Annotated in this window: 49 protein-coding genes (2 of these 49 cut by a window edge); 24 read left to right on the top strand and 25 right to left on the bottom strand. The window is 40.5% G+C overall.

Annotation, left to right across the window (positions count from 1 at the left end; translation table 11 throughout):
- The 3 genes from ACOB82_RS09190 to ACOB82_RS09180 form a co-directional block, all read right to left on the bottom strand.
- Positions 1–460 carry the 5' end (the start) of a nucleotidyltransferase domain-containing protein gene (locus ACOB82_RS09190; protein WP_448212685.1) on the bottom strand. 644 nt of this gene lie to the left of the window's left edge, so 460 of the gene's 1,104 nt are visible here — the first part of the coding sequence; it begins with the start codon at positions 458–460; its stop codon lies off the left edge, out of view.
- A 2-nt stretch (positions 461–462) separates the two neighbouring features.
- Positions 463–1,377, bottom strand: coding sequence for an HprK-related kinase A (locus ACOB82_RS09185; protein ID WP_448212684.1), 915 nt, complete (start codon positions 1,375–1,377; stop codon positions 463–465).
- A gap of 276 nt (positions 1,378–1,653) precedes the next feature.
- Positions 1,654–2,406 (bottom strand): hypothetical protein, encoded by a 753-nt coding sequence (locus tag ACOB82_RS09180; protein ID WP_448212683.1) that lies wholly within the window; start codon positions 2,404–2,406, stop codon positions 1,654–1,656.
- A 244-nt stretch (positions 2,407–2,650) separates the two neighbouring features.
- Here ACOB82_RS09180 and prsK point away from each other — a divergent pair, with 244 nt between their 5' ends.
- From prsK to ACOB82_RS09140, 8 genes are all read left to right on the top strand, one after another.
- The gene (gene prsK / locus ACOB82_RS09175) at positions 2,651–4,681 is read left to right on the top strand and encodes an XrtA/PEP-CTERM system histidine kinase PrsK (protein ID WP_448212682.1); all 2,031 of its coding nucleotides are present in this window, start codon (positions 2,651–2,653) and stop codon (positions 4,679–4,681) included.
- A 19-nt stretch (positions 4,682–4,700) separates the two neighbouring features.
- The gene (gene prsR / locus ACOB82_RS09170; protein ID WP_448212681.1) at positions 4,701–6,050 is read left to right on the top strand and encodes a PEP-CTERM-box response regulator transcription factor; all 1,350 of its coding nucleotides are present in this window, start codon (positions 4,701–4,703) and stop codon (positions 6,048–6,050) included.
- A gap of 38 nt (positions 6,051–6,088) precedes the next feature.
- Entirely contained in the window at positions 6,089–7,513 is a 1,425-nt protein-coding gene (locus ACOB82_RS09165; RefSeq protein ID WP_448212680.1) for a mannose-1-phosphate guanylyltransferase/mannose-6-phosphate isomerase, read from the top strand.
- On the top strand, positions 7,513–8,880 hold the full coding sequence (locus ACOB82_RS09160) for a phosphomannomutase CpsG (protein ID WP_448212679.1): 1,368 nt from the start codon (positions 7,513–7,515) through the stop codon (positions 8,878–8,880). Before ACOB82_RS09165 ends, ACOB82_RS09160 begins: the two co-directional genes overlap by 1 nt.
- A 71-nt stretch (positions 8,881–8,951) precedes the next feature.
- A complete protein-coding gene (gene wecB, locus ACOB82_RS09155; RefSeq protein ID WP_448212678.1) occupies positions 8,952–11,210 on the top strand; it encodes a non-hydrolyzing UDP-N-acetylglucosamine 2-epimerase in 2,259 nt (752 codons plus the stop codon).
- 102 nt (positions 11,211–11,312) lie between these two features.
- On the top strand, positions 11,313–14,051 hold the full coding sequence (gene prsT / locus ACOB82_RS09150) for an XrtA/PEP-CTERM system TPR-repeat protein PrsT (protein ID WP_448212677.1): 2,739 nt from the start codon (positions 11,313–11,315) through the stop codon (positions 14,049–14,051).
- A gap of 19 nt (positions 14,052–14,070) precedes the next feature.
- On the top strand, positions 14,071–16,773 hold the full coding sequence (gene prsT / locus ACOB82_RS09145; protein WP_448212676.1) for an XrtA/PEP-CTERM system TPR-repeat protein PrsT: 2,703 nt from the start codon (positions 14,071–14,073) through the stop codon (positions 16,771–16,773).
- A gap of 175 nt (positions 16,774–16,948) precedes the next feature.
- Positions 16,949–17,854: a PEP-CTERM sorting domain-containing protein gene (locus ACOB82_RS09140; protein WP_448212675.1), complete on the top strand. Its 906-nt coding sequence runs from the start codon at positions 16,949–16,951 to the stop codon at positions 17,852–17,854.
- Between the two features lie 169 nt (positions 17,855–18,023).
- Here the strand turns inward: ACOB82_RS09140 and ACOB82_RS09135 are convergent, their stop codons facing one another.
- The 6 genes from ACOB82_RS09135 to ACOB82_RS09110 all read right to left on the bottom strand — a co-directional run bounded on the left by ACOB82_RS09135 (position 18,024) and on the right by ACOB82_RS09110 (position 24,661).
- A complete protein-coding gene (locus ACOB82_RS09135) occupies positions 18,024–19,082 on the bottom strand; it encodes a hypothetical protein (RefSeq protein WP_448212674.1) in 1,059 nt (352 codons plus the stop codon).
- A 3-nt stretch (positions 19,083–19,085) separates the two neighbouring features.
- Positions 19,086–19,946, bottom strand: a complete 861-nt coding sequence (locus ACOB82_RS09130) for a ThiF family adenylyltransferase (RefSeq protein WP_448212673.1) — start codon at positions 19,944–19,946, stop codon at positions 19,086–19,088.
- A gap of 12 nt (positions 19,947–19,958) precedes the next feature.
- Positions 19,959–20,729 carry a PEP-CTERM/exosortase system-associated acyltransferase gene (locus ACOB82_RS09125; RefSeq protein ID WP_448212672.1) on the bottom strand — a complete coding sequence of 257 codons (771 nt, stop codon included), beginning with the start codon at positions 20,727–20,729 and terminating at the stop codon, positions 19,959–19,961.
- Positions 20,730–20,865: 136 nt separating this feature from the next.
- Positions 20,866–22,095 (bottom strand): pyridoxal-dependent decarboxylase, exosortase A system-associated, encoded by a 1,230-nt coding sequence (locus ACOB82_RS09120; protein ID WP_448212671.1) that lies wholly within the window; start codon positions 22,093–22,095, stop codon positions 20,866–20,868.
- Entirely contained in the window at positions 22,095–23,696 is a 1,602-nt protein-coding gene (locus ACOB82_RS09115; RefSeq protein ID WP_448212670.1) for an acyl-CoA ligase (AMP-forming), exosortase A system-associated, read from the bottom strand. Before ACOB82_RS09115 ends, ACOB82_RS09120 begins: the two co-directional genes overlap by 1 nt.
- Before the next feature lie 92 nt (positions 23,697–23,788).
- Positions 23,789–24,661 carry a patatin-like phospholipase family protein gene (locus tag ACOB82_RS09110; RefSeq protein ID WP_448212669.1) on the bottom strand — a complete coding sequence of 291 codons (873 nt, stop codon included), beginning with the start codon at positions 24,659–24,661 and terminating at the stop codon, positions 23,789–23,791.
- 104 nt (positions 24,662–24,765) lie between these two features.
- Here ACOB82_RS09110 and ACOB82_RS09105 point away from each other — a divergent pair, with 104 nt between their 5' ends.
- Entirely contained in the window at positions 24,766–25,539 is a 774-nt protein-coding gene (locus tag ACOB82_RS09105; RefSeq protein ID WP_448212668.1) for a S1 family peptidase, read from the top strand.
- Between the two features lie 60 nt (positions 25,540–25,599).
- Here the strand turns inward: ACOB82_RS09105 and ACOB82_RS09100 are convergent, their stop codons facing one another.
- The 3 genes from ACOB82_RS09100 to gpmM form a co-directional block, all read right to left on the bottom strand.
- Positions 25,600–26,322 carry a divergent polysaccharide deacetylase family protein gene (locus ACOB82_RS09100; RefSeq protein ID WP_448212667.1) on the bottom strand — a complete coding sequence of 241 codons (723 nt, stop codon included), beginning with the start codon at positions 26,320–26,322 and terminating at the stop codon, positions 25,600–25,602.
- Positions 26,323–26,430: 108 nt separating this feature from the next.
- Positions 26,431–27,516 (bottom strand): murein hydrolase activator EnvC family protein, encoded by a 1,086-nt coding sequence (locus ACOB82_RS09095; RefSeq protein WP_448212666.1) that lies wholly within the window; start codon positions 27,514–27,516, stop codon positions 26,431–26,433.
- Between the two features lie 73 nt (positions 27,517–27,589).
- Positions 27,590–29,131 carry a 2,3-bisphosphoglycerate-independent phosphoglycerate mutase gene (gene gpmM / locus ACOB82_RS09090; protein WP_448212665.1) on the bottom strand — a complete coding sequence of 514 codons (1,542 nt, stop codon included), beginning with the start codon at positions 29,129–29,131 and terminating at the stop codon, positions 27,590–27,592.
- 187 nt (positions 29,132–29,318) lie between these two features.
- On the opposite strand from gpmM, the gene ACOB82_RS09085 reads away from it, so the two are divergent.
- The 4 genes from ACOB82_RS09085 to gpsA all read left to right on the top strand — a co-directional run bounded on the left by ACOB82_RS09085 (position 29,319) and on the right by gpsA (position 31,597).
- Positions 29,319–29,747 (top strand): rhodanese-like domain-containing protein, encoded by a 429-nt coding sequence (locus ACOB82_RS09085; protein WP_448212664.1) that lies wholly within the window; start codon positions 29,319–29,321, stop codon positions 29,745–29,747.
- 9 nt (positions 29,748–29,756) lie between these two features.
- Positions 29,757–30,020 carry a glutaredoxin 3 gene (gene grxC, locus ACOB82_RS09080; protein ID WP_448212663.1) on the top strand — a complete coding sequence of 88 codons (264 nt, stop codon included), beginning with the start codon at positions 29,757–29,759 and terminating at the stop codon, positions 30,018–30,020.
- A 69-nt stretch (positions 30,021–30,089) separates the two neighbouring features.
- Entirely contained in the window at positions 30,090–30,581 is a 492-nt protein-coding gene (gene secB, locus ACOB82_RS09075; RefSeq protein ID WP_448212662.1) for a protein-export chaperone SecB, read from the top strand.
- An 8-nt stretch (positions 30,582–30,589) separates the two neighbouring features.
- Positions 30,590–31,597, top strand: a complete 1,008-nt coding sequence (gpsA, locus tag ACOB82_RS09070; protein WP_448212661.1) for an NAD(P)H-dependent glycerol-3-phosphate dehydrogenase — start codon at positions 30,590–30,592, stop codon at positions 31,595–31,597.
- Positions 31,598–31,753: 156 nt separating this feature from the next.
- Here the strand turns inward: gpsA and trmL are convergent, their stop codons facing one another.
- On the bottom strand, positions 31,754–32,218 hold the full coding sequence (trmL, locus tag ACOB82_RS09065; protein ID WP_448212660.1) for a tRNA (uridine(34)/cytosine(34)/5-carboxymethylaminomethyluridine(34)-2'-O)-methyltransferase TrmL: 465 nt from the start codon (positions 32,216–32,218) through the stop codon (positions 31,754–31,756).
- A 152-nt stretch (positions 32,219–32,370) separates the two neighbouring features.
- Between trmL and ACOB82_RS09060 the strand changes: the two genes are divergently transcribed.
- Positions 32,371–33,297 carry a cation diffusion facilitator family transporter gene (locus ACOB82_RS09060; RefSeq protein ID WP_448212659.1) on the top strand — a complete coding sequence of 309 codons (927 nt, stop codon included), beginning with the start codon at positions 32,371–32,373 and terminating at the stop codon, positions 33,295–33,297.
- A gap of 14 nt (positions 33,298–33,311) precedes the next feature.
- Here ACOB82_RS09060 and ACOB82_RS09055 read toward each other — a convergent pair whose 3' ends face one another.
- From ACOB82_RS09055 to ACOB82_RS09045, 3 genes are read right to left on the bottom strand one after another with little or no spacing between them, the layout of a single operon-like run.
- Positions 33,312–34,370: an alpha/beta fold hydrolase gene (locus ACOB82_RS09055; RefSeq protein WP_448212658.1), complete on the bottom strand. Its 1,059-nt coding sequence runs from the start codon at positions 34,368–34,370 to the stop codon at positions 33,312–33,314.
- A gap of 59 nt (positions 34,371–34,429) precedes the next feature.
- The gene (locus tag ACOB82_RS09050; protein WP_448212657.1) at positions 34,430–35,827 is read right to left on the bottom strand and encodes an ATP-binding protein; all 1,398 of its coding nucleotides are present in this window, start codon (positions 35,825–35,827) and stop codon (positions 34,430–34,432) included.
- Complete coding sequence (locus tag ACOB82_RS09045) at positions 35,820–36,524, bottom strand: response regulator (protein ID WP_448212656.1); 705 nt, start codon at positions 36,522–36,524, stop codon at positions 35,820–35,822. Before ACOB82_RS09045 ends, ACOB82_RS09050 begins: the two co-directional genes overlap by 8 nt.
- A gap of 194 nt (positions 36,525–36,718) precedes the next feature.
- Here ACOB82_RS09045 and ACOB82_RS09040 point away from each other — a divergent pair, with 194 nt between their 5' ends.
- A complete protein-coding gene (locus tag ACOB82_RS09040) occupies positions 36,719–37,180 on the top strand; it encodes a Spy/CpxP family protein refolding chaperone (protein WP_448212655.1) in 462 nt (153 codons plus the stop codon).
- A 28-nt stretch (positions 37,181–37,208) separates the two neighbouring features.
- Here the strand turns inward: ACOB82_RS09040 and ACOB82_RS09035 are convergent, their stop codons facing one another.
- The 5 genes from ACOB82_RS09035 to rsgA all read right to left on the bottom strand — a co-directional run bounded on the left by ACOB82_RS09035 (position 37,209) and on the right by rsgA (position 42,339).
- On the bottom strand, positions 37,209–39,104 hold the full coding sequence (locus ACOB82_RS09035; protein WP_448212654.1) for a M56 family metallopeptidase: 1,896 nt from the start codon (positions 39,102–39,104) through the stop codon (positions 37,209–37,211).
- A gap of 19 nt (positions 39,105–39,123) precedes the next feature.
- Positions 39,124–39,504, bottom strand: coding sequence for a BlaI/MecI/CopY family transcriptional regulator (locus tag ACOB82_RS09030; RefSeq protein WP_448212653.1), 381 nt, complete (start codon positions 39,502–39,504; stop codon positions 39,124–39,126).
- Positions 39,505–39,631: 127 nt separating this feature from the next.
- Positions 39,632–40,363, bottom strand: a complete 732-nt coding sequence (locus tag ACOB82_RS09025) for a glycerophosphodiester phosphodiesterase (protein ID WP_448212652.1) — start codon at positions 40,361–40,363, stop codon at positions 39,632–39,634.
- Between the two features lie 28 nt (positions 40,364–40,391).
- Positions 40,392–41,261, bottom strand: coding sequence for an archaetidylserine decarboxylase (gene asd / locus ACOB82_RS09020; protein ID WP_448212708.1), 870 nt, complete (start codon positions 41,259–41,261; stop codon positions 40,392–40,394).
- Positions 41,262–41,301: 40 nt separating this feature from the next.
- Positions 41,302–42,339, bottom strand: a complete 1,038-nt coding sequence (rsgA, locus tag ACOB82_RS09015) for a small ribosomal subunit biogenesis GTPase RsgA (RefSeq protein WP_448212651.1) — start codon at positions 42,337–42,339, stop codon at positions 41,302–41,304.
- Between the two features lie 140 nt (positions 42,340–42,479).
- Here rsgA and orn point away from each other — a divergent pair, with 140 nt between their 5' ends.
- The gene (gene orn / locus ACOB82_RS09010) at positions 42,480–43,025 is read left to right on the top strand and encodes an oligoribonuclease (protein WP_448212650.1); all 546 of its coding nucleotides are present in this window, start codon (positions 42,480–42,482) and stop codon (positions 43,023–43,025) included.
- Between the two features lie 70 nt (positions 43,026–43,095).
- Here the strand turns inward: orn and ACOB82_RS09005 are convergent, their stop codons facing one another.
- From ACOB82_RS09005 to ACOB82_RS08995, 3 genes are all read right to left on the bottom strand, one after another.
- On the bottom strand, positions 43,096–44,112 hold the full coding sequence (locus ACOB82_RS09005; protein ID WP_448212649.1) for an MJ1255/VC2487 family glycosyltransferase: 1,017 nt from the start codon (positions 44,110–44,112) through the stop codon (positions 43,096–43,098).
- 1 nt (position 44,113) lies between these two features.
- Positions 44,114–44,620 carry a phosphatase PAP2 family protein gene (locus tag ACOB82_RS09000; RefSeq protein ID WP_448212648.1) on the bottom strand — a complete coding sequence of 169 codons (507 nt, stop codon included), beginning with the start codon at positions 44,618–44,620 and terminating at the stop codon, positions 44,114–44,116.
- A 128-nt stretch (positions 44,621–44,748) separates the two neighbouring features.
- Positions 44,749–45,540: a substrate-binding periplasmic protein gene (locus ACOB82_RS08995; RefSeq protein ID WP_448212647.1), complete on the bottom strand. Its 792-nt coding sequence runs from the start codon at positions 45,538–45,540 to the stop codon at positions 44,749–44,751.
- A 355-nt stretch (positions 45,541–45,895) separates the two neighbouring features.
- Here ACOB82_RS08995 and ACOB82_RS08990 point away from each other — a divergent pair, with 355 nt between their 5' ends.
- The 3 genes from ACOB82_RS08990 to ACOB82_RS08980 all read left to right on the top strand — a co-directional run bounded on the left by ACOB82_RS08990 (position 45,896) and on the right by ACOB82_RS08980 (position 50,439).
- Complete coding sequence (locus ACOB82_RS08990; protein ID WP_448212646.1) at positions 45,896–46,384, top strand: DUF4442 domain-containing protein; 489 nt, start codon at positions 45,896–45,898, stop codon at positions 46,382–46,384.
- Positions 46,385–46,584: 200 nt separating this feature from the next.
- Positions 46,585–50,163, top strand: a complete 3,579-nt coding sequence (locus ACOB82_RS08985) for a hypothetical protein (protein ID WP_448212645.1) — start codon at positions 46,585–46,587, stop codon at positions 50,161–50,163.
- Positions 50,164–50,280: 117 nt separating this feature from the next.
- Entirely contained in the window at positions 50,281–50,439 is a 159-nt protein-coding gene (locus tag ACOB82_RS08980) for a DUF1289 domain-containing protein (protein ID WP_448212707.1), read from the top strand.
- Between the two features lie 16 nt (positions 50,440–50,455).
- Here ACOB82_RS08980 and queG read toward each other — a convergent pair whose 3' ends face one another.
- Positions 50,456–51,664, bottom strand: a complete 1,209-nt coding sequence (gene queG, locus ACOB82_RS08975; protein WP_448212644.1) for a tRNA epoxyqueuosine(34) reductase QueG — start codon at positions 51,662–51,664, stop codon at positions 50,456–50,458.
- Here queG and ACOB82_RS08970 point away from each other — a divergent pair.
- The 5 genes in view from ACOB82_RS08970 to miaA are tightly spaced (at most 34 nt apart) and all read left to right on the top strand, a layout consistent with a single transcriptional unit that may run on beyond the window.
- A complete protein-coding gene (locus tag ACOB82_RS08970) occupies positions 51,654–53,174 on the top strand; it encodes an NAD(P)H-hydrate dehydratase (protein ID WP_448212643.1) in 1,521 nt (506 codons plus the stop codon). The two genes, queG and ACOB82_RS08970, sit on opposite strands and share 11 nt — an antisense overlap.
- A gap of 6 nt (positions 53,175–53,180) precedes the next feature.
- Positions 53,181–53,672 (top strand): tRNA (adenosine(37)-N6)-threonylcarbamoyltransferase complex ATPase subunit type 1 TsaE, encoded by a 492-nt coding sequence (gene tsaE / locus ACOB82_RS08965; protein ID WP_448212642.1) that lies wholly within the window; start codon positions 53,181–53,183, stop codon positions 53,670–53,672.
- The gene (locus ACOB82_RS08960; protein ID WP_448212641.1) at positions 53,673–54,989 is read left to right on the top strand and encodes an N-acetylmuramoyl-L-alanine amidase; all 1,317 of its coding nucleotides are present in this window, start codon (positions 53,673–53,675) and stop codon (positions 54,987–54,989) included. It begins immediately after the preceding gene.
- On the top strand, positions 54,990–56,864 hold the full coding sequence (mutL, locus tag ACOB82_RS08955) for a DNA mismatch repair endonuclease MutL (protein ID WP_448212640.1): 1,875 nt from the start codon (positions 54,990–54,992) through the stop codon (positions 56,862–56,864).
- Between the two features lie 34 nt (positions 56,865–56,898).
- Positions 56,899–57,671: the 5' portion of a tRNA (adenosine(37)-N6)-dimethylallyltransferase MiaA gene (gene miaA / locus ACOB82_RS08950; RefSeq protein ID WP_448212639.1), read on the top strand. Its footprint extends 163 nt past the window's final position; 773 of the gene's 936 nt are visible here — the first part of the coding sequence; its start codon is at positions 56,899–56,901; its stop codon lies off the right edge, out of view.

Genomic DNA, 57,671 nt, shown 5'->3' with positions numbered 1-57,671 from the left:
GCATCCAAGTTCGATAGTAGCGTTTGTCGTAATCACTTTCAGTGGTAGACATAAAGCCATTGAACCAAAGTTCACTCTCTAATATTGCAATATCTTCCTTCGGTACAAGTAAGTCGATATCAGTAAAGACTCTACCTAAACTTACGGGCAAGTTTAGCGCGCAATAAGCTGCTCCTTTAAGCAAGATCGCTGTTTTATTTAACTTGGATAGAAGGGTATTGAGATTTGATAACTCATATTCTGTATTTAGTTTTTGCTTTTCAATCAATAATATAGATGATGAAAAGTGATGCCAAACTCTATCAGAAATAAAACCGCTGTCGTAAAATGGCTGTAACTTACAACCTAAACTAGCAATAACTTGACTAGCTTTAGCTTGCTTGACTAATAGCTCCCACTGTTTATTTGATAAGTTTTTGCATAACTCAGGTTGTTGCCAAATATTAATTATTAAAGCCATATTTAATTACTTAACTTTTGTTCAATAAAGCTAATAGCGTCATCAAGAGAGCTATAGCTTATATTGTAGCCATCAACGCATTCAATAAAATTGCCCATTGCATCAAACCCATGTTGACCTAATGCACTATAATTAAATGAATTTTCAATACATTTTAAAAAGCAGCTTGGTTTGTCGAGTATTTCAACACTCAAAGGAGCGTTAGGTAAATACTTTGGAAAAATGACTAACTTAGCGGGAAGATGAGGCAACTCTTCTTTTAATGTAGGCTCAGGAAGTGGAAAATGTGCAACTAAGCCTTTATTAGATGTGTTGACGATATTTAAATGCTGAAGATTGGGATATCTTTGTTCAATAATATCAATAGAATTGTTCTTTAAACTGATCGGCCGGCACACTGAATGAATTAGTCCAGACTGTCTATCTATTAGTGCAAGCTCGTCCGAATATACTGTCCAACCTTCCCCTAATAATGCAGCGCACAAGGTGCTTTTACCAGAGCCTGGTTCACCGGGCAGGATGAGAATTTTATCATTTTTAGCTAAGACGGCAGAATGGATCATCAAAAATTGGTGAGCATGCCCGCCAATGCACCAGTTCATGCCCCATTCAAAAAGAGCAAAAGCTTCACTCAGTGATAATGGTTTGAATGGATTATATTCATCTAAATAGAAATTAATTTGTGGTTTATAGAAGCGCCTGATCCCTTTACTTTTAACCAGCCTAATATTGAAGTCGATAAAGTCGTTTTGAGATAGCAAAGAGTAATTAGCATAAAGCCTTCGTATTGAGTCAACTAAGGGATAGTGATCACTTTCGATGGAAATATTAAATGGACCAATTTTTAAGGGGATACCAGTCGTTTTAAGTAAAGCCAATAACTCTTTACGGCTATAGTTTTTTAATGTTTGTGGCATACAGCTAGTAAGTTATTAGCAACGAGACATTCCAAATACGGTATTAGATCATCACTGCTTAAGTCAAACTCAATTGAAGGGTTACTTTTTAATGTTGAAAGTATTTGTTCTAGCGATAATTTATTTGTATTAATTGCAGTTAGAATTTCAAAGGATAAGTGATCCAATGAAGTCGTGTTTCCTTTACGCACAAAGTAAATTAACACGCCTTCATCAAAAATTTTACTCCGAAAATCGGAGTTGGTAAGGAAATATAGTGTCACAAACTATATATAATTAATGAGCATCAGTATGTGCTTGTCCCGGATGGGCCGAAGGGTCATTACAATCTGCATTTTTGTCCTGAGCACAATCCGCTTCATTGGTAATCAATTTCAATGCTTTCATGTCATCTGCAGTAACTGAGATTTGCGTATCGTAGACTGAACCATCAATATGATTTGTAAATAACGCATCAAAAATATCTATTATATCAGAGGCTTGTTGAGTTCCAGGGTTTGCCATTACTTTTTGATAAGCATCAATTACCTGAGTGGTTGTGTAGGGTACTTCACTTGCCATCAAAGAATGTTTGGATGATAAATAAGCCGCCACTACATGTCTTTCAAAAGGAGTAGACCCTTGATTGTAATCACCAAGCATCATGACGCCCCCTAAAGAGTCGGGAGCACCGCTTGAAGGAGCAGAGCCAAAGATAAGCGAAAATGAAGTAGTTGGCCAAGCGCCCGCTTCACTCCAATTGTAAAGGATCTTGAAACCTAATTTTTTGGGTGGACAAAAAGTCGCTTTAATCCATTGACACCAGTAGCCAGGAGAACGACCTTTAGGGCCTTCACAATCATATTGATCACCATGATTCGACATATTGCCTGAAAGAGAACCAGACAACGCACAAATTCCCGTGCCCCAGACAGGTTTGCTAGCTACTGTAGAAATAACAGGCGGCACCATTGCGCTTTTAATTAAAAAGCTTCTGCGTGATTTGCTTGGAGTATTTGTTATTTCTTTAGACTTATCTAGTTCTGTCATTTCCATCATTCCTAACTGCGTTACAATCATTGCAACTGTCGAAAATGTTTACACATCAATCGAGTAATATCGCTAATTACTTTAGTTAAAGCAAAAATCACGCCTAATTTAAAAAGCTTTATGTAGCAGAGAGTTGAAAGCTTTAGCATGCAGTCTTAACCGCAATATGTAAAATACATCAACACTTGCAATTAGCGTGCGTGTTCATAATTATAAGATCAATTGTTCAATAAAGAGAAGTTTCATGAATTTAGTTGGCATAACAGGATATGCCTTAGCCGCAGCTACGTATTTTGTATTTTTGTTACTTTTACTTGTGATTCGTAAGAAGTCACTGATCGCCACCTTGATCATAGTAAGTGCTAGTTTAACTGTGTTTAGTAGCTTGTTAAGCACTTGGCAAATTTTTGAAAGTCATTCGCTAAAACTAGTATTAGTAGTTGAAAATATAAAACTTTTAAGTTTTGTTTTGCTATTAACTGTCGCGCATAGTGGCTTCACTTTGTTTTCACAAATCATTCGCAGCAAGTCATTTTATCAATACGCTGTAGCAACTATTGGTTTTTCAGCAGGTTGTTGGTGGCTATCTTTTTATGCCGCACAAGGTAGTCACTATATATTTTTATTATTTCTATCACTTAACTTAGCCATCATTATCTTATTGGAGCAACTTTACCGAAATTCTAATGTACAAGTTAAGTGGGCTTTGTGGCCGCTGGTAATTGCGCTAGGTATGGTAAGTGTGGTGGACTTTATTATTTTTGCCCAAGCAACAATGTTAGATCAGTTAGATTTCGACTTTTGGTTTGCCAGAGGTTATGTCATTGCCGTTAGCATGCCGTTTTTCTTGATTAGTGCCCGGCGTCTAAAAGATTGGTCTGTTGATGTCTTTGTTTCTCGTGACGTTGTTTTTTACAGCTCTATGCTTCTGATATCAGGAGGCTACCTATTAATGTTGGCATTTGCTGGCTACGCTTTAAAGCTATTAGGTGGTCAATGGGGAAATGTGCTTAGTATTACTTTTGCGGTGTTGGGAATTACCGTATTAGCAGCATTGCTACTTACCGAGAAATTACGCCGAGAAGTTAAAGTGTTTATCACTAAACATTTTTTTGCGAACAAATATGATTATCGAATTGAGTGGCTAAAATCAATTGACCAAATAGCATCTAGTAAAGGCCAAGATAGCTATCGTACGGCGATTGATATTATGTGCTCAACCATGAATATTCAGCGCGGCGCGCTGCTGAAGAAAATGGCAGATGGTCAATTTAAGTTGTTAATAGAAAAACATGTCGAAATTGCTGAGCTGGATCAAACGTCGTTAGCTAGTATTAATGATTTTTGTCAGAAAAATGCGTGGATTATTGATGTTCGGGAATATATTTATGTTGAAAGTAGCTATCCAGAGCTTTCGTTAAACTTATCATTTTTTGAACAAAATAAAATTGATACTGTGATTCCAATTTTTTCCAGCGAACAGCAGCTTTATGGCCTGTTTTTATTATCACGAGGTAATGATAAGTCGCTGTTAAACTGGGAAGATAGAGATTTACTCTTTGCCATTACTAAGCAATTAACTAATTACCTATCTTTAAGCGAAGCCAATAATAAATTAGCCGAATCTAAGCAATTTGAAGCATTTCATCGCATGTCCGCTTTTTTAGTACATGATTTAAAAAATGTGCAGGCTCAATTGGCGTTAATTAATAACAATGCAACTAAACATCGAGATAACCCAGCGTTTATCGATGATGTTTTTGAAACAGTGCTCTCGGCCACTGAGCGATTAGAAAAAGTGTTGACGCAGCTTAGAAATAAAAATCAGGCTGAACATATCCCTCAAAAACGCATAAAGATAGCGCAAGCCATTGATAAAGTGGTAAACCAGAGAAATATAAATAAACCTAGTGTTAAGGCAAAAATTGATGGAGAATTAACAGCATATGTAAATGATGAGTTAATTTCGGTGCTGAATCATCTTGTGCAAAATGCACAAGAAGCGTCAAATGAAAATGATGTTGTCGAATTAGAGGTTACCCAAACAGATAGTCGCATTCTCATTATTATTCGAGACAATGGCTGTGGTATGAGCGAATCTTTTATTAAAAATCGCTTGTTTAAGCCATTTGACTCGACAAAAGGTAATGCTGGCATGGGGATTGGTGCGTTTGAAGCGAAGCAGTTTGTTGAAACACATCAGGGCACTATCGACGTTGTTAGTGCTGAACACGAAGGAACTACCTTTACACTTTCAATTCCATATCAACAATAAAAAAGGCAAGAACTAATTTATGGATAAGTTATTAATCGTTGATGATGATTTAGGTATTCAAAAACAATTGAAATGGAGTTTGTCGGACTATGACGTTGTGTTAGCCGACAATCGTGAAAGTGCAATTGCTGCGGTGCGCCGTTTTGAACCGAGTATTGTGACCCTTGATTTAGGTTTGCCGCCTGATCCAGCCAACGCCTCAGAAGGTTTAGCAACTTTACAAGAAATTTTGACCATTGCCCCCAATACCAAAGTAATTGTTATAACGGGAAATGATGATCATCAAGTCGCTTTAAAGGCAATTGAGCTTGGCGCTTACGATTTTTATCAAAAGCCGATTGAGTCGGATGTTATTAACGTTATAGTTTCAAGAGCCTCGGCATTAGCACGTTTAGAAAAAGATAACCGAGCGATGAAGTCTTTTGCCGGAGTAGAAACTGGGATTATTGGCAGTAGTGCAACCATTGATCGAATGCGAGAGATGATCCATCGTATCGCCCCTACAGAAATCTCAGTATTATTACTAGGTGAAAGCGGCACCGGCAAAGAGGTTACCGCTAAAGCAATTCACACGGTGAGCGACCGCGCTAAAAAACCATTTATCGCGATTAACTGTGCATCAATCCCCGAAACCTTGTTAGAGAGTGAACTTTTTGGTTTTGAAAAAGGAGCTTTTACCGGGGCACATAAAACCACTAAAGGTAAAATTGAATGCGCACAGGGCGGCACCTTATTCCTCGATGAAATCGGTGATATGCCATTTAACTTACAAGCGAAATTATTGCGTTTCTTGCAAGAAAAAGTTATTGAGCGTATCGGTGGTCGTCAAGAAATTCCAGTCGATGTCCGGGTGGTTTGTGCAACCAACCAAAACCTGCAAGATATGGTGGCCAATAAGGAATTTAGGGAAGATTTGTTTTACCGTATTAGTGAAATCACTTTAGATATTCCACCACTTCGAGAGCGTGAAGAAGACGTTTTGATCTTAGCGCAATTTTTCTTGCAGCAATACGCGAAAGACTACAAGCGAAATATTAAAAACTTTGCTGATGATGCACTACAAGCGCTGAAACAGCATCGTTGGCCTGGTAATATTCGAGAGCTACAAAATAAAGTGAAATCATCTGTGATCATGGCAATTAATAATCAAGTGACGGCACTTGATTTAGGGTTAATTAACAGCACTGATGAATCGGCAGAGTTATCGTTAAATTTACGAACAGTACGTGAACAAGCAGAAACTAACGCTATTCAAAAGGCCTATGCCTTAACCGAAGGTAATATGTCAAAAACCGCAGCTTTGTTGGGGATTACTCGACCTACCCTGTACAGCTTAATAGAAAAATATAATTTGCAGATCAACGGTTAATCACCACTAAGGTAATATTCAAGCAAAAGGATGAACTAATGGGCGTGAAAAATATTTACCCAACCATTATGTGCGGAGGCAGTGGTACACGACTTTGGCCACTTTCGCGAAGCCTATTTCCGAAACAATTTATTGGTTTGGTGAATAATAGCTCGATGTTGCAAGATACGGTCAATCGCCTACCTGCAAACTGTCAAAATCCGTTATTTGTTTGTAATGAGCAGCACCGTTTTACCGTGGCAGAGCAAGTGAATGGCCTATTTCAAACTTTAGATATTTTACTAGAGCCTACCGGAAAAAATACCGCGCCCGCCGTAGCGTTAGCAGCCTTTAAAGCACTAATAAACGACCCTAATGCAATATTACTAGTCTTAGCGGCCGATCATGTTATTCAAGACATTCATGCCTTCCATCAAGCGATTGATGTCGCCGAGCGTGCTGCCAAGCAAAATAAACTGGTCACTTTTGGCATTGTGCCGACAAAACCAGAAACAGGTTATGGTTATATTAAATTTCAAGACAAGCAGCACGATGGTGTTTTTGGTGTTGACTCATTTGTTGAAAAACCAGATTTAGCAACGGCACAGCAATATTTAGACTCGAAAGCCTATCTGTGGAACAGTGGCATGTTTATGTTTAAGGCCCAGTGTTATTTAGATGAGCTTAAACAATTTCGCCCAGATATTTATCAACATTGTCAGCAAGCAATGGCTAATGTCACGGAAGATTTAGATTTTACCCGCCCTGATAAATCCGCGTTTGAAGCATGTCCAAGTGAGTCAATCGATTACGCTGTTATGGAAAAAACTGCTGCTGCCGTTGTTGTACCGCTTGATGCCGGTTGGAGTGATGTTGGCTCTTACAGCGCGCTTTGGGAAGTCTGCCCCCACGACGAGCAAGGCAATGTATGTAAAGGCGATGTGCTAACTCATGATACTACCAATAGCTACTTACACAGTGAAAACAAACTCATTGCGACCGTTGGCGTTGACAATTTAGTGGTTATTGACACCCCAGATGCAGTAATGGTGGCGGATAAATCACAAGTGCAGGAAGTAAAGAAAATTGTAGAGCAATTACAACAAGCCAAACGCAGTGAAATCGAAAATCATCGCCAGGTATATCGCCCTTGGGGCAGTTATGACTCCATCGATATGGGCGAACGTTTCCAAGTTAAACGTATTGTAGTAAAACCCGGCGCTAAGCTTTCGGTACAAATGCATCATCATCGTGCAGAGCACTGGATTGTCGTTTCCGGTACGGCAAAAGTTACTATTAATGACGACACCTTTTTAATGACTGAAAATGAATCTAGCTATATTCCCATTGGTGCTGTTCATGCGTTAGAAAACCCAGGCAAATTGCCGTTAGAAATGATTGAAGTGCAATCAGGTAGTTATTTAGGCGAAGACGATATTGTGCGTTTTGAAGATCGCTATGGTCGGGCTGAGGAAAATCGGTAATGGCCACGTTAACTTGCTTTAAAGCCTACGATATTCGCGGTAAGTTAGGTGATGAACTCAATGAGGATATTGCTTACCGGATTGGTCGAGCATTTGCAGAATTTGAACAACCGAAAACAGTGGTGGTCGGCGGCGATGTACGTCTAACTAGTGAATCATTAAAGCAAGCACTCGCTCGAGGTTTAATTGACGGCGGCAGCAATGTTATCGACATCGGCTTGTGCGGAACAGAGCACATTTACTTTGCCACAAGTCATTTAGCATGTGATGGGGGTATTTGTGTAACCGCTAGCCATAACCCGATAGATTACAATGGCATGAAGCTCGTGCGTGAGCAAAGCAAACCGATAAGTGGTGATACTGGTCTTAGGGATATTCAGCGCTTGGCAGAACAAAATCAGTTTGCTGAAGTAGAGTTAAAAGGTCAGATAACTCAGCGAGATATTAGCCACGCTTATACAAAGCACATTTTGGGTTATATTGATTTAGCCAATCTTAAGCCGTTAACCATAGTTGTTAATGCTGGTAATGGCGCTGCTGGTCCTGCACTTGATGCGATTGAACAAATGTTCCAGGCAGCGCAAACACCGGTTAAATTTATCAAAGTTCATCATGAACCAGACGGCACATTTCCTCACGGCATTCCTAATCCATTATTGCCAGAAAATAGAAGTGCTACGCGTGATGCGGTTATCGCTCATAATGCCGATTTTGGTATTGCCTGGGATGGCGATTTCGATCGCTGTTTCTTATTTGATGAACAGGGAGCGTTTATCGAAGGTTACTATATTGTTGGCTTGCTGGCGGAAAATTTTTTAGCGAAAAGTTCCAATGAGCGCATCATTCATGATCCAAGATTAACCTGGAATACTATTGATATAGTAAAAAATGCGGGTGGCACAGCCATTCAAAGTAAAACCGGACATGCTTTTATCAAAGAGCGTATGCGTAAAGAAAATGCCATTTATGGTGGAGAAATGAGTGCTCACCACTATTTTCGTGATTTTTTCTATTGTGATAGTGGCATGATCCCATGGTTGTTGGTTGCTGAGCTTATTGGTTTAAAAGGCAAGCCACTCTCTGAATTGGTTAAAGAACGAATTCAGTTTTATCCGTCGTCAGGTGAAATTAATTACAAATTAGCTGAGCCGGCAGCGGCAATTACTCGAGTAAAGTCAAGTTATGCTGCCAGTGCTTTATTAATTGAGGAAGTTGATGGCATCAGCATGGAATTTGCTGATTGGCGATTTAACTTACGCTCCAGTAATACCGAACCCGTTGTCCGTTTAAATGTTGAATCTCGAGGCAATCAACATTTAATGCAGCAAAAAACCCAAGAAGTGATCGATTTATTGCTACAAGACTAATGAATATCCGAGTCAGCCTCTGTACAATAACCAGTTATTTGCCTAGCAAAGCAATTTTAAAGGAACATTAAATGAAAATTGGGATTATTGTGGGAACGCGCCCAGAAATTATCAAAATGGCGCCAGTAATGCGTGAGTGTGAAAAGCGCAACATTCCCTATTTTATTATCCATTCAAATCAACATTACTCTGAAGAAATGGACAGTATTTTCTTCAAAGAGTTAGAGCTGCCTTCACCTCATTATAACCTTGGCGTAGGCTCTGGATTACATAGTAATCAAACCGGTAATATTTTAATTAAAATGGAGCCTATTTTAGTTGATGAAAAACCAGACATTGTTCTCGTGCAAGGTGATACTAATACGGTATTAGCTGGTGCATTAGCGGCTTCAAAATTAAATATTAAAGTAGGCCATATCGAAGCTGGTTTGCGCAGTTATGACCGCATGATGCCGGAAGAAACTAATCGTATCTTAACGGATCACATGAGTGAGTTTTTATTTGCCGTAGGCCCTAATCAAGAACGTATTTTGAAAAGCGAAGGCATTGACTCGGACAAGATCCATACTGTGGGTAATACAGTATCCGATTCACTGTTTCAGCATTTAGAAATTGCATCAGATAAAAGTACCATTTTAGCTGATGTCGGGGTAGAAGCCGGTCATTACTTCTTAGTGACTGCACATCGAGCGTCTAATGTTGATATTCCTGCGCATTTAGCAGAATTGTTAGCTTTGTTTGATAAGTTACATGCCAAATATTCTCAGCCAATTGTTTGGCCTATTCACCCTAGAACCAAAGCGAAACTAGCTGAGTTTGGCATGGTTGTTCCCGAATACTTAAAGTTAAGCCCGCCTATCGGTTATCTTGACTTTATTCAGTTACAAAAAAATGCTCAGTTAATTTTGACTGACTCTGGTGGCATACAAGAAGAGGCCTGTTTATTGGGTGTGCCGTGTATTACCTTACGTGAAAATACTGAACGACCAGAATCGATTGAAGTAGGCGCTAATGTTTTGGTTGGCAGAGATGCAGACAAGGCTTTAGCAGCAGCAGACAAATGGTTATCAGCGGAAAAAGTCACATGGGAAAACCCATTTGGTGATGGCCATGTTGCTGAGCGTATTATTGATATTTGCCAAGGTGTTGAACAAGTAGCTGATACTGCAATTGGCGCAAAAAATGAAACAATAACTGTTGTTGGAATGGGCTATATGGGCTTACCGATTGCTTGTTTATTAGCAGAAGCTGGCTATCAAGTGACAGGTATAGACTTAAATGCAGCTAAAGTTGCTGCTATTAACAATGCTGAATGTCCGTTTGATGAAGTCGGCTTGCCAGAGCTCATTACAAAAGTTGTCTCGCAAGGCTTTTTAACAGCGTCTACAGAAATGGTATCTAGTGATACTTATTTAGTTGCGGTACCTACGCCACATGCCAATAACGCCTGTGATCGTTCATATGTATTTAGCGCGGTTGATGCCATTATCAAGGTGGCAAAAGATGGCCAAACCGTAATAGTCGAGTCAACTATTTCACCACAAACGAGCCTAGCCGTTGCTGAGAAATTTAAAGCGGCAGGTTTAGCCATTGATGTTGTGCATTGTCCTGAGCGCGCAATTCCAGGGCAAACATTACACGAGTTGGTGAATAATGATCGCATTATTGGCGCGAGTAATTCTGTAGCGCAGAATAAAGTTAAAGCAATTTACCAAAGCTTTGTTAAAGGTGAAGTGTTCTTAACGGATCTGACAACCGCTGAATGCATTAAGTTAGTGGAAAATACTTCGCGCGATGTCGGCATTGCTTTTGCCAATGAGTTGGCAGAAATTTGCCAAGAACTTAAGGTTGATGTGCATGAAGTTATCCGTTTGGCTAATCGCCACCCTCGCGTCAATGTATTAAATCCGGGGCCTGGTGTTGGTGGTCATTGCATTCCAATTGATCCATGGTTTTTAGTAGAAAGCACTAATGCCGGTGAATTTGTCCGCATGGCACGAAAAATTAATGATCAGCGACCTGCAATTGTCGCGCAACAAACGTTAGATTTATTAGCGCCAGGTCAAACAAAAGTGGGAATTTTAGGGGTTGCTTACAAAGCCGATGTTGATGATTGTCGCGAAACACCCGCTGAACCGATTTTGGAATATTTCAAAAAGGCCGGCATAGAAGTGCGTTACCATGATCCTTTTGTGCCTAGCTGGGATTGTCCTCGCGAAGAAAATATAGAGGATTTGGACAACTGGGCAGATGCGTTAATTTTAGTGACCGACCATAAGTGTTATCGCGAATTAACGTTAAATTCACCTTGGTTGAATACGCGCGCATAGAATAAAAAAAGCTCATCATTGATGGGCTTTTTTGTCATTTAACTTTTTTGTCATTAACTTGGTAAATTAACAGTCAATTAATGAAGTACAGGGAATAAAAATATGTATAAACGTACCGCATTAGCATTAATTATATCGTCAGCAACTTTGCTGCAAACTGGGTGTGGTCAGCAGGAAAGTGCTGCTGAATATATCACACAAGCGAAAACGAGCTTAGCCAGTAGCCAAAACAATGCATCGATAATCGCCCTTAAAAATGCCATTAAAGTAGAGCCAACAAATGGTGAAGCGCGCTTTTTACTTGGTCAATTATATTTATCGCAGGGCAATGGACTAAATGCGGTAAAAGAGCTAGAAAAAGCCCGAGGGGCCAAATATGATGCTAATCAAACGCTACCGCTGTTGGCAAGAGCCTACTTGCTCGCAGAAGACTATGTCGCAATTTCAGATCTTAATGATAAAGAGCTAACTAATGACGCTAAATTAGCAGTTAAGTTTTTCAAAACATTGGCTCAGTTAAGACAAAGCCATAATAAACAAGCAGCAGAAGTTTTAACTCAAATGCGCGAGATTAACGGTGGCCATGGCTATACCGTGCTGGCAGATGCCTTTAACCAGTTAGCTGAACAGCGTATAGAGCAAGCACAGAAACTAGCTTCACAAGGTTTAACATTAATTCCTGAGCAACCAGAAACGGTATTATTGTTAGGCAATATTGCAGCTATCAATGAAGATTTCCCCTTGGCTGCAGAACAATTTAAGCAATATTTGACTTTGCAGCCACAACAGCGCTCAGCAGAGCTTTTATTGGCAAATGTCTTATTAAAGGCCGAGCGATTTGATGAAGCTGAACAACATGCGGATATCATTCTAGCGGTTTTACCGAATCAGCCGCTTGCTAACTACATTAAAGCAATGGTACGTATTCAGGCTGCTGATTATGAAGCCGCTAATCGTCATGCGGAATTGGCTATCAACAACAATTTTAATCAAGCCAATATTCGGCTTGTCGCCGGTGTTAGCGCATTCTATTTAAGTAAACATGAGCAGGTTTTATTGTATTTGGAGCCCCTAGTACAGTACTTACCTGAAGATCATTTTGCTCGGAAAATGTTGGTAGTTAGCCAACTTGAACTAGGTGTAATTGACAATGTTACTGAGACGTTAGGGGACGGTGAAAACTCTAGCGAGCAATCTGACTTTTACTCTGCACTTAGCTACAAACTATTAAAAGCAGGCGCTAAAGACGAAGCGAAAAAGCTAATTTCTACGGTGAACGTCGATGAAAGTTCTGCCCAACAGTTGCTTAAAGATGGCATGCTTAAAATGATGCTGAACGATGATAAAGCATTGGCAAGTCTAGAAAAAGCAGTAGCATTGGACCCAGAATTAGCAAAAGCAGAGCTTGCTATAGCTTACATTGCCGTTAACGACGGTGATTATGCTAAAGCGCAGGCGATTGCTGATAAATGGCAAACTAAATACCCTGAAAAAGCGGATGGTTTGAATTTATCTGCCGCTATTGCATTAAAACAAGGTCAATATCAGCAAGCCAAGGCATTGTTAGAGCAAAGTGTCGCCTTAGAACAAAATGTTTATGCATTAATGCAGTTAGCACAAATTGCTATGGTTACAGGTGATAAACCGCAAGCAATGGCGCTTATTAATCAAGCTAAGGCACAAGCCCCAGATAATTTAAAAGTTACGCGGGCATATTTACAGCTCGATGAAACGGGAAAAGCGCTTAGTGAAGTTGAGCAAAAAGTTGCTAAAGAACCCGATAATCAAGCCATTAAGTTGATTTACGCTGAAGCTTTAATGAATAAGTCACAAGTTGATGCTGCACTTAATTTACTTAACGGTATAACTCCAGACAATAAGACGCCGAAGTTTTACTGGCAATTAAAAATCAATGCTTATCGAGCAAATAATAATATCAACTTGCTACAAACTACCTTGAATGACTGGCGAAAAATCAATCCATATCATGTTGAGCCATACATTTACTTATCAGAAGTTTATAGCCTGAAAAAAGACTTTGATAACGCGTTAAGAACAATAAATAGTGGCCTAGAAAAGCATAACGACCACTTAATGTTAAAAATTATTAAAACTGAAACGTTAATAAATATGAGGGATGTTGTCGGCGCTAAAGCCATGCTGACATCAATTGCGCCGGAAATTCAAAACTTGCCAGGCAGGCATGCGCTCTATGGCCGATTAGCCTTATTAGAGAACGATTATGCGCTTGCGGAATCTCATTTGCGGCCACTTTATCAGGTAAAACCTAGTGCCAGAACTGTCATGCTTTTAGCGGCTAGCCTAATGAAACAACAAAAAGCGTCAGATGCTATCGCTCTATTGAGTGATTTTAATCTAAAAAATGGCTATTACAGTGATGTTAACTCGTTGTTAGGTAGCCTATATTTAGAGCAAGGTGATCAAGCGCAAGCCTTATCTACTTACCAATATATGGTAGAGCAACAACCGAATAACGTTGTTGCTATCAACAATGCGGCTTGGCTAAATATGGAAGCAGGGCAAATAAATCAAGCAAAAACGCTTGCAGAGCAAGCCATTGCGCTAACACCTGAACAGCCTAGTGTGTTAGATACTTATGCGAAAATTTTATTGCTGGCAGGCGATGCAAGAACTGCATTAGTAAACGCTAAAAAAGCGTATGAGCTGTCTTCTGGTAAAGATATTGATGTCGCGTTAAATTACGCAGAAATTCTGTTGGCAAATCAACGTAAAAATGAAGCCAGTAAGGTGATAGAAGCGATTCAATCACCTCGACCTGAACAACAGCAAAAAATAAATGAATTGGCTCAGAAGCTATAGAAATTAGAAGGATTTAATAATGAAAAAGCTAACGCTCGTATCAACAGCAGTCTCAATTGCCTTACTTGCATCTGGCTGCAGTCCATCAAAGTCAACGCAAGAATACTTAATGGATGCCGAGCAATTAATGTCCCAAGGAGAATTCAATGAAGCCATTATTGAATTGAAAAATGGGGTGGTAGAAGCGCCAACTGCTCCACAGTTAAGAGGCTTATTAGGCAAAGCATATATTGAGCAGGCGAATTATATTGCCGCAGAAAAAGAACTCGAAAAAGCCATACAATTAGGTGCTACTGACTATTTGGCTGATGAACTCAGTTTTACAAAATTAAAACTGTCAAAATATGATGAAGTTTTCCAGTTGCTAGATGAGGGTTCTTCTGCATCTGATGAAGAATACATGTTGCTACTGGTATATGCCGGTGTCGCCGCGACGCAAAATGGCAATATCAGTCAAGGTCAAGACTACTTTAGTCAGGCAATTTCGATTAATGAAAATGCCATCTATGGCCAAATGGCCAAAGCGTATTTGGCACAAACCAAAAGTAACTACATAGAAGCGCTTAGCATTATTGATAAACTAAATCAGCAACATGGCGAGCTTGATGAAGCCTTGCTGCTAAAAGGAAACTTACAATTTGGCTTGGAACAATATCAAGAGGCTGCAGAAACATTTCGTCAATATGTACAGAAAAAGCCAAGAGCCTTCTATGTTAAGTATTTTCAAATTAGTAGCTTATTAAAAAGCGGTAACTATGATGCCGCTGAAAAGGAAGTCGACTGGCTTTTAAGCAAAGTTAAGAATGCCCCGTTAGCAGAACAATACAAAGCACTTATCGAATACAATAAAAAGAATTATCAACAAGCTAAACAATATGCAGAGCAAGCAGCACAAGCAGGTAGCCAATTTTTAATTGCAAAAATGATTGCAGGTTTGAGTGCTTATCAACTTAAAGATATTGAACAAGCGTACACTCATTTAAGGCCCATAGAGCAATATATTGGCAATGGCCATCCAGTCAAAAAGGTGCTTGCAATAGTTCGTTTGGAGCTTGGCTATACAGATGCAGCAATTGACACCCTAAACCAACTTTCCGGAACAGATAATGCGTTACTTTTGGAGTTGGCGGGTGATCAAATCATTGGATTAGGCGATATTCCATCAGCGCTTAAAGTATTGGAAAAAGCAGAAGCACTAGCGCCGAAAAATGCCAAGATTAAAGCGCAAAGAGGTATTCTAATGCTTAAAGAGGGCGATGAAGCCGGCTTAGATATACTTGAGCAAGCCGTTAATATAGAGGGGGCAACAGGCGCCGAAGGTAGTGATAAACAGTTAGATACGAGCTTAATTCGCTATCAATTGGTTTATATAGCGGCATTGCTTAAAAACAATGAATATGATCGAGCGCTTGAAAGTATAGAACAATGGAAGGCTTCTAATCCTGAGTCAGTAACTGGCTATAACCTTGAAGCACAGGTTTACCAAAAACAAGGCAAACTTGAGCAAGCAGCACAAGCCTATAAAAAAGCAGAACAAATTAAACCTAATAATCCTGCATCGCTTATATTCTTCGCTAATCAAGCCCTAGAAGATGGTGAGGTACAGCAAGCGAAAAACTTTATCAACAGATTAATGTCTGCCAGTCCTGATCATATTATTGGCCTGTCTACTTTGTATCGAATTCTTACAACTGAAGGCAATACAGGAGTAGCACTAAGTAAGCTAAAACAAAGTTATGAAAATAATGTAAATGATCCGGCTTACTTAACCTTATATTCCCAAGCGCTTTATGAGCAAGGGCAATATGCTAATGTGGTAGCGTTATTAACGTCAGAACGCATAGATGACGTGTATCGTCAATCTAGTGAATTTTGGTTGCGACTTGGCAATAGTTATTTAGAACTAGAGCGGTCAGATGAAGCCAGGAATTTATTTTCCGATTGGGTAAAACAACAACCTGAGAATACTCTTGCAAGATTTCGATACGTACATTTATTAAATGAATCGAAATCCTATCAAACTGCGCTAGATTCAATTACTGATTTTTTAACCATTGAACCGAATAATGAAATATTTAAGGCACTAGAAATAAATATTTTGATAGAGCAATTTGATTTTGAAAAGGCACAAACAAAGTTAAATGAATTAGCATCAGAGACTAAAGAGTCTTCTAGTATGCAATTGGCACAAGGAAAAGTTTACTATGCTAAAAAGATGTTTGATCAAGCCATTCCTTTTTTAAAAGGCAGTTACCAAAAAAATCCAAGTGGCATTGCAGTAATGTTGCTTGAACAAAGTTACTTAAAAGTAGGAAAAATTAAAGAAGCAGAAGCTGTATTAAGTGCATACTTAGAGCAATTTCCTAAAGATAATAAAGCTAGGTTTTTATTAGCTGAAGTACAAATGATAACTGCACCGAATAACGCAATAGACCAATATGAATACTTGTTGAAAATTGATGCCGATAATTACGTTATTTTAAATAATTTGGCGACATTGTACTTTGACCAAGGGCAATACGATAAAGCATTTAATCATGCAGAAAAAGCGCTGACCTTGGCAAAAAACAACCCTTATATTATGAATACTGCCGGTAAAGTGTATATCGCACAAGGGAAAATCGAGCGAGGACTGGAGCTGTTGAAGTTGGCCGCTAAATTAAAACCTAATGATAAAGAAATCGTCAATGACTATCAAAATTCACTTAAAAAATCTGGTTAAAAAGGTGTCTACAATTTTTACAGTTCTTCAATGTTTATAATTAAAAGATTTGATTATTTATAACAAAAACAGTGGTTTATGTTTTCTGGCATTGTTCATGCTTTTATATCAACAGGATTGAATGTGATTAGAGTTTCAAGGAAAACTTTAAGTTGCGCTAACGAGGATAAAGAAGATGAATTTTAAACGTAAATTATTAACAGGGACTGCATTGTTAATGCTTGGTGGCTTTGCTAACTTAGCTAACGCTGCTTCGGTTTCATCAATTATGAGTGCTACAGGTGATTTTCTTTTAGAAGATGATAGTGGTGAATACCACATCGATGTAGACGGTGATGGTGTACTAAGTGTAGGTGATAAACTGCGTGGTATTATTGAGTGGCCAAAACTTACCTCTGGTGGGGATGAGTATTTATTAGATGGTATTGCTAACGAGCATTTGTCTGCAATTTTTGAGACAGAAGTGACTGGCAAGTTTAGCGCGGGTATTCCTGGATTGTTTAATTTTACTTTTGGGCCGTCTGCTAGCTTTGCAGTGGATTTCGGTTTTAATGCTGGCACAATGGTTGCGATGTTTACAGATAGCGTTGATAACGTGAATATTAAAGGCGCATCGTGTGATGAAGCTGCTGAAATATTGCCAGACGGTGCATGTGAAGCATCGGTATTAGACGGTACTCTAGCCGCTGAATTAGGCTTTACAGGTTTAGATGGTGATGAAGGTTGGCTAGCATTTTCGTCTCCTGATGATACGAGCGCAGGAGCATCGTTTGGCGAAGCTAGCGCACTAGGTTCATTTAATTATAATTTAAGCTTAATTGCTTCTCATACATTAGGTGAATTTAACAAAGTTAATGCAAACTTTTTAGCTGCTGGTGGAATCGGTGCGGTAGATGGAAAAATTGACTTTACTGGATCTGGTACTTTATTAGGTATCTTGAATTCTGAAGAGCAACGTGTAACAGCATATGACTTTACTGATGACGCTGATATTCAAGGTAACAAAGTGCCTGAGCCGTCAACTATCGCATTATTTGGCTTAACATTACTTGGTTTAGCACGAATTAAGCGTTCAGCTTAGTTCGTAGCATTAAGACTCGCTAGGGATAAGCGCGTATACATTCAAGCTAAGGAGCACCGTACAGTAATACTGTACGGTGTTTTTTTCGATTAAATTTTATGATTGTAATCTGTACCGAAATTAACTGCTAGCAATAGACTTATCTAGCGGTAAACAAACAAAATAATTATTACGGATTATTGTCAAATTTAAAACTATCTGCAGCACGTCTATTACTGCGGTGTACTAAAGGCTTTTGAAAACCTAATCGTAAAAACATTAAACCGTAGCCTTCTCCGTCGACAATGCTTGTCATTTTCTTTGCGACTTCGTTAAGTTGATTATTAAACTCGGGTTCGCACTTTACAAAGCCCAATGAAAATATCCCAGGTGCGGCATAAGGTTGAACAGACAAACCTTGCGCTGTGGCTTGTAGCCAGAATCGCTGTAAGGCTCGTCCGCCATTAATTACCGCTTGGCGAGAATTATCACTGATGGTGATTAAGGCTAATGACGGTGACAACATAATAGGTAATTTTACCGACCTAAGCCCTAACATTTTATAAGCGCCTACCTTGTTAAATGCGTTCATTACTGACCATTTCTTCATTAACTTAAACATAGGTTGTGCTGGCTTTTCTATCGCCAATACTTCTATGGGCATGCCTTCGTCACTTTTCGGGTTACCGAAATGAACCGTTGAAAAGAGCTCTTGATGCAGTGTAGGACTTTTGAAGCGAATACTTTCTGCCTGTTGAATGACAGGCAGAGCTTGGCGTTTGCTGGTTTTATCGTTAAACCACTGAACGTGACAGTGGTAATTGGAACCAGAATTTTCTAAAGCGGATATCGTGTTAGCATCTAATTCGCCTTTAAATGGAAAACGTCGGTCTGTGGCCCTGTTTTTTATATGTTGAGCCAATAATGTATCTTCTGGCGCATCTTCTTCTGAGGGCGTAAATGTTATATCGCAGACGTGGTATTCACTTTGCTCATCTGGGAAAAAGGTTACGTGGGTCGCTAACTGATTCGAATGAGCAGTAATAATTACGTTTTCAATTACGCAACCCAATGCAATATCTGCAAGTACAAACCTATTATCGGAAGCTTTGCCTGAGCGAGTTGGATCTATAAATAATGATAAGCTTTGGTCTAGATTCCAGCGAACTTGAAAAGGCTGACTATTATCAGCAGATGGGGCATATATAGCAGCATCGATAAGTTGTTGTTGCATAGCTTGATCTAACATCTACTAAATTCCCATTTTTTTCTTGGCAATATTAAAGGCTAATCGTTGAAATAGATTGTTGTTTCCACCAGGTCGCCAGGTTTTCTTAAATTGATTGGTGTAAGCATCAAAGTGCATGCCGTATGGAATGGCGATTACTTCACCTCGATTTAGCAATATCTTGGCGACATTAGTGGCGGCAACGCCTGCTGCTAATTTGCAGCCAATAATGGTTGAAGGGCCCTTTTTATTCGCTAAGTCCAACTTACTCTGGTCAACTAGATAAGCTTGCTGAAGCGCTGCGGGCGTTAACCCTAAAAAAAAGCGTAAGTATTGCTCATTTTCACTATATCCTTCTAACCTAAAGTACTCTTCGAAGGTCATGCCACCAGGTAGAAAATTTAAAAATGCGGTACCCATACCAATTGGTGCCGCAGTGGTTGAAGCTATGCCTTTTTCTGCACACAGCCTAAAAACGCGTTTACGCGGTTCAATGGCAAAAAAATCTAATGAGTCAACGTAACAATCAACATCTTTTAGAAACTCATCGGTATTCGTTTCACTAATACCCTCAGGAAAGGTGTTTATTTCCAGCTCAGGGTTGATCGCTAACGCCATTTTTACCATGGTATCGAGCTTTTTCTCACCGTAAGTTTCAGTATTGGCACCTGCCTGACGATTAGTATTTTCACAGCCAAATTCATCAAAATCTGATAAATTAAATTTTGTGATCCCAAGTCTTACTAGCGTTAATAAATGCTCGCCACCTACGCCACCCAAACCAGCAATAGCGATGCGCTTATTTTTTAATATTTGTTGTTCGGCTTCCGTTACCCAGCCAATATTTCGAGAGAAGGCCAAATCATAATCAAAGCTATCGCTCATAGTGATTCCAGTTTATTTGTCTGATGGGTTAGCAAATGGGACTAAAAACAACTGAGCCCTTAAGTCATTGTAAATAATTTGGTAAAGCTCTAATAACTCTTCACTGAGCTCAGCATTAAAGCCTGAGCGTTGTAGATAAAACATGGCACGAAGTCCATGGTAATTCATTTCATCGCCGCATTGAATAAATGGTAGACCAAACCTTGTTAAACGACGATTTAATCGAGGCTCCATCATGACAAACATGCCTTGATGATTACAAATATCGGCTAACGCAACTGCGGCTAAATATAAACCCATTGCTATATTGGGGAAGTTTCGGCGCTCTTCTTCAGAATAGATCGTTTGAGGATTAACTTCTTTTAGTACAAATGGCTGATTTTTTTCTTTTTCACGGCGTCTAAATGAAGCTAAAACCGCTAATCGAGATATTTCACCAAAGCTGCCTCTTGGCAAGTTCGTTGAATCGATAATATCAACGCGAGCACTGTCCAGACAGTGCGCTTCAAATGGTAGTTTTAGTTGCGGTTGTGTCGCCGGTGGGATAACCAGACGCACACAGCCAGCATAAGCTCCAGTTCGTTTATGCTCTAATAGACAGTGGTAAGAATAATCATCACATTCGTCCGTTTCCATCTCACTGTCATTCGGTGGCTCCCAACCTAATTCGGCGGCATAAACGCCATAACGAATTTTAAACGCTTCTTGGCGAAGTTCTTTGGTATTCGCAAAACGAATTTGAAAATATTGGGAAAAATTTTGAGCTATCGAGTATTCGGCCATTTGCTACCTGCTGAGCCTCACCATAAACCAATGCACTTCAGTGCAACTTAAGTAATAACTATAACAAGTTATTTTGATAATTCATCAATTTAGCATCATTTGTCTGAATATTTTACACTTTTTTAACGTTTTGATTTTAGAGCAATATTTCACTTAAGCTTGGTTGGCTTAAAAAGCCTTGTGGGCTAGCACTGGCTCCATAAGCGCCAGATTGAAAGACGACAACATAATCACCTATTGCGACTTTCGGTAATTTAACCTTATCTGCCAAAATATCTAAAGGCGTACATAGTGGGCCTACGATTGAAATTTGTTGATAGTGCTGCTGGTCATCAGACATTTTATTGCCAATGGCAACGGGGTAGTTTTTACGGATAACCTGACCAAAATTACCAGAGTTGGCCAAGTGGTGATGTAAACCTCCGTCACAAATGACATAGCAAGTTTCACGAGAGTCTTTAATATCAACTACTTTACTGACATAAACTCCCGCTTCACCGACTAGATAACGACCTAGTTCCATAATAATTTCAATGTTAGCAAGTGCTTTATGGCTTTCAATTAATTGTGACAAATTATCTGAAATATTGCTAAGCGATAACCTTTTTTCGCCAGGAAAATAAGGTATGCCTAAGCCACCACCGATATTAATATAATCAATGTTAACTGGCGTTAGTTCGACGAGATCTGCGGCAAGGGCAAAGGTTTTTTGGTGCATTTCGATAATGGCGTCTTCATTAAGGTTTTGCGAACCAGCAAAAATATGAAAACCCCTAAAATTGAGCTGCGTGTAGTTTAGGTTGGTTAATAATTCAGGTAAGAGTTCTTGATCGATACCAAATGGTTTGGCACCGCCGGCCATTTTCATACCTGATGCTTTTAGTTCGAAAGCTGGATTGACACGAATTGCTATATTAGGAAGTTTGTTGATCTGTTGACCAATATCTATAGCACGTTCTATTTCAGTAATTGATTCTGCATGCAAGGTAATTCCGGCAACAATAGAGGCGCGAATATCATCCTCAGTTTTACCCGGGCCAGCAAAGCTTATTTCGTTTGCAGGCATTCCCGTTTGTAAGGCGAGTAACATCTCTTTTTTGGATGCAACATCAAAGCCGGCGACCATTGGCTTCATAAAATGTACAAGGCTTGGATAAGGGTTCGCTTTGATTGCATAGTGAAGCGAAATTTTTGCTGGTAATTGTGCTTTTAAGTCGACGACTTTGTTTTTAAGTAGGGCGGTATCATAAGCATAAAAAGGGGTTCTACCAACGAGCATTTCAATTTCAGCTAATGTTAAATCACCAATCATCAGTTGCTCGTTGGCAATTTTAAATGAGGGCAAATTATCGTGTTGTGCTTTCATTATTGGTTGTCCATAAAAAACTGTTTGTAGTCGCGATTAAGTGCAGCGCGATCGATTTTGCCATTAGCATTATGTGGCATATGCTCTAACACGATAACTTTTTTCGGCACCATATAGTTGGCAAGTTCTTTTAGGCAGTGGTGAGTAATGCTTTTAGTGATTTGTTCTGTGTCTTCTGCTTGATTGGTCAATACTAATGCAACAATAGCTTGTCCAAGCTCTGGGTGTGTAGCGCCAATTACCGCAGCTTCTGCCACAGCTTGATGCTGGTACAGCACCTCTTCCACCTCCATTGGGCTAATTCGGTAACCAGAGGTTTTAATCATTTCATCGGCGCGAGCAACAAAGTACAAAAAGCCATCTTGATCACGCTTTACTTTATCGCCAGACCAAACCGCCATTTCTTTTAGCATAATCCCTGAAGGTTTATTGGGCGCAAATTTAAACCGTTCGGTAGTTTTTTCAGGTGCATTCCAATAACCTAGGCTGACTAATGGCCCCATGTGAACGAGTTCACCGGCTTCGTCAACATCACATTCAGTGCCGTCAGGTCTAACAACGATGACTTCTGCATTGGGTATTGCTTTGCCCATAGAGCCTTTGCGGTTATCAACTTCGCTCGGTGGTAAATACGTTGAACGAAACGCTTCGGTTAAGCCATACATTAAATAAGGTAAGGCTTGAGGCATGCGTTCACGAAGCGTAGTAAGGTTAGCTTGTGTTAAGGCACCACCACTATTGGTAAAATAGCGTACGGATTTTCCCGCAGTTTCAGGCCAATTTAAACTACAAAGTTGTGAATATAGCGGTGGCACTGCGGCTAAGCCTGTAACTTGATATTTATCGATAGTGTTTAGTACATCTTTAGGTAGCAGGTAATCAAGTAGCACGCAGGACGCACCAACATAAAAGCTGGTTGTTAGCTGACTTAAGCCATAATCAAAACTTAGTGGTAAAACAGCTAAAATTACATCGTCACTGGTATTTTCTAAATAGGTCGCAACCGAAATTGCTCCTAACACCATGTTGCCGTGAGATAGCACTACACCTTTAGGCTTCCCGGTACTACCCGATGTATATAAAATTGCTGCCATATCATCACTGGTCTGGGGTTGGCAAGCAGGATCAGGCGTAGTTGTCTGTTCTATAAAAGAGGGCCAACTCACTATATTGATGCCATTGATACACTGTTCATCGCCACTATCACCATCGAGTAAGATAATGTGGGTAAGTGCAGGCATTTGTGCTAATGCGGTTAGCAGTGGCTTCATTCGCCCTTTGTTGGTGATTATCACTTTGACATCACAATCGTTAGCAATATGAGCAACTTGTTGGGCTTTTAGCACTGGGTTGATTGGGACAAATACACCGCCGAATTTGCTACAGGCAAATATGCTAGTGACGGTTTCAATAGATTTAGGTAAGTAAATACCTACTCGGTCGTAACGAGATAGACCAATAGCCTGATAACTTTGAGCTATTTGTGTTATTTGACTCGCTAGCTGCTGATAAGTGATATGTGTGTTTTTAAAATGAAGTGCGGTTGCGTCGGGAGTGTTATTCGCGCTGTGCTCTATAAGTTGGTGTAAAAACGTGGCCATTCTTCTTCCTGAAAAAAGCTTAATATCAGATCAAGCAGCTATTATCAAAATTGAACGCTATTATGACAACTTTTACTGAAAATTAACAAGTGCTATACACTGATAGAGTGATTGGTTTTTGTTGGTATGCGGCTAAAGGGGGACGTTTGTATTTTGGTTTTAATCGGAATGATATCCATCGCGGTTTGGTAACCAATGTCAAACAGCTTATTTTTCTGCTCTTTTGATAAATTAAAGTCGACAGCCGAACAATCACCGGTGTTGATAATTATGGTGTTATGCCAAAACGCTTCATTGATGTATTCGCGAGAAATAGTGGTCATAAATGTTCTAATAAGTAGTGTAACGAAATTAAATATTGGAAAGATGCCGCCAACCTTTAAGTCTTGATACTCCTGTTCGCCCCTCAGTCGGAAACACAGTACTGGCGTAGATTCGCCATCCCAGTCTCTGTGCAGTGCATCTTCTGACAAAATGCTTCCGTCGACCATAATATGCTTACCAAAAGGTTTGAAGCTAAATACCAGTGGTATAGACATTGAAAAGCGGACCGCTAGTGATACTTTCATGTCAGGCGTACTTTTTTGATCAAAAATTACCGGTTTGCCACTTCGTACATCGGTGGCCACAACATGCAGTGGTAATGGCATTTCGGCAAATGTTTTACCTTCTAGCAAATTATCTACCCACTTTTCAAAGGTGTCGCCCGAGCTTAAGCCGCCACTGCGAATAAGCTTTAGCAATGAAAATTCGCGAAATTGATTGTAGTTTGTTTCTAAGGCGATTTCTTTTATACGTTCTATTGGCAGCCCAGCAGCGTATAAACTGGCAACAATGCTACCTCCAGAAACGCCGACAATGTGGTCAAAGCCGACACCGAGATCTTCTAATGCACTTAAAATACCAATATGTGCGGGAAGTCGAGTACCACCGCCCGCCATAATTGGAATAATTTTGCCATTCATAAGCTTGCCTCAATAATTCTTCTATTATTATGGCTTAAAGTTGGAAAAGTTGCGTAAAAATGACAGACTTAACTGCAATAACATTTTATTTACAAGGAAAGAATATGCCTATTTACCTTAGGGCTTTACTGTTGGCGTTGATGTCGATACTGAGTGCCCAAATTCATGCTCATAATATGGTGGAGTTAGTTAAGCAAATTAAACCCGCTGTTGTTGGTGTCGGTGTGCATGCGCCACTATCACAACCGCAAAATGAATTGCGAGGTTCAGGTTTTGTTATTGGCAATGGGCAATATGTGGCGACCAATCACCATGTAGTGCCAGATGTGCTTGACAGCGAGCGTTTAGAAGAAATGGTGGTGTTTGTTGGCTCTGGTAAAAATGCTAAAGCAAGAAAAGCACAACTCATTGCTTCTTCACGTTACCATGATTTGGCTATTTTGAAAGTTGAAGGAGAGCGGCTACCAGCAATGAAGCTAGCGGCAGATGAGTTTCTACCAGAAGGGAGTGACGTTGGCTTTACCGGTTTTCCGATTGGTGCGATTTTAGGGTTATATCCAGTAACCCACCGAGCAATGCTTGCGAGTATTACGCCTGTCGTTATACCGGTAAAAGATACTCGCGAAATGTCGTTAAATATGCTGAAACGCTTACGTGAACCTTATATGGTTTATCAACTTGACGGCACAGCGTATCCAGGCAATAGCGGTAGTGCACTTTATAATACTGAAAATGGTGAAGTGGTTGCAGTGATTAATAAGGTTTTTGTGCAAGGCACAAAAGAGGCTGCCATTACTAACCCTAGCGGTATCACTTATGCGATACCCGTTAGGCACCTAAGAAAGTTGATGCGTGAAAATAAAATACCAGAAGGCTAATGTTTAACGACTAGGTTCTTAACGATTAGGCTTTTTATTTAGGCGAGTTGTTTGATCAGGCTATTCGGTTTGTGCGGTTAATGTGCCCGAAGCTGTGTGCTGAAGGTACAATTCAGAGAGGCCAACTAATTCAATATTATTGGCTTTAAGCGTTGGAATCAGCTTAGTTAAGGCTTTAACCGTCTCTGGATGAGGGTGAGCAATAGCTATCGCCATTTTATGCTTTTGTGCTTGTTCAATAAGCTGACTAAATTGTCCACTGATATAAGCTTCATCTAATTGGTTATCTAAAAAAACATGACGACTTCTTGCTGGCACCCCGAGTTTATTAGCAACACTTCTACCTACTGTTCTAGGGCTAGTGACACTGTCTAAAAAGAATAAATTATGTTCTTTTAAAAATTGCATTGTCCACTGCATTGGCTTGGAAAGCGTGGTTAAATAGCTACCCATATGATTATTAATGCCAAGAGCAAATGGCATCTCTTGATAAGCATTGGCGAGTGATGCCTTAATACCAACTTCATCCATATCACTGGTGAGCGCGCCAGGGCCTAACTTTTTACCGTGATTAGACTCCATTGGAATATGTAGAATGACATCGTGATTTCTATGATTAGCAATTTCAGCAATACGTTTACCGTAAGGCGTTTGCGGAAGTACTGAATAAGTAATATTACCTGGGATGGTCAGTACATCTTTATCAGTCATGCGATAGCCAATGTCATCAATAACAATTGCGACTTTAGCTGGCTGTGCATAGCTTGGTTGTATAATCGCCAAACAGGCAAAAAAACTGAGTAATATGAAAGAAAATCGAGTCACGGGGGCTTTAAAAACTATTATTTTTATTAAGTTAGAGTATCAGTAATTTGTAACAAAATCGATGCTTTATTTGCACCAAATTTTCGGATTAACGGCTTTGCCACCATGCCTTATTTCAAAATAAAGCCCTGGTTCATTTTGTCCGCCACTTTGGCCAACTAGCGCAATTGGCTCACCTGTTTCTACGGTATCACCGACATTTTTTAGCAATGCTTGGTTGTGACCGTAAAGGCTCATGTAGCCGGCGCCATGGTCGATAACCGTGACTAAGCCATAACCTTTTAACCAGTCAGCAAACAACACTTTACCGGCATGTACACTGTTAACTTGCGCACCAACATCTGCTGACATTAACACGCCTTTCCAACGTAAATAACCTTGTTTTCTGGTGCCAAAAGAATGTTTTATTCGTCCATTTACTGGCCACTTTAGCTGACGTTTTAGCGCACCTAACCCTTTAAGATTATTGGCTAGTGCGTTTTCATTAGCCAGTTTTTGCAATGCAGCAACTAGGTTTTCTTCCTCTTGCTCAAGTTTGTTTAGTAATTCTTTGCTAGAAAGTAACTCTTGGCGCAGTGCTTGAAGTGTTTTCTTACGCTGTGTTTTATTTTTTTCTAAGGCGATTTTTTGATTTTTTTGATCTTCTTTTAGTGTTTCTAGTTCACTCAGTTTTTGCTCTTGGCTTTTAGCAACAGTTTGAAGGCGAGTAATGGTGGCTTTAAATTGCTCAATTTCCTTAATGCGAGCTTTATTAAGATACTGGTAATAGGTAATTGAACGTTGAACTAAAGCTGATTGTTCTTGGTTAAACAGCATTTTTAAATAGTCATGCTGACCAGTGCTGTATGCAGTTCTTAACTGGTAAGCAAGTGCTTGCTCTTGTTGTTGCTTCTGCTTTTCTAGTTCCAATTTTTCTGCGGCTAATTCACTAAGTTTTAGCTCTGTCGCTTTCAGTTGTTTTTCAGTGAGGTTAATTGCTTTGGCCACTTTTGCGATAGCAAAGTCATCTTTTTTGAGCTGACTATTGAGTTGGCGACGCTTTTTGCTGACAGCGACAATGGTCGATTTTTGCTGAGCAATTTGTTTTTTAACCTGAGACAGCTCTTTATCTGTGACTTGTTCAGCCAAAGATAAAAAGCTTATACATGCCATGCTTAAGCAAAAAGCAAACGTTGTTGTTTTTATCAACATCGGTGATAACGAACTTTAGGTGACAGCAAATGTATTAGTTTAAATGCATCAACACTTTACCAGTCATTTCTTGTGGTTGTTCCATGCCCATTAAATATAACAGTGTTGGCGAAATATCACTAAGCGCGCCATCACTAGCTGGCGTTGCTTGGCGACCAACATAAATAAGCGGCACTGGTTCACAAGTATGAGCGGTATGAGCTTGTCCTGATGTAGGGTTGACCATTTGCTCGGCATTACCATGGTCGGCGGTAATTAAACATTCACCACCGACTTTTTCAAGGGCAGTAATTACTCGCCCGATTGAGCGATCGACAGCTTCACAGGCTTTAACTGCCGCATCAAATTTACCGGTATGACCGACCATATCGCCATTCGGGTAATTACAAACAATTAAATCAAACGACTGACTTTCTATGGCTTCAACCAGCTTGTCTGTAAGTAGTCTTGAGTTCATTTCTGGCTGTAAATCATAGGTGGCGACTTGAGGAGACGGCACTAGAATTCGTTGCTCGCCTTCGTATTCTTCTTCTTTACCACCACTGAAGAAGAAGGTGACATGGGCATATTTTTCAGTTTCTGAAATGCGCAATTGAGTTTTATGATGTTTGGCCAGCCATTCACCCATGACATTTTCAAGTTTTTCTGGCGGGAATGCACAGCTGGTTTTAATGTCAGCAGCATATTCAGTTAACATGACAAAATCGCTAAGTTTGGGTACGCGGTTACGCTCAAAGCCTGAGAAATCAGTGTCAGTAAAACAGCGGGTAAATTGACGGGCGCGGTCAGCTCTAAAGTTCATAAATATTAGCGCGTCGCCGTCTTCAATTTTAATGGTCTCACCATCGGCATTGGTAATGGCCGTTGCTTTAACGAATTCATCGTTTTCATCACGCTCATAAGCGGCTGCTAGCGCATCGGTTGCCGAGTTAAATTGAAATTCAGCTTGGCCATCAACCATTAAGTTGTATGCAGCTTCAACACGGTCCCAACGTTGATCTCTGTCCATCGCAAAATAGCGACCGATAATTGATGCCACTTGGCCGTTGCCTAATTCAGCGAATTTATCTTGGGCTTTTTGCAGTGAGTCATGAGCGCTGCGCGGCGGAGTATCTCGGCCATCTAGGAAAGCATGTAAATAGACTTTTGTTGCGCCACGCGCTTTAGCAAGCTCCATCATCGAGAAAATATGATCTTCGTGACTATGCACTCCACCTGGCGACATTAAGCCAAAAATATGGACCGCTTTATCGGCATTCTTGGCTGCATCAACGGCATGACATAAAGCCGGATTATGTTGAAATTCGCCGTCGGCAATCGCTTTGGTAATGCGGGTGAAGTCTTGATAAACAATACGGCCTGCACCTAAGTTAACATGACCAACCTCTGAGTTACCCATTTGGCCATCAGGTAAGCCTACTGCCATGCCAGAGGTGCCAATTAGCATGTTAGGAAAACGTGCTTTTAAGTCATCAAGTACTGGGGTATGAGCGTGAAAAATGGCGTTTGATTCTTGATCTTCGCGATATCCCCAACCGTCTAAAATAATCAGAACCATCGGCTTTTTAGTTGGCATGTGTATTTTTCCTAACATTTATTGGCGTATGAGCTATAGCGATATTTTACACAGTTCATATCGAATAGCACTAGCGAACGGCTGAAAATTATTGCTGCGTTATGTTCGAGTTACGTATAAGTTGGGTTTGACCAGTGAAGCCTGTATACTGTGCGCGTTTTAGTTGTCGTTCTACAAAGGTAAAGTAATGGAACAATTAATGGTTTTCGCAAGTAATCACCCGTTATTAAGCGCTGCTTGGGTGGGTTTGCTTATTGCAATTATTGTGATTACGGTGATGATAAAAATGTCGCCAGTAAAGCAATTATCGCCGCAAGAATTAACCTTTTTGGTGAATAAAGAAGACGGTGTTGTAGTAGATATTCGCGCTGAAAAAGAATTTAAAGCGAGCCGAATTATTGATTCTGTGCACTTGTCACCAGAAAAAGCCAACAAAAATGACTTTTCTGCCCTTGAAAAATATAAAGACAAACCCATTATTGTGGTATGCACCGCAGGTATTACTGCATCAAAAGTAGCAAATCAGTTACTAAAAGCTGGCTTTAATAATGTTGGTTTATTAAAAGGTGGTTTAAATACTTGGGTTGGTGCTGGTTTACCGGTGGCGAAAAAGTAAGAGGTTGTTGTGACATCAAAAGTAGAAATTTATACAAAAGCATATTGCCCATTTTGTACACGTGCAAAAGCCTTGCTAGAGCATAAAGATGTTGCTTATGTAGAGTTTAAAATTGATGAACAACCAGCACTTCGCCCTGAAATGATCGCACGTGCCAATGGTGGCTCAACAGTGCCGCAGATTTTCATTAATGAAAATCATGTCGGTGGCTGCGACGACTTGTTTGCCCTAGAGGCAGCAAATAAATTAGATTCAATGCTTGCCTTGGCATAGGCAGGCATTACCAAAATTAGAAGTAGCACTGTAAAAATTGCTGTGCATAAAAATTTAAGGAATATTTCAATGGCTGATGAAAATCAAAACCAAGAAGCGAACAACGCACCGCAATTCGCGATTCAACGTGTTTATACAAAAGATGTTTCTTTTGAAACGCCTAACTCTCCGGCAATTTTCCAAAAAGAATGGAAACCAGAAGTTAAATTAGATATTGATACACGTTCAAACACTGTAGCGGAAAACACTTATGAAGTAGTGTTAGCAGTTACTGTAACGGCAACTGTTGAAGGTCAAACAGCTTTCTTAGCAGAAGTACAACAAGCAGGTATCTTCACTATTGGCAATGTTGACGAAGCTCACTTAGCTCACATGATCGGCGCATTCTGCCCGAATACATTATTCCCGTATGCACGTGAAACTGTAGCTAGCTTAGTTAACCGTGGTTCATTCCCACAATTAAACTTAGCACCAGTTAACTTTGATGCATTATTTGCAAATTACTTGCAACAACGTCAAGCACAAGAGCAAGCTGCAGCTGCTAGTGCTGAAACTCACTAATTGAGTTTATGACCGTAACAACGGCTAAAATTACCATATTAGGGGCAGGGTCTTATGGCTCTGCCCTTGCTATATGTTTTGCACGCAATGGCCATCCAACGGTATTGTGGGGACGCGACGTCGAGCAAATGCAGACGATGGCGCAATCTCGCTCAAATGAAAAATACTTACCGGGCAGCAAATTTCCAGATAGCTTAATTATTGAAACTGACTTGGCAAAAGCCGTAGCTGCCAGTGATATAGTGCTGGTGGTTGTACCTAGCCATGTTTTTGGCGATATGCTTAGTCAGATCAAACCTTTGCTAAACCCCAATGCTAAGCTAGCGTGGGCAACTAAAGGGCTAGATCCGAATAGTGGCCAGCTATTGCAAGAAGTTGCTCGCGACATTTTAGGTAATGACATCAGCTTAGGTGTGTTATCTGGGCCGACGTTTGCTAAAGAAATGGCAGCAGGATTACCTACAGCTATTTCGCTGTCGTCTACCGACGATGATTTTGTGACCGAACTTTCGGAACTTTTACATTGCGAAAAAACTTTCAGAGTTTATAGCAATAATGACTTTATTGGTGTGCAACTCGGCGGTGCGGTAAAAAATGTTATCGCGATTGGTGCTGGTATGGCTGATGGTATTGGCTTTGGTGCAAATGCCAGAACTGCGCTGATAACTCGTGGTCTTGCTGAAATGACTCGTTTAGGTATAGCGTTAAATGCTGAGCCTGCTACCTTTATGGGGATGGCAGGTTTAGGTGATTTAGTCCTTACTTGTACCGATAATCAATCACGCAATCGCCGATTTGGTTTAGCGTTAGGTCAAGGTAAAAGCGTTGATCAAGCAATGACGGATATTGGGCAAGTGGTGGAAGGTTATCGCAATACCAAAGAAGTCTATATGCTGTCGCAACGTGAAGGTGTGGAAATGCCAATTGTTGAGCAGGTTTATGCGGTGCTTTATCAAGGTAAACCAGCCTTGCAAGCCGCTTCTGACTTACTGTCTCGTCAAAAGAAATTCGAGTAACCTAGTTAACCTCAAGCTAGAAATTAAGAAACAGAGCAAGTTTTTGTTTTATAAAGCTTAACACTAGTTCTTATACAAACCCGAGGTTAGTTATTTAATTGTATGAAATAAAGGTTACTCAAATTTATTCATTTCTTTATTTGCTTAGGCAAGTATTTACATACCGTGTTCAAAGCCTAACTGACGCCATGCTTCATAAATAATCACTGCTGCTGAATTTGATAAATTCATACTGCGACTCCCTTCGACCATAGGGATGCGGATTTTGTGCTCATCGGGGATTTGATCTCTAACCACATCAGGCAAGCCCTTGGTTTCTGAGCCAAACATTACATAGTCACCCTCGGCAAAGTCAACCTGATGGTGATAGCGTGTCGCTTTTGTCGTTATTGCATAAAGCCGTTTCGGCTGCTCTTGGGCAATAAAATCATCAAAGCTGGCGTGACGTTTCAGGTTGGCGAATTCGTGATAATCAAGGCCAGCACGTTTTAGTCTCTTATCTTCAATAGAAAACCCCAAAGGTTCAATTAAGTGCAAGCGAAATCCTGAGTTCGCGCACAAACGAATTATATTGCCAGTATTGGGTGGGATCTCTGGTTGAAACAAAACAACATCTAACATAGCTATCGTTATTACCTGATAAAAGACTGATAAGAAAGTGCTGCTATTATAGCGAACTTTTGCGCTAATATTTAACTGAAGCGTTTGAATTTATTTATCAAAAATTATTTATGATACGAAAACATTTTTCTGGTAACTTTTACTGAGTAGTCATGACCAAGCATCTTGAGCAAAATTATAGTTTTTGGGTAAAAATAGCAGCGAAAACCTCGTTTTCAGTGACCATAATTTTGGTTTCAATCAAACTATATGCGTGGCTCAATTCCAATGCCGCAGCCATGCTAGCCTCAGCGACGGACTCGCTATTAGATCTTTTTATTTCCGGGCTAAATGTCTTAGTACTAATGTATGCATTACAACCTGCTGATGACGAACATCAATTTGGGCATGGCAAGGCTGAAAGTTTAGCGGGTATTGCCCAAGCTGCCTTTATCAATGGTTCGGCGATTATGTTGATATTTCATGGCGTTGAACGATTAATTTCACCTGTAGCAGTGGTAAATACTTCGGTTGCGGTTTATGTAACCCTAGCGTCTTTAGTGATGACCATAGCCTTGGTGACTTTCCAAAAAATAGTGATTGCTAAAACCCAGTCTGTGATTATTCGCGCAGACTCTCTACATTATCAATCTGATATATTATTAAATCTTTCTGTGCTTGCGGCATTATTGATGGTGAATTATGGCTGGCAGCAAATAGATGGTTTATTTACCATCGCTGTAGGTATTTACTTAAGTTATGGCAGTAAAGACATCATTAAAAGTAGCTTAGATCAGCTATTGGATCGGGAAATTTCTGCAACCGATATTTCAATAATTAATGAAATTGTTAGTAGACATTCACAAGTTGTTGGTTTTCATAAACTGCGAACGCGCCAAGCAGGGCCAAAGAAATTTGTACAATTACATATTGAACTACCTGGGGAGCTTAGCTTGTTAGAAGCTCACGAAGTTGCTGATGATATTGAGCGCCAGATAGAAAAATCACTCCAACCTTGTGAAGTCATTATTCATCAAGATCCAAGCGCAGCACTTAATCAAAGCGAACAAAATTTATACTGCAAAGAGCACACGCGTTAATAAAAAGTACTTATTTATTGGCTATGTTGGGTAAACCAAGCCAATATTTGGTCTAGCCCTTGCTGGCGATAAGAATCAATTTCAAACAATATTTCATGTCGTGCGCCCTTGATGACGATGGGTTTACCACCTGGGCATGAATAAGAAAAATTTTGATGTAATTGTTGGCAGAACTGGTCTTGCGCTGAGTTATCAACCACAGTATCGCTGCCCGCCTGTAACACCAATGTTGGCGTTTTTAGTTTATCTATGTCATCAAAAATATCTTCATTCGCTTTTAATGCTTCTTTTAACCAATGAAAGGTAACACCGCCTAGTTGTAGCTCTGGCGTAGCTTGATAAAGCTTGGTGAAAATTTGGTATCGGATTATAGAGTGGCTAAGCTGGTTATCTTCAAAAGCTTTTGTTTTATAATCATCTTGTCCGACAAAATACCAAGGTTGATTTGCCAGCAGCTGTGAAAGCGTATCCCCAGTATTAATGACCAGCTTGGAAAGCCAAAGTGGTAAGCCACCACTATTGATGGCAATCATAGGCGAGCTTAAAACCGCGGCTTTTACGGGGCTAATAAAGCGTTGTAAATACCTAGCACTGATTGCTCCGCCCATTGAATGTGCAAGTAGATAAAGTTCGTTATGACAAGCGGGGCGGACAATGGTATCAATAAATTGGTGTAAATCAGTGCTGTAATCGTCGAAGAGTTCAACATAGCCTTTGAATTTATTATTTAACATTCTGCCGGATAGCCCTTGGCCACGGTGATCAATAATAAATAAATCGAAACCTTGTTGAGCAATATCATAGGCCAACTCTTGATATTTTAAGTAACCTTCACTTCGTCCAGGTACGAGCACAATACACTGGTTAGCAGCGGGTGATTGAAATTGCGCATAATGAATATCCACTTGATCAACCCCCTTAAAGCTTGAGAAATGACCGGTTTGCCAATGCTGCTTAATTTCATTTGAATAGCGCTGCGGCAGTTCCGTTTCGCTGGTGTAAGGTGTTGAGGTGGCAAATACAGCAGTAGTGCTCATGGCAATAAGAAAAATTCCAATCGGTAAAATATTCATATTATTATTAAAATCGTGAAATTCTTGAATATCTTACGAAATATTTGATGAAAAAAACATCACTGTTTGGGCAATGTAACCGTAACTTTTAATCCGTCACCGGCTAAGTTCTCTGCCACTATACTACCTTGGTGCGCCAAAATTGCCTGTTGCGCTATGGCTAAGCCTAATCCTGTTCCGCCACTATGTCGATCACGGGCATCATCAATACGGTAAAAAGGTTCAAACAATCGGTCTAACTCGCTTTCTGGCACGCCTTTACCACTGTCGGCAACACTAATAAAAATACTGTGTTCTTGCTCCATTAAACTAATATGAACTTCAGAGTCTGGATCACTATACTTGACGGCATTACTGATTATATTGCCAATAGCGCTGGCGATTAGTTCCTGATCAATGGCTAATGTCGGGCTTGATGATGTTTCCAAGGACACGCTGATATTTTTACTTTGACCAAGGAAATTACCATCGTCGACCAAACTTTGTAATAGTTCTGCCAGTGGATATGGGCGACGTTCAATGGAACGTACACTATTTTCAAGTCGGGACAACACTAATACGTGCTCTAGCATTTGGTCTAAACGCGCAACTTCCCGCTCGCAACGCTCAATGTATTGAGATCGGTCTTGTTCAGATTTACTTGATTGGGCCAGCGCCAATGCCATTTGCAATCGGGTTAATGGCGAGCGTAACTCGTGAGATACATCGCCTAATAATCGTTGATGCGCGGTTAAGTTAGCGGCTAGTTTATCGGCCATTTGATTAAACGCTTTCGCTAAACTACCTAGCTCATCATTGCGCAAATCATCATGTTTAACCCTGACACTCAAGTCACCATGACCTAATTGCTCGGCAGCACGCGAAACATTTGATAACGGGCGACTGAGCGAACGCGCTAGTAGCCAACAAAACGCAAAACTCACCACAATTGGTGTTAAGATTCTGACCCAAGAAGGTAAGCTTTGAAATGAAAAGTCAAACGGGCGATGGTTGTCTACCCGCCGCTGATAAAATATTAAATAGGCATTGCCATCAAGCGTTAATTTCGCGGGGCCCGTAAGCTGCATATCAGGAAATAACCAAGACCTAGGCTGGTCAAAACTGCGACTATCAATGAACTCAATAGTTTTAGGATGCAGGCGACGTAAGCTAATAATCGGCACTTCTTGATCAAGCGGTTTAATAATTATATGGCTGCTTAATCGTCTTAATGGGCGTTGCTCTCGCATTGAGTGTATATAGCTGAGAAAGTCCGTTGGTTGGATATTATTGGTAATGGTTATAAAGCGTTCGATACGCTTAAAATCTTCTGCATCTAGGCTGATTTCAGAGCTCTGCTCAAGTACTTGCAACGTAATAAATCGAGTAGCTGCTATGGCGCATATTGTCACTAGCCAGAACCACAAAAACAGTTTTACTTTGATCGAGTTCAGTTGGCGTTTCAGTGATTTAAACAAGGGCGTCACCAGTAAGAAATATATAGCCAGCACCACGTACGGTTTTAATTTTTTCCGATGTTGAATACGGGGCGAGTTTGCGGCGAATATTGCTAACGTGCATATCAATACTGCGATCAAATGGGCTTAATTTTCTGCCTAACACAGTTTCAGACAAGGTATCCTTGCTAACAATATTACTGTGGTGACTCATTAGCACATTAAGCATTTCATATTCTGTACCTGTTAAGTCAACTTTTTGCTCGTTACAAGTTACTTGGCGAGTCGCATTATCTAAGGTTACTTCATTTAAGTTTAATTGTGCTGACTGCATTTTATTTTCTTTCACAATGTCTATACGGCGAAATATCGCATGAATGCGCGCGAGCAACTCTTTGTGGTGAAATGGTTTGGCTAAGTAGTCGTCTGCACCTAGCTCTAACCCTAATATGCGATCGTTGTTATCGCCCTTGGCGGTAAGCATTAATATTGGAATACTATGATGACCACCCAAAGCTTTAAGTACGTCAAAGCCCGTAAGTTTGGGCATCATTACGTCTAATAAAATCAAATCAACACTTGCATCAAATGCTCGGGCAAGACCACTGGCTCCGTCATGACAACAAGAGGTTTTATAACCTTCAGCGGTTAAAAATGTCGTTAGCAATTCGGTTAATTCAACATCATCATCAATGATTAGTATATGTTTTGCGGTCATTTATTTGGCTCTAACTAGAAACAGTGAAACTAGGTTTGCTTAACACGTCATTGATACAAACCTAAAGTTACTTAGTCAGTTTATCAATAGTTATACAGTTGAGTTGTAAACTTTACAAAGCTTTACACTGCCTTTGCGTTTCTTTGCATTGCAATGATTATAATTTTTCTGAACCGTCGAAGAAGGAGACAGTAATGAGAAAGAAACATTCAATGAGAAATATAATGTTAGCATTAATCGCATCTGGCAGTTTAATTTTGCCTATGGCTCAAGCGATGGAAAAGCCAGCACATGGTCACGATAGAATGGCAATGCAATTTGATGGCAAACAATTGCATCGCATGCAAAAACTATTAGCGTTAACCGATGATCAAGTTAATGAAATAAAGGCAATTAATACCGAAAGTCGTACCCAAGCTAAAGCGCTTCATGAGTCTGCCAAAGCGTTTCGCGAACAAGTGAAAGCAGAGCAAACGAGTGATGTTTTTAATGAAGCATTATTTACTGAAACTTATAATCAGTATCAAGAGACATTTGCTAAATTAGCGCTTAATAGAGCCAAAAGCCGCCATGCAATATTTAATGTTTTGACATTAGAACAGCAAGCTAAATGGCAGGAAGTATTAGCGTCGCGCAAAGGTATGCGAAGACCCTAGTATTTGCGGTTAACCGAAATAACTCGGCTTAATCCATGTTAAATGAAAATATTTTTGCCATGGTACTGGTAACCGGCTCGCCATTAACGCGGGCTGGTTCGAATCGCCACTGCTTCATGGCAGTGGTTATAGCACCTTTAAAATAATTTAGACGGTTTAGCTGCTCAAATTCAATGTCGATCACTCGGCCCTTCTTATCAATGGTGAAGTTGACCATAACATCTAATTCATAACCATTGCGCTTAGCTATTGAAGGATACCTAGGCTCTACGCTGGTCAATAGTTTTGCTTCCTGCTGTTCAAATAACTCAGTGTGGCTTTGTGCCGTTTGATTAATATAGCGCTGTTCAAATAATGCAACTTCAGAACTTGGCGTGTTATTAGCTAGTGTAGCCTTGTTACCATCCAAAGTTGTCGATGAGAACAGCGTATTTTCACCTTGGTGCTGATCTAATTGATGAGGGGCTTGGCTATAGCGTTTTTTGGTATTTTGTGTTGCTAGCTGCTCTATTTCATCAAATGCCGCATCTAAATCCACATTGCTTTGGCTATCAGTTTGGCTAAGTTGATTGTTTGTACTTGCTGTTAAATTCTTGTCTTCAGTTAGCTGATCAAGTTCACCACTCTCATTAAGAGAGCTAGGTAATAATGTAGATGAACCAGTATTTAACTCTGTAGCCGACAAATCAGGGCTAGCTATTGGTTGTAAGGCTAGTTCAGAGGTTTGTCGAAGTTGCTCGTTGCTCTCTTTTGTTGCTAAAGCCGCTTCTTTTCTTGAATGGGCTTGTTCACCAATTTTTGGCTCATTTTGACTAAATTGTTGACTCTTGTTTTGTCTAAAATCGGTTACTTGGGCTTGGCCTTGAGTTCCTTGCAGCAGATTAACGCTGATATTGGATAGCTCATAAAAAGGTAACGTGATTAATTGTTTTGAAGCGGTTAAGCCAATTGCCAGTAAAATTGTGATACCCGCAAGCCATTGTCCAGAGCTATTTTGACTGCTACATGAATGATTGACTAAGCGCACGACGCGTGCTTTTAAGTCGCCACCAGATGCAGCCATTGCCATTGTTGGAATGGTGTGACGATGTGACTTACACAGTGTTGCCGTATCTGCCAGCGTATGAGCGTAAGCTATTGGGCTACCGCTATGATGCACAGCAATATCATCACTGCAGTATTCGCGCTCTTGACGCATTTGCTTTGATATCCACAGTACAGCAGGGTGGAAGAACAGTAATATCTCAATTAAAGTTTGTAAGAAATTGATTAAGTAGTCATAACGCTTGATATGCGCCAGTTCATGCAAAATCAACATTTCTAATTGCTCTTGAGATAAGCCTAACAACATTTGTGCTGGCATCAGCACAGTAGGTTTGAGCCAGCCTAATGCCATAGGCACTTGAGCAGTTAATGAAATAATCAACTTAGGCGCACGTTTTAAGCCAATTTGCTGAGCAAGTTGCTGAAAACGTGAAAGTAATTCTGGCTCTGTGCTAATAACATTTTTGTATGGCAGCTGTTGTATTTGCCACATTTCCAAGAGCATTTTACAGGTAAGAAATACTACCCAAAATAACCAGACAACTGACAGATAGGGCAGGTAATCATTAACTTGTTGCAGCCAATCACTTGCACTATGTTGTTGTAAGGTTTCTGGTAAGTTACTGGTAAACAGTTGGTTTTCGACCAGCCCTTGATAGCTATCAGCCTGATAAAAATAGTTAAAAGTCAACAAGGGAAGCAATAAACTAGTTAACATCGCGCCACAAAGTACACCGTACCTTATGGTTGGACGTTTGGTACTAATTATTATTAAAAACAGTTTTGTCAGCACAGCAATTAGTAGCCCTTGCCACAAAAAGTGCAGCAAAGTGATGGCCAATGTTTGTAAAACTAAATTGTCTGTAATTAATAATGACATAGCGGGTTATTAGTCGAGCTTATTTCTCTAAGGTATCTAATAAATGACGAATATCTTCAATTTCTTGCTTGCTGGTAGAATCATCTAACGCTCTCATCACCAACTTTGATGTTGAACCACCAAACGCTTTACTGATTAAATCTTTGATTAACGATGATTGAGTTTGTATTTCACTGTTGGCAGCGGCATATACATGAGCACGATTACTTTCGTCGCGGATCACTAATGATTTTTCATGCATAATCTGCAATATTTTTAGTACTGTGGTGTAGCCAGTATTTTGTGTTTCGCTGACTGTTTCATGAATTTGTCTAACCGTTGCAGGGCCAATCTTCCAGAGTACATTAAGTAACGTCAGTTCGGCTTCTGTCGGCTTGACGTTTGACTTATCTTTAGCCATTGATACTTCCTTAAATCAGAGTATTTTGTCGCATGACAAAATGGTTACATACGAATCTAATCGTATCCTTTGCTGATAAATTGAGCAAATAAAAATTTCTTCTACTTTAAATACAAATGCTTAAGCGCTATTTATTGGCAATTTCGGCTAAATAGTGTTTGGTACGAGCCGGAAAATTACTAAAAATTGCCTCTATCCCAAGCTGGTGACAAAACGCTATGTCATCTTGACGATCAACGGTGTAGACCCATACTTGCAACTTGCGCCTATGAGCATCATCAACAATTTGTTGATTTAAACAATCAAGCGCTAAATTAATTGAGTTTGCTTGCAGTTGCTGGGCTGACTGCGCTAAATCTGCAGGACAATGAGCAATTAACGCCCCAGTTTTAATCGCAGCTTTTTCACGCTTAAGCTCAGCCAAAAATAAATGATTAAATGAAGATATCACCAAGTTTTGCCAGTTCGCTTTTCCTGCATCAACGAGTTCATCTATCAATGAAATCAGACTGTGGCTGGCTTGTTTAAGCTTTTGCCCTTCGCCGGTAGAAATTTTCACTTCAATATTCACCGGACAGCGATTATTAATAATATTCAGCACTTGTGGCAGCGTCAGTAATGGTTTGCCATCTGCTGTGGTTAAGCTTTGAATGTAATCACTGCTTAGCGCTAATAATCGGCCTGAGCCTTGGGTGGTTTTATCAACATATAAATTATGTAGTAGCCACCAGTTGCCATCGCGATGAAATTGCACATCTAGCTCAATCCCATCGGCCTGCTGAGCGATGGCTTGTTCAATAGCTTGTGCGGTGTTTTCCGGAAATTCTCCGCTGGCACCGCGATGTGCATAAACTAACATAGCTTAATTACTTTTATACTATTGACGTTTAGTCAGTTGTGCTGACAACATCGGCGTAATGTTTACCCAAACGAGTGACTGTGCCAGGGCCAGCCTGCGGGCTAAATTCCACCATATTGGGTGCAAACGTAGAAACAACGGTTGAGCCAAGTTTAAATCGACCCATTTCATCACCTTTCTTCAATTTTATAGCACCCGCCCCTTCGGCTGGATATTGCCATTTAAAGATATCTTTACCTGCCGGAGGTGTAATCGTGCCGGCCCAGACAGTTTCAATGCTGGCAACGATGGTCGCGCCAACTAATACCATAGCAAGTTTGCCGTGCTCGGTATCAAAGATAGTGACTACGCGTTCATTGCGGGCGAATAAATTAGGCACATTATTGGCAGTTAATGGGTTTACTGAAAATAAATCACCCGGCACATAAATCATTTCACGTAAGGTAGCATCCATTGGCATATGAATACGGTGATAATCTTTCGGTGCTAAATAAATACAGCTAAATTTACCGTTTTGAAATGGTTCAGCTGTTTTGTTATCGCCGCCAAGTAATGTCGCTAAACTGTAGGTAAAACCTTTGGCCTGAATTAATTGCCCTTGTTCAATATCGCCTTGTTGGCTGATCATGCCATCAACTGGATAACACAAAGTTGCGGCGTTGTTATCAACAGGTCTAGCACCATCTTCTAATTCACGGGTGAAAAAGTCATTAAAGGTGGTAAAGTCGGTTGCACGCTTTAACTTGGCTTCGTCCATATTAATGTCATAAGCCTTGATAAAATATTTAATCGCTTGGGTGGTAAACCAACCTGCTTCAGCGGCGGCAAACTTACCAACAAGGCGTGAAATCGCGTGTTTAGGCATCATATATTGCAATGCGATTTTAATTTTATTAATTAACACTTAAGCGTTCCTCGTGAGATTCGTGTGTTTGTTACTATTGTTTAAATCTTGATGTTAACGTATTGCCCGATAGGCTTTCGACAATACGTTGAAAACTTGTCAGTCGTTCAGGGTGGATTTTACCTGCTTCAACCGCGGCAATTAACGCACAACCTGGATCGTTGACATGTTTGCAGTCACGAAATTTACAGGTGCCAAGATAGTCATCAAATTCGATAAAACCATCAGCCACTTGCTCTGGGCTAAGGTGCCATAAGCCAAATTCGCGAATACCAGGTGAGTCGATTAAATCACCGCCTTGCTCAAAGTGATAAAGTCTGGCAACGGTTGTTGTGTGTTGGCCAAGGCCAGAGTTTTCCGAAACTTGCTGGGTATGTAACCCCAACTCGGGCATTAAGGTGTTAACAAGTGTTGACTTACCCACACCCGATTGACCAACAAAAATACTGGTGTGATCTTTAAGCTGAGCTCGCAATTCGGCAATACCTTGTTCAGTATCGCTACTGGCATAAAGCACCTGATAGCCAATTTCGCGGTAAATATCCATTTGTGGCTCAATTAACTCGGCCAGCTCCTCATTAATCAAGTCGGACTTATTCATTAAGATCACTGGCTTGATGTTCGTTTGGACACAAGCGACGATATAGCGATCAATAATATCTGGGTTAAATGCCGGTAGCACAGTGGTGACAATGACAATTTGGGAAATATTAGCGGCAATGGGTTTTAAACCGTCATAAACATCAGGACGACTTAGCGCTGATGTTCGTTCATGAACTGCTTCTATTACGCCAGAAACACTGTGGTCTTGTGATTTTCCTTGGCGAAACACCACGCGATCACCGCATACTAATGAGTCGATACTTCTTCTAAGGTTACAGCGAAATATATCACCCGCTTGATTCTCAACATCGGCATGTTGACCAAAGCGACTAATCACTACGCCTTCTTCAGCTGAGCCAAGTTCATCATCTTGCCACTGCATTTCATCTTGTTTCTGATGAAGTTTTTTCGCTTGATTAGCCTTGATGCGCCGTGCTTGACCTTTGGTTAATTTCTTTGCTTTTGCCACGTGATATCGCTGTAATTAAAGTCGATGTTAAGCCAAGGAATTAACATTGGCTTTTCAAAATCAGTAAATGTCACGTATTATACTGACTTATAGAGTAATCAGCTAATGCTAGCGCAAAGTTATTTAATAAAGAGATATTCATGAGTGTAAGTGATACAAATTTAGTGTGGTTAGATTTGGAAATGACCGGCTTGGAGCCAAGTGTAGATGTGATATTGGAAATTGCTACTATTGTCACTGATAGCCAATTGAATATTCTTGCTGAAGGCCCCGTATTTGCTATTAAGCAAAGTGACGAAGTGCTGGACAATATGAGCCCTTGGTGTATTGAGCATCACGGTAAATCAGGCCTAACTGAGCGTTGCCGCAATAGCCAAGTTGATTTGGCAACAGCTACTGCACAAACCATTGAATTTATTAGCCAATATGTGCCAAAAGGCAAATCACCAATGTGCGGTAATAGTATTGGTCAAGATCGTCGTTTTATTAATAAATACATGGCTGAATTTGAAGATTATTTCCATTACCGTAACTTAGATGTCAGCACGGTTAAAGAGCTAGCGCGACGTTGGAAACCAGAAGTGTTAGATAAAGTCGTGAAAACTGGCGCGCATTTAGCGTTGGATGATATTCGCGAATCAATTGCCGAATTAAAAGTGTACCAAGAACACTTTTTTAAACTTTAATTCTCGCCACTGTTAGTTCAAATTTTATTTTAGCTTTGGCAATAGCATCAAATAGCTATTGCCAAAAAAGTTACTGCCAAAGTGCTGCACCTAGTTCGTGGTGATTTTGCCAAGATCCGTCAGCAATCCAATCTGCGATAGACTTGGCAACATTGGGTAATGGCTTGGCCTGACACGCTGGCAAACTTTCCAACCAAGTGGCTATTTCTGCCAATGATAATTGTTTAATTACCTTGGCATAATTTAATTGTGATAACGCCAGCGCATTAGAATGCTGTTCCATTTGACCATTTAATGGCTTTGTTAATATAGGTAAACCAAGATGTAAGCACTCACTTATTAATTCAAAGCCACTATTACAAATTACGGCCGATGCCTTAGTTAAATCATCTTTAAATGCTTGATGACAAGTTTTTCGTAGACTGACATTACCTTGTTCGTTATCAACTAAGTCTGGCGCATATTGGACAAAACTAGCATTTGGTAGTTGCTTAAGCAGTTCGGTCACTTCAGCCTGATTTTCAAACGGTAAATACACTAAAACATGCTCTTTCTGCGATGTAGCAGCTAGCGATACATCAATAATCGGCGGTAATACGTTATTGTTATAGCGATGCCAATGTAGGCCAATCGCAGTTTCAGCCGGAGCAAAATTTTTCATAATTTTTTTTGCCAGAAAAGACTCACCAGCAAGTGGCGTATTTTCGCCAAACGCATATTGGTGTCCGATACCAAGTACCGGCTTTTTATGAAGCTTGCCAGCCCATGCACAAACCGGTTCAAAATCTGTGATGATTAGATCAAATTCGTCAACCGGTAATCGGCGAATATCACGCCAAAACTCCAGTAAACTGTTCTTTTTGGCGGTTTGCCAATAATCTATTTTGCCGTTTTGGGTAACAAAGGTTAGTCCATTGCGATGCTGAAAATTACCAAATATTTCCATATCAAATAGTTTGTCTTTGTCGCGGCCGGAGATTAAATAAGTGATATCTAACTTGTGGTCTTGTAAATAACGGGCAAGTACCCGCGCTCGGGAAATATGGCCATTCCCTGTGCCCTGAATGCCAAATAAAATCTTGGTCAAATCAAATAACTCCTAACAAAATAATAGAACCTAGTGCTGCGCCAGCGAGAATATCAGAAGGGAAGTGCACGCCAAGAATGACCCGGGATGCGCCAACAGCACTTGCCCAGAGATAAATAGGCCACGCCACTACTCCTAGCTCGGCAACCACTAAGCCCGCCAATAAAAATGCCGCCATAGTATGACCTGACGGAAAACTGAATTGGTCCGACGGTTGTACTAAGCATGAAAAGTCGGGAAGGATATCCGGTGGTCGTCTGCGCTTTAGCGTATGTTTAAGAATAAAATACAACGGGCGTTCAATGGCAAATGCCATCAGGGCGAGATAGAAAAACTGGCTACTTTGACTCGCAAGGGCAATAACAATTGGCACAATTAGCTGTAAATAGCCGTCACCTGTGCGGGATATCGCGCGAACAGCTTCGATAAACTTATGATAGTAACGAGATTTAACGCACCAACGTAAAATGCGTAAATCGTACTGATACATGTCGTTTAAAACAGTCATGGCTTCACGATAATCAGCAATTATGACTGTTGGTTGACAGAAATATGTTGTTTTAATGAACAGTGAAAGCTAAAGCGTCACTTGATAGTTAAATAGGCAATTGATAGCCAAACAGGCACTCGCGCAAGCTAGTTGTAATGGTTAACTTTAATTTTGGGGTATTGCCATTCATCAATAATTTTGCTCAATTGACCATTGGCTTTCATCTCGTCAATGGCGCGGCGCAGGTCATTAATAATGGTTGGTGAGGTTGCTTTATTGCAAGCTAAATAATAATCCAACGGCTGCTTATTAATTTGGTAAAAATTCTTAAACATTGCCGGATCTAATTGATTGAACCTAGCGCGATACTTCACAGTAAAGGCATCAATTAATATTAAGTCGACCCCTTTACGTTGAGCAATAAGCTTAAGCAGTGAGTGGGTGTTATTGACCACGTAAAGGTTGATGCCTTCAACAAAGCCCTGTTCTATTAAGTATTGGTGGGTGACATCATCTCTGATCACGGCAACATTATATTTTTTGGCATCTTCAATGCTGTTAATTTGATAATTATTTTCAGCTAAACCAATAAATGAGGCATTGCGCTCTGCAATAGTATTAACCCAAGTAAATAACTGTTCCCTTTCCGTTGTTTTTGCGATCGAATAAATACAGGTATTGGGCTTTTTGAGCGCCATATTATATGACCGCGTCCAAGGATAAAGTTTGATATCGAAACTGTACGGGGTATTTGAAATCGCTGTAGAAACAATTTCAGTAGCAAAACCTTCTACACCATTTGGCATTTCAATTTGAAAAGGCGGTAAATGCTCGGTAACAATTCGAATATGTGTTGGTGTTTGATTGGCAAAGGCTGGTCGAAAAGCTAATAAACCAACTAATATTGTCGATGCTAATGTCGTCCATAAAAGGCGCATGAAATAATAGTTACTTATTACACTCAAATTTGATACTTCTTCAACTCAAATGATGGACTAACAGTATTCACTTTACATGTATCTGCCGAGCCATCATAGCAATAAACATTAATTATCAGCTATTAAATCACCAAATTTTGACTATGGCTATAGCTGGATACTTAAGCTTTACTGATCTAAATCGAGGAACGTGAATTTCTACATTGTTAGTTTAGACACACTACTTAAATAGTTAATTCTGCACAGACTATGATTAAAAACACTTGAAGGTCTGACCAGTATAATTAACAATGTTGTTAAAGCTAGGGGGTAAATAAGCCCTACAAACTGATGTAAGTTAATCAAAGGAAAACGCATGGCAAATAAACTCGCAAAAGCTGTACATACTATTTATAAACTGCCGACATTTTGTCATAGCTATTTGTTAACTAAAATGTTTTGTGGTTTGGTTAAATACGCCGGCACGTCACGCGTAAAGCTTCATAAAGTGACTCACACTGAAGTTGAATTATCACTTGCCAATATTAAACGCGTGCAAAATCATATTGGTGGTGTTCACGCTATTGCTGCATCATTGTTGGCTGAATCGGCTACGGGTATTGTTTTTGGCATGAATGTGCCCGATAGCCATTTACCGCTATTAAAATCAATGACAGTCAATTTTAATCGCCGAATGCAAGGTGGATTAACGGCTAAAGCAAGTTTGACTGAAGCGCAAATAGAGCAAATAAATACTCAGGAAAAAGGCAGCTTTCTAGTGCCGGTAGTGATCACCGATGAGTCGGGACAAGAGCCGATTGAAGTGATGATGGACTGGGCATGGACCCCAAAAAAGCGTAGCTAATATTCTGTTTAACTGTTTAGTGCATTTTCAAGGTGAGTGTATTGCTTTAGACTATTAAATTACCTAAATGCTGATTCTGTCGTCATTATCAATTTGTTAATTCGCTGAATTACTAGCTGATTAATTAGCTCATTAACTAGTTAATCGAATAAAGTACGGCAAAGCATATAAAACCTGTGAAGGATTATTGGTTAAATAGTATGAACGACACTCATTTATCATCATATTCTATTGCGGCAAAGGTGCGTATTTGGCTAGTCGGGTCGATAGTCGCACTATTGTTGGCACTCGGTTGTTTAGCTGGGCTGTATTTCTACACAATACAATCCAGTAAAGCGATAGTTGAACAGCAACTACCCGCAGTAAAATACCAATTAACACAATTAGCTTATCTTGATCGCCTTACAAGCCAAGTGCAGGAACTAAGCACGCCGCAAGCAAGTACTAATTTAGTGGCATTGCATCAACAATTGCTGAGTTTATATCAAGCTTCACATATAACCATGGTAGAGTTGGAGCAGGTAAAGCTTACTGATGTCAATGATCTTAGTCGGTTGAGCCAAAATATTCAGCGCAATCAGCAACTAACAGAACAAGCGTTGCAAACTATTACCACGACTCAAGCGGCTATCGCTAATTTGCCAGAATCAGTTACTACACACTTTTTGCCAATCAATCGTTTGCTTAACGCAATTGCTATTGAGTTACAGCCACTTATTGAAAAACGCATACCGCCGGAAATTGAACATTTAAAACAGCTAGTCACAATGCTGTCGGCGGATTTTAGTCAGTTATCAAGCCAATCGCCAAATTCACAGGCGATCACCCGTCAGCTGCAACAACTTATTGCCTACTTTTCTGATGAGCAAGCACTACTGGGAAAATGGCAAGGTAGTATTAGGCTTTATCAACCATATATTCTGGCGCTGAATGTTGCGAATCATGCGTTGTTAAATAAAAAGCAGCAATTATTAAAGCAGGTTTTGCCGATAGCAGAAGCTGCATCGCCAACTAGCAAAACGGGAATTCAAAAAGCTGGCGAAAAAATACAACTATGGGGTTATCAACTTTCAATCGATATATTAACCAATACCGCTTTAGTGCTGTCGCTGGTGTTAATGATGTTTGGTGTCATATTGGCGGTCATTAGTTTTCAAACCATGCGCCGCCAATTAGCGCGGTTAATGACTTTTATTGAACAGCAATTATCGCAGCGTGAACGTCAGCCATCTCCTGAAAATAATGAGCAACAGCACGTTCAGACAATGCTTAACCAACAACTGTCAACGGTATTTTCTCAAGCAGATATTGAGTACTTAACGCAACAAAATCAGCAACAATGGGCGAATTTATTTGAACATACTGGCTGTTGTTATTGGCAATTAGACAATCGCAAAGGCACTGATAAAAGTACTATTCAGTTGTCTACAGATCAGGTGAGTAAATTATTTAGCCAAGAAAAAAGTGCAAACTTACAAGCTCAACCTATTGCATTTTGGCGCTTAATTTTAGGAAGAGATAATTTCAAGCAACTGATAGAGTTAGCAAAACAGGCCAAGCATTCACAAGATATTGCAACCGGTGCTTTTACGCTTGCTGACAATATTTCATTAGCCATTACTATTAGTTGCCATCAGCAAATTTGGCAGGGCACAGTGATAGAGCAAAGTGCTATTGCTGAACTTGAACAACAGCTAATCACCAATGAACAGCAATATCAGCAATTTGCTGAGCAACAGTTATTAGCTGCCGAACATGATTATCAAATGCTAAGTGAAATGGTCGTTAAGGGCATGTTGCAAAGTCAGCAAGTTGCAATGGTTAGCGGTACAAATATCCAACCAATTCATCGCCAATTGGAGCGCTTATTTAACTGCGTTCGCCAACAACAGGTGATGACACAAATAGCGTTAGCACAGCGTAGTAAAAAAATAGTTAATGTAAACCTACCACAAACTATTTATGCAGTAATTAATAACAGTAGCTTAAATGCAGCATTAGCTCAAAACCACATTCATTTAATGCTTGATAACAATCTGTGCCGCGATACCAGCATTGATGTTCGTCTGTTTAGCCAATTGCTCAATGATTTCTGTAGCATTTTGCTTAGAGAACAATTTAAGCATCAGTTACTGTTATCCATTAAAGTCATTGATCAAAATGCCGGTCAGCAAAATTTATTAATCACAGGTAAATTAACTGCTATTGACCAGCAGGTGAGCGCTCAAGCTTTTGAAGTGCCTAAGCATTTAACGGCATTAAGCATAGATAAACTTGCTAAAGACAAGGCGTTTATCAACCAAGAATCGGCAAACAAAGTGCCAGAAAGTAATGTCAGTAGCGATGTAACTATCAGTTGCTTTGAGCAAATCTTGGCAGAGTTGCATGCAGAGCCAGTCACCTTAACTCAAGTTGAGCATGGGTTAGAGGTGAGTTTTAAACTGCCAGTAACTATTGCTTCCTTAGCCGCGGTCACAGCAGCTACATCAGCCGTATCGCAACAGCAGGCTCAAAGTAAATCAACAAAATTGCTGGCACAAAAGCATATTTTAGTGATTACTGAAAACAGTGTTCAGCGAAACATTCTATCCCAATATATTCGGGATGCTGGCGCACAGTGTGAGACTTTATCTAATCTTGATCATTTCAGCAAAAACTATAATCTGGCGGCAATTAATCGACAAAAACTTGATGCTGTTATTCTTGCTGGCCCAACGAATACTAAGCACCAAAATGTACGCCAACATATTGCTAGCTTACCGGTAAAAAAACAGCCAGTGCTTTTAATTGTACAATCACTCCAAAACCATGTGGTAAGCAATGTTTTACAAATAGGGCTGTATTCATTATCGGACGCTCCCATTTGTCGCGAGCTGCTGATTAACGAATTGGCCAGCCAACTTAAAAACAAGCAAGCCGACAACCTTGTTGTATCGGCTGACCAGCTTAATTGCCAACAGTTTTTACCGGCACAAGTGGAGTTATTGTTGGCGGTCAGTGATGTAGAGCAGCACCAATTATTGTGGCGTTTACTGTTATCACTTGGCTTTAAAGTGACAGTGGTTGCAGACGAAAGCTCGATGTTAAAACACTGGCAAACTGGCCGCTATCTCATTTTATTTAATGAATTTTCCCAATCTCCATATATTCAATTAGCCGCTGGTCAGTCAATTAGCCGTGGCGTATTTCATTTTGCTCAAGACGAAGTGATTGAATTAAGTGAGTCGCAGGCTGAGTTCAGTAAAAACTGGCATTTAGGACAAGTACCTGAAAGTAGAGATATTAAAGCGTTAACGACCATACTTGCACCTTGGTTAAAAGCACCAGAGCAGTTTTACGCTACTAAGTCTGCCGCAGCCAGTATTGAGAATAATCCACAAGATCATCAACACACTTCCGCAAGTGCAGTGGAAACGTTAGTGTCGTTTGAACATCAGATTAACCATGCATTACCATCGGCGTTCAACCTACAACAATATATGAAAAATCAGGGCTCACCCGAATTGGCTGCCATGATGATGGATGAATATTTGGCAGAATTAACTGACAAATCGAATGCGTTAACTGCGCTGGTGTTAAATAAAGATCACCAGGCAATGAAGCAAGCGATTGATGAGTTGCAGTTGGTGGCTAAAATTATTGCGGCGCCAACCTTACGTCAACTAACGTCACAACTGGCGCAGGCAATGACCAAAGGTTCGGCTGAGCATATCGAGCGTTTAATTAAGCAAGTGAAAGCTGAAATATCTACCGTGCAGCAGTATGCCGATTCCATATAATCGTGCGTCGATTTGAGATAAAAAGTTGTTAGTAATATGAGTGAACAGTTTAAAAAGTATCAGAAACAACAACTTCAACAAGACAGCACCGAAAGTAAAACCGAAGAGAAAACTGCAGTGGCTAGCCCTTGTGTTCGCAATTGCTGTTTAGACAGTCGAGATATTTGTTTAGGCTGCTTTCGCCACATAGATGAAATTGTTGGTTGGCAGGGGCGCAGTGACGAGGAAAAGCGGGCTATTCTTACGCGCTGCCAATCTAGGAAGCTTGCACGCTAAAACTTGTCAACTTTTGTTAGGCGTCTCTGGGTAAGCCTTTTTCAACGGCTCGAATAAGGCGTTGATTGAGGCGCTCCGCTTTATGGTCTGCAGTTGTTTTGACCTCAATTGCTAACGTTTGATCATTATTCATAGCTTTAGATTTAGCTTGTTGTTGCGCTATTGCCCACTCGATATGCTCAACCACCATCGTTGTACTGATAGACTTCTGCTGCTGAAGCACATCAATAATTTGCTGTTTGAATGGAGCGTTACCCAATGCCACGGCAATATTACGCTGCCAGCGTTCAAAGCCAATGCGTCGAATTGGTGAGCCTTGGGTACGCTGTAAAAATTCTTGTTCAGTCCAACTAAAAAGTGTTAATAAGCTGCTGCCATCTAAGCCATTACGCGGGTGAAAATCGTGTTCTTGGGTAATTTGGCCAAATTTATTCCACGGGCAAATTAACTGGCAGTCATCACAGCCATAAATTCGATTTCCGATAGCACTGCGCAAGTGCTCAGGAATCGCTTCTTTTAATTCTATAGTTAAATAGGAAATACAGCGGTTGGCATCAACCACATAAGGATCAACAATGGCATTAGTTGGGCAGATGGTCATACAAGCAACGCATTGGCCACACTGGTTTTCAGGCTTGCTATCAACCGGCAGTGGTAAATTAATCAGCAATTCTCCAAGGAAAAACCAAGAGCCAGCTGATTGGTTAATCAATAAACTGTGTTTTCCCACCCAGCCAAGTCCTGCTTTTTCAGCTAAAGGGCGCTCTAGTACTGGTGCAGAATCGACAAATGGCCGAAATTCAAATTCGGCACAATGCTCGGTAATTTTTTGTCCTAATTGCTGCAAACGTTTGCGCATTAATTTGTGGTAATCGCGCCCCAAAGCATAACGGCTAACATAGCCAAGCTGTTTATCTTTTAAGGTCTTGGCAAAGCTGGCATTGGGCGGTAGATAATTCATTCGTGCGCTGATCACCCGCATGGTATTGGGCTCTAACTCATTGGGTCGCGCACGCATCATGCCATGACGTGCCATATAATCCATTGAACCATGGTATTGATTATCCAGCCAGGTTTGCAAATAGGTCTCGTGAGTTGATAAATCAATATCACTAATACCCAGTTGATCAAAGCCTAAGTCTTTGCCCCATTGCTTGATTTTTTCTGCTAAATCTAGATAGTTGATAGTGGGTGTCATTAACAGCGGATAAACCATGGAAGTCATTCAGTTAGCAGAGAGTTTACCACAGCCGGTTTACAGTGCGAATCAAGTATTAACTCATGAAGCGCAAGCAGCCAAACAATGCGGCATCGAATTGTTTGAGTTAATGAAGCGAGCAGGAGCTGGCGCGTTTAACGTTATCAATAGCATGGTTGATCCAAACAGTAGTATTTTAATTATTGTGGGTAAAGGTAATAACGGTGGTGATGGCTTTATTGTTGCCCAGCATTGTTTAGTGGTCGGCATGACTGTTAAAGTGCTAGTGCTAACCGAACAACAGAACATTGTTGGAGATGCCAAACGTGCCTTGGAGCAATTGCAAACCCAGCATTGTACACTGATATATCAGCCAGATTTAGCACAAGCACAGCATCATATTGAACAATTTGAAGGTGATGTAATTGTTGATGCAATTTTTGGTATTGGGTTTCACGGAGAGTTATCAGAGCCGTGGCAACAAGTTATTACAGCGGTTAATCGTCATTATGCGCAAGTGGTTAGTATTGATATTCCATCCGGACTTTGCGCCAGCACAGGAGCGGTAAGCACCATAGCTGTTATTGCAAACATTACCATTACTTTTATTGTGCTTAAGCAGGGGTTATTAACCGGCAAAGCAGCGAATCATGTCGGGAAAATTTATTTGGCGTCCTTGGGAGTACAAGATGCTTTCATTAAGGGTATTCCGGCAACAATTTTCGCTCAGGGTGAGCGTGGTTTGCCAAGTATTACTCCGCGTTTGGCCACCTATCACAAAGGCAGTATCGGTTTAGTGTTAGCGATTGGCGGTAATATAGGTATGCCAGGAGCCATTCGCTTGGCCGCCGAAAGTGCTTTGCGTGCTGGCGCTTCTTTGCTGGCGGTAAGTTGTCATCAAGATAATCATGGCTTGGTATTTCAAGGGCGACCGGAAATTATGTTGGCCCCCAGTGAACCAGAGCGGCTAGCAAACTCGAGTTTTATCGATAAAGCAAAAGTAGTGCTAGTTGGGCCGGGATTGGCTGGTGATAGTTGGGCAAAGAAAATGGTTGATGTCGCCATTACCGCTAACAGGCCATTAGTCGTTGATGCTGACGCCTTAGCGTTAATTAAACATAAGAAAGTGCGATATAGTCACTGGGTGTTAACGCCACATCCTGGGGAAGCGGCATTTTTACTTGATACTGATATTGCTTCAATAGAAGCTGATCGGTTTGCGGCAGTGCAAGCGATCGTTGAGCGTTATGGTGGCGTTTGCGTGCTCAAAGGTGCAGGTAGTTTAATTGCAGCTAATCAACAGATATTAATCAACACTACAGGTAATGCAGGTATGGCTTCGGGTGGCATGGGCGATGTATTATCAGGCATAATAGCGGCATTAATTTTACAAACGGGTTCGATTTTTGAAGCAACTAGGCTAGCAGTTAGCATTCATGGGCAAGCGGCAGAGCTAGTTACACAGCAAGTGGGCATGCGCGGATTGCTCGCAAGCGACTTATTTGAACCTATTCGACAGTTGGTCAATCGATATTAATAATTTATGAACAGTAAGTATTTTTTAGCGGACGAAGAAGCAACCGTTGCTTTAGGAAGTGCGTTAGCCAAAGTTATCCAAGAGCAGGTAAAAAAAGGCATAGTCGTTTATTTAAATGGCGACTTGGGGGCAGGTAAAACGACATTAACACGAGGCTTTGTTCGAGGAATGGGTCATGACGGTAATGTAAAGAGCCCTACTTATACCTTAGTTGAGCCTTATGAATTACCCCCTTGGAATATTTATCATTTTGACCTTTACCGTCTGGCAGACCCTGAAGAACTTGAGTTTATGGGGATAAGAGATTACTTTAGCGAAAGCAGTTGTAGTTTTATTGAGTGGCCAGAAAAAGGGCAAGGCATGTTAGCTGCTGCTGATATGATTATTGATTTGGCATATCATAATAGCCAACGTCAGGTTAGCCTAACTGCCAAATCTTCACTTGGGGAACAAGTGTTGCGGGCATTAACACACATATATCAGGGTAAAGAAGTATAAATGATATTTAGCAGAGTCTACTTGGTTTTCACGATATTCCTGACAACTTGGTTGATGAGTTTAAGTGTTTTCGCCAGTAATCAGGTAAAAGGTATTCGTTTATGGCCCGCACCAGAAAATACGCGGGTCGTATTTGATTTAGCGGATAAACCTGATTACAGCTATTTTAATTTAACAGGCCCACATCGCTTAGTTATCGATTTAAAAGATAGTAAAAACCTAGTCAATTTGGCGAACCTTGCAAAAAACGATAAGCGAGTTCAACGAGTTAGAACCAGTAAGCCAAAACATAAAGACGGTATTCGCGTAGTATTTGACTTAGCTGCCGACTTTCAAATCAGTATCTTTCCACTTAACCCTGCTGGGCAATATGGTCATAGGCTAGTTATTGATTTATATGATAAAGAGAAGTTTTCCCGCATTACTAAACTACCAACTGATAACTCACGCGATATTGTTATTGGCATTGATGCGGGTCATGGTGGTGATGATCCAGGCTCTATAGGACCGAAAGGTTCGTATGAAAAACATGTGACGCTAGCCATTGCCAAAAAATTACAAGCGCTGTTAAACAGCCAAAAAGGTATGCATGCGGTGATGATCCGCAGTGGTGATTATTTTATTCCTGTTGGTCGTCGCAGTGAAATTGCCCGTCAGAAAAAGGTCGATTTTTTAGTCTCTATTCATGCAGACGCCTTTTATACACCTCAACCTAGAGGTGCTTCGGTTTGGGTTGTAACCAATAACCGCGTAGAGTCAGAGTTGTCAAAATGGCTGCGAAACCGCTCCAACAATTCTGAACTGCTAGGCGGCGGCGGCGGTGTGATCAAAAACACTAAAGATGACAACCTAGCCATTACCTTAGCAGATATGAATAAAGAGCATTCGTTAGAGGTCAGTATGACCATGGCTTACAATGTTCAGCGACAACTAAGCCGAATAACGAAAATGCATAAGAAAAAACCTCAGCATGGTAATTTTGGTGTTTTAAAATCATCAGATATTCCTTCAATGTTAGTGGAAACTGGTTTTATTTCTAACCATCAAGAAGAACGCAATTTAAATAGCAGTAAGCATCAGCAGAAATTAGCTAACGCAATATTTACGGGGGTTAAAGATTACTTTTTAGATCACCCACCAATGGGGACTTATTTTGCTAAAGTTGGCTATAAGAAACATACCGTTAGCCGAGGTGAGTCGTTATCGGTATTAGCTGATCGTTATAATGTTTCGGTTAATGCGTTAAAAACGGCGAATAACTTAAATTCTAGTACGGTAAGAATCGGCCAAACTTTGAAAATTCCAAGAGCAGAATAAATGGCTATTCAAATTCTTCCTGCTCGCCTAGCTAACCAAATTGCTGCTGGCGAAGTGGTTGAACGTCCTGCGTCAGTTGTAAAAGAACTCGTTGAAAACAGCTTAGATGCTGGCGCTACTCGTATCACCATTGATATAGAAAAAGGTGGCGCTAAACGTATTCGGATTAGCGACAATGGCAGTGGCATTGTTAAAGATGAATTAACGTTGGCGTTAAGTCGTCATGCTACCAGTAAAATTAAAGATCTGGATGATTTAGAAGCGATTGCCAGTTTAGGCTTTCGTGGTGAGGCGCTCGCCAGTATTAGCTCAGTGGCGCGCTTAACTATTACCTCTAAGCCTCAGGCGCAAGATACTGCATGGCAAGCCTTTGCTCAGGGTCGCGATATGGAAGTAACGGTGCAGCCAGCTGCGCATCCTGACGGCACGACCATTGAAGTAGACGATTTATTTTTTAATACCCCAGCAAGGCGTAAATTTTTGCGCACCGAAAAAACCGAATTTAGCCATATTGACGAAGTAATACGTCGTATTGCCTTAGCCCGCTTTGATGTTGCTTTTACCTTAACTCACAATGGTAAAGCAATTCGCCAATATCGGGCACTGACTAAGCACAGTGACTATGGTAAGCGTGTTGGTCAAGTGTGTGGTCAAAAGTTTATCGATAACGCGCTAGTGATTGACTGTCGGCACGATGGCTTACATTTTTGGGGCTGGTTAGGTAAGCCTGCAACACAGCGCAATCAGAACGACTTGTCATATAGCTATGTAAATGGCCGTATGATGCGGGATAAGTTAATCAATCATGGTATCCGTCAGGCATTTTCCGAACTGATTGATAACGACAGTTATCCCGCATTTGTTTTGTATCTTGAGTTAGAACACCGTGAAGTTGATGTTAATGTTCATCCGGCAAAACATGAAGTGCGTTTTCACCAAGGGCGCTATGTCCATGATTTTATTTATTCGGTTTGCGCCAAAGCACTGCAAGAGTCGCTTGCCAGCGAAGAATTGGCTTTAACTGATACAAATATCGCTGGTAATCACTTTGCTCAAGAGCCGTTATCCTCACCACAATCATATTCAGCTCAGCAATCAGGTGGCTATGCAAGTCCTGATTACATTAAGCCATTGCAGCAGATTAAAGAGCCTAGTAATTATCGAAGTTATCAACAATATTCGCCAAATCACAATGGCCAACAGTTATCAGCTGCTGCTGAAGCTTATCGAGAGTTGCTAGCAACACCGAATGTCGGCATAGAGCAATCTCAAGATGCACTTACCGCACAAGCAACGCCAGAAAACACAGCCTTAGAACGCATTAATACGCAGCAGTTGTTATATATTACAGCTAAACACTATGCGCTAGTTGATGATAACGACCAGTTAAAACTAGTAAACCTATTACCCCTGGCTTATGAAGTTAATCGGCAACTAGTTGAGCAAAAATGGCAGCAAGGCCTAGTTAGTCAGCCGTTATTGTTACCAGTAATTGTTAATGTTGAAAAAGCAGATGGTCAATTTATTAATCAACAAATTGGTTTACTGGAACAGGCAGGAATAGTGGTGCAAGTGCAATCGGCGACCAAGGTTCAAGTTCGGCAGTTTCCGGCGATATTACGCGCAAAAGATGTTGCTACGAGTTTTTCGACGTTAATTGAAATTATGCAAAAAGCTGATGCAGCTAATGAGTCACTAAGCGACGCAATAAAGCAAGAATTAGCTAAACTAGTAATGAGTGATGAATTTAATTTAATCACTGCCAAACAGCTTTGGATACAGGCGCAGTCGTTATTGCCAGATAAATTAAATGCGTTATGTGACTTGAATTCTTGTAAGGTTGACCTTACATCGGCAATAACTCAATTGCGTTAATTACTTTTATAAACTGAACGTTATACAACTATCTATGCCAACAGTCACACCTTCACTGCCAGTTATATGTTTAATGGGGCCAACTGCCTCAGGGAAAACAGCACTTGCTATGGCATTGTATGATGCTTTGCCGTGTGAGATCGTGAGTGTTGATTCGGCTTTAGTTTACAAAGGAATGGACGTAGGTACGGCAAAACCAACTGCGGAAGAACTTGCGCGTTATCCGCATCATCTGATTGATTTAATTGATCCGGCTGAAAGTTATTCAGCCGCTGACTTTTGTCGAGATGCGTTAGCCGTTATCGCAGAAATCAAAGGCCGAGGAAAAATACCGCTACTTGTTGGTGGCACTATGATGTATTTCAAAAGCTTAATTGAAGGAATATCACCGTTACCTGAAGCTGATGCTGAAATAAGAAAAGTGATTGAAGCTGAAGCACAGCAATATGGTTGGCTGCATATGCATCAAATGCTAAGTGAAGTTGATCCAGTCTCGGCCGAGCGCATTCACCCTAATGATCCGCAACGGTTAACGCGGGCATTAGAAGTGTATCGCATAACGGGTAATACTTTGACACAATTAACTGAAATAAAAGGTGCTAGGCTCGAAGGAGATGTTTTACAATTCGCCATAGCGCCAAAAGAGCGTGCCACATTGCATGAACGCATTGAGTTAAGGTTTAAACAAATGCTGGCACAAGATTTTCAACAAGAAGTTGTAGCGTTAAAAGCGCGCGATGACCTGCATGAAAACCTGCCGTCTATTCGTTGTGTTGGTTACCGTCAAATGTGGCAACATTTAAATGG

The organism is Colwellia sp. MEBiC06753 (genome assembly GCF_053470325.1).
This window is presented reverse-complemented; position numbering and strand designations above follow the sequence as displayed.

What these genes read in the sequence shown, in the direction of transcription:
- ACOB82_RS09185 (WP_448212684.1), bottom strand. Translation starts at nt 1,377, where the DNA reads ATGCCACAAACATTAAAAAACTATAGCCGTAAAGAGTTATTGGCTTTA.
- ACOB82_RS09180 (WP_448212683.1), bottom strand. Translation starts at nt 2,406, where the DNA reads ATGACAGAACTAGATAAGTCTAAAGAAATAACAAATACTCCAAGCAAA.
- prsK (WP_448212682.1), top strand. Translation starts at nt 2,651, where the DNA reads ATGAATTTAGTTGGCATAACAGGATATGCCTTAGCCGCAGCTACGTAT.
- prsR (WP_448212681.1), top strand. Translation starts at nt 4,701, where the DNA reads ATGGATAAGTTATTAATCGTTGATGATGATTTAGGTATTCAAAAACAA.
- ACOB82_RS09165 (WP_448212680.1), top strand. Translation starts at nt 6,089, where the DNA reads ATGGGCGTGAAAAATATTTACCCAACCATTATGTGCGGAGGCAGTGGT.
- ACOB82_RS09160 (WP_448212679.1), top strand. Translation starts at nt 7,513, where the DNA reads ATGGCCACGTTAACTTGCTTTAAAGCCTACGATATTCGCGGTAAGTTA.
- wecB (WP_448212678.1), top strand. Translation starts at nt 8,952, where the DNA reads ATGAAAATTGGGATTATTGTGGGAACGCGCCCAGAAATTATCAAAATG.
- prsT (WP_448212677.1), top strand. Translation starts at nt 11,313, where the DNA reads ATGTATAAACGTACCGCATTAGCATTAATTATATCGTCAGCAACTTTG.
- prsT (WP_448212676.1), top strand. Translation starts at nt 14,071, where the DNA reads ATGAAAAAGCTAACGCTCGTATCAACAGCAGTCTCAATTGCCTTACTT.
- ACOB82_RS09140 (WP_448212675.1), top strand. Translation starts at nt 16,949, where the DNA reads ATGAATTTTAAACGTAAATTATTAACAGGGACTGCATTGTTAATGCTT.
- ACOB82_RS09135 (WP_448212674.1), bottom strand. Translation starts at nt 19,082, where the DNA reads ATGTTAGATCAAGCTATGCAACAACAACTTATCGATGCTGCTATATAT.
- ACOB82_RS09130 (WP_448212673.1), bottom strand. Translation starts at nt 19,946, where the DNA reads ATGAGCGATAGCTTTGATTATGATTTGGCCTTCTCTCGAAATATTGGC.
- ACOB82_RS09125 (WP_448212672.1), bottom strand. Translation starts at nt 20,729, where the DNA reads ATGGCCGAATACTCGATAGCTCAAAATTTTTCCCAATATTTTCAAATT.
- ACOB82_RS09120 (WP_448212671.1), bottom strand. Translation starts at nt 22,095, where the DNA reads ATGAAAGCACAACACGATAATTTGCCCTCATTTAAAATTGCCAACGAG.
- ACOB82_RS09115 (WP_448212670.1), bottom strand. Translation starts at nt 23,696, where the DNA reads ATGGCCACGTTTTTACACCAACTTATAGAGCACAGCGCGAATAACACT.
- ACOB82_RS09110 (WP_448212669.1), bottom strand. Translation starts at nt 24,661, where the DNA reads ATGAATGGCAAAATTATTCCAATTATGGCGGGCGGTGGTACTCGACTT.
- ACOB82_RS09105 (WP_448212668.1), top strand. Translation starts at nt 24,766, where the DNA reads ATGCCTATTTACCTTAGGGCTTTACTGTTGGCGTTGATGTCGATACTG.
- ACOB82_RS09095 (WP_448212666.1), bottom strand. Translation starts at nt 27,516, where the DNA reads ATGGCATGTATAAGCTTTTTATCTTTGGCTGAACAAGTCACAGATAAA.
- gpmM (WP_448212665.1), bottom strand. Translation starts at nt 29,131, where the DNA reads ATGCCAACTAAAAAGCCGATGGTTCTGATTATTTTAGACGGTTGGGGA.
- ACOB82_RS09085 (WP_448212664.1), top strand. Translation starts at nt 29,319, where the DNA reads ATGGAACAATTAATGGTTTTCGCAAGTAATCACCCGTTATTAAGCGCT.
- secB (WP_448212662.1), top strand. Translation starts at nt 30,090, where the DNA reads ATGGCTGATGAAAATCAAAACCAAGAAGCGAACAACGCACCGCAATTC.
- gpsA (WP_448212661.1), top strand. Translation starts at nt 30,590, where the DNA reads ATGACCGTAACAACGGCTAAAATTACCATATTAGGGGCAGGGTCTTAT.
- trmL (WP_448212660.1), bottom strand. Translation starts at nt 32,218, where the DNA reads ATGTTAGATGTTGTTTTGTTTCAACCAGAGATCCCACCCAATACTGGC.
- ACOB82_RS09060 (WP_448212659.1), top strand. Translation starts at nt 32,371, where the DNA reads ATGACCAAGCATCTTGAGCAAAATTATAGTTTTTGGGTAAAAATAGCA.
- ACOB82_RS09055 (WP_448212658.1), bottom strand. Translation starts at nt 34,370, where the DNA reads ATGAATATTTTACCGATTGGAATTTTTCTTATTGCCATGAGCACTACT.
- ACOB82_RS09045 (WP_448212656.1), bottom strand. Translation starts at nt 36,524, where the DNA reads ATGACCGCAAAACATATACTAATCATTGATGATGATGTTGAATTAACC.
- ACOB82_RS09040 (WP_448212655.1), top strand. Translation starts at nt 36,719, where the DNA reads ATGAGAAAGAAACATTCAATGAGAAATATAATGTTAGCATTAATCGCA.
- ACOB82_RS09035 (WP_448212654.1), bottom strand. Translation starts at nt 39,104, where the DNA reads ATGTCATTATTAATTACAGACAATTTAGTTTTACAAACATTGGCCATC.
- ACOB82_RS09030 (WP_448212653.1), bottom strand. Translation starts at nt 39,504, where the DNA reads ATGGCTAAAGATAAGTCAAACGTCAAGCCGACAGAAGCCGAACTGACG.
- ACOB82_RS09025 (WP_448212652.1), bottom strand. Translation starts at nt 40,363, where the DNA reads ATGTTAGTTTATGCACATCGCGGTGCCAGCGGAGAATTTCCGGAAAAC.
- orn (WP_448212650.1), top strand. Translation starts at nt 42,480, where the DNA reads ATGAGTGTAAGTGATACAAATTTAGTGTGGTTAGATTTGGAAATGACC.
- ACOB82_RS09000 (WP_448212648.1), bottom strand. Translation starts at nt 44,620, where the DNA reads ATGACTGTTTTAAACGACATGTATCAGTACGATTTACGCATTTTACGT.
- ACOB82_RS08995 (WP_448212647.1), bottom strand. Translation starts at nt 45,540, where the DNA reads ATGCGCCTTTTATGGACGACATTAGCATCGACAATATTAGTTGGTTTA.
- ACOB82_RS08990 (WP_448212646.1), top strand. Translation starts at nt 45,896, where the DNA reads ATGGCAAATAAACTCGCAAAAGCTGTACATACTATTTATAAACTGCCG.
- ACOB82_RS08985 (WP_448212645.1), top strand. Translation starts at nt 46,585, where the DNA reads ATGAACGACACTCATTTATCATCATATTCTATTGCGGCAAAGGTGCGT.
- ACOB82_RS08970 (WP_448212643.1), top strand. Translation starts at nt 51,654, where the DNA reads ATGGAAGTCATTCAGTTAGCAGAGAGTTTACCACAGCCGGTTTACAGT.
- queG (WP_448212644.1), bottom strand. Translation starts at nt 51,664, where the DNA reads ATGACTTCCATGGTTTATCCGCTGTTAATGACACCCACTATCAACTAT.
- tsaE (WP_448212642.1), top strand. Translation starts at nt 53,181, where the DNA reads ATGAACAGTAAGTATTTTTTAGCGGACGAAGAAGCAACCGTTGCTTTA.
- ACOB82_RS08960 (WP_448212641.1), top strand. Translation starts at nt 53,673, where the DNA reads ATGATATTTAGCAGAGTCTACTTGGTTTTCACGATATTCCTGACAACT.
- mutL (WP_448212640.1), top strand. Translation starts at nt 54,990, where the DNA reads ATGGCTATTCAAATTCTTCCTGCTCGCCTAGCTAACCAAATTGCTGCT.